The sequence below is a fragment of the Agrobacterium sp. 6Ca8 genome (genome assembly GCF_055382765.1).
The window spans coordinates 725,584-780,960 of the sequence record NZ_AP026433.1 but is presented as its reverse complement, the minus strand read 5'-3'; the positions used below and the strand labels follow the sequence as shown (position 1 = coordinate 780,960).

At 59.7% G+C, this 55,377-nt stretch carries 59 protein-coding genes (2 of these 59 cut by a window edge); 39 read left to right on the top strand and 20 right to left on the bottom strand.

Annotated elements, in window-relative coordinates:
- From ACZ5A6_RS03935 to rplI, 5 genes are all read left to right on the top strand, one after another.
- Positions 1-282, top strand: partial view of an aldo/keto reductase gene (locus ACZ5A6_RS03935; protein WP_174061492.1) — the 3' end only. The gene continues 762 nt to the left of window position 1, outside the view; the window shows 282 of its 1,044 coding nt (coding positions 763-1,044); its start codon lies off the left edge, out of view; the stop codon is at positions 280-282.
- 291 nt (positions 283-573) lie between these two features.
- A complete protein-coding gene (gene rpsF / locus ACZ5A6_RS03930; RefSeq protein WP_003512373.1) occupies positions 574-1,035 on the top strand; it encodes a 30S ribosomal protein S6 in 462 nt (153 codons plus the stop codon).
- A gap of 13 nt (positions 1,036-1,048) precedes the next feature.
- Positions 1,049-1,297: a 30S ribosomal protein S18 gene (gene rpsR / locus ACZ5A6_RS03925; RefSeq protein ID WP_003496832.1), complete on the top strand. Its 249-nt coding sequence runs from the start codon at positions 1,049-1,051 to the stop codon at positions 1,295-1,297.
- Between the two features lie 188 nt (positions 1,298-1,485).
- Positions 1,486-2,460 (top strand): YybS family protein, encoded by a 975-nt coding sequence (locus ACZ5A6_RS03920; protein WP_174061493.1) that lies wholly within the window; start codon positions 1,486-1,488, stop codon positions 2,458-2,460.
- A gap of 14 nt (positions 2,461-2,474) precedes the next feature.
- Complete coding sequence (gene rplI, locus ACZ5A6_RS03915) at positions 2,475-3,050, top strand: 50S ribosomal protein L9 (RefSeq protein WP_003512362.1); 576 nt, start codon at positions 2,475-2,477, stop codon at positions 3,048-3,050.
- A 269-nt stretch (positions 3,051-3,319) separates the two neighbouring features.
- Here rplI and ACZ5A6_RS03910 read toward each other — a convergent pair whose 3' ends face one another.
- Genes ACZ5A6_RS03910 through ACZ5A6_RS03895 form a run of 4 tightly spaced genes read right to left on the bottom strand, consistent with a single transcriptional unit; the run spans position 3,320 to position 6,811 of the window.
- The gene (locus ACZ5A6_RS03910) at positions 3,320-4,387 is read right to left on the bottom strand and encodes an HlyD family secretion protein (RefSeq protein ID WP_003512361.1); all 1,068 of its coding nucleotides are present in this window, start codon (positions 4,385-4,387) and stop codon (positions 3,320-3,322) included.
- Between the two features lie 18 nt (positions 4,388-4,405).
- Positions 4,406-6,106, bottom strand: coding sequence for an MFS transporter (locus ACZ5A6_RS03905; RefSeq protein WP_019565390.1), 1,701 nt, complete (start codon positions 6,104-6,106; stop codon positions 4,406-4,408).
- Positions 6,103-6,558 (bottom strand): MarR family winged helix-turn-helix transcriptional regulator, encoded by a 456-nt coding sequence (locus tag ACZ5A6_RS03900; protein ID WP_065688182.1) that lies wholly within the window; start codon positions 6,556-6,558, stop codon positions 6,103-6,105. The genes ACZ5A6_RS03905 and ACZ5A6_RS03900 overlap by 4 nt, the downstream gene beginning before the upstream one ends.
- Before the next feature lie 40 nt (positions 6,559-6,598).
- Positions 6,599-6,811, bottom strand: coding sequence for a hypothetical protein (locus ACZ5A6_RS03895; RefSeq protein ID WP_464111051.1), 213 nt, complete (start codon positions 6,809-6,811; stop codon positions 6,599-6,601).
- Between the two features lie 57 nt (positions 6,812-6,868).
- On the opposite strand from ACZ5A6_RS03895, the gene ACZ5A6_RS03890 reads away from it, so the two are divergent.
- The gene (locus tag ACZ5A6_RS03890) at positions 6,869-8,365 is read left to right on the top strand and encodes a replicative DNA helicase (RefSeq protein WP_003512358.1); all 1,497 of its coding nucleotides are present in this window, start codon (positions 6,869-6,871) and stop codon (positions 8,363-8,365) included.
- A gap of 91 nt (positions 8,366-8,456) precedes the next feature.
- Here ACZ5A6_RS03890 and ACZ5A6_RS03885 read toward each other — a convergent pair whose 3' ends face one another.
- The 3 genes from ACZ5A6_RS03885 to ACZ5A6_RS03875 form a co-directional block, all read right to left on the bottom strand.
- On the bottom strand, positions 8,457-8,759 hold the full coding sequence (locus tag ACZ5A6_RS03885; RefSeq protein ID WP_111789328.1) for an AzlD family protein: 303 nt from the start codon (positions 8,757-8,759) through the stop codon (positions 8,457-8,459).
- A complete protein-coding gene (locus tag ACZ5A6_RS03880) occupies positions 8,756-9,460 on the bottom strand; it encodes an AzlC family ABC transporter permease (protein WP_003512355.1) in 705 nt (234 codons plus the stop codon). The genes ACZ5A6_RS03885 and ACZ5A6_RS03880 overlap by 4 nt, the downstream gene beginning before the upstream one ends.
- Before the next feature lie 92 nt (positions 9,461-9,552).
- The gene (locus tag ACZ5A6_RS03875; RefSeq protein WP_174061494.1) at positions 9,553-10,410 is read right to left on the bottom strand and encodes an AraC family transcriptional regulator; all 858 of its coding nucleotides are present in this window, start codon (positions 10,408-10,410) and stop codon (positions 9,553-9,555) included.
- Positions 10,411-10,496: 86 nt separating this feature from the next.
- Here ACZ5A6_RS03875 and alr point away from each other — a divergent pair, with 86 nt between their 5' ends.
- The 13 genes from alr (at position 10,497) to rarD (ending at position 22,425) form a co-directional block, all read left to right on the top strand.
- Complete coding sequence (alr, locus tag ACZ5A6_RS03870; protein ID WP_111783181.1) at positions 10,497-11,672, top strand: alanine racemase; 1,176 nt, start codon at positions 10,497-10,499, stop codon at positions 11,670-11,672.
- Between the two features lie 65 nt (positions 11,673-11,737).
- Entirely contained in the window at positions 11,738-11,911 is a 174-nt protein-coding gene (locus tag ACZ5A6_RS03865; RefSeq protein WP_174061495.1) for a hypothetical protein, read from the top strand.
- A gap of 197 nt (positions 11,912-12,108) precedes the next feature.
- On the top strand, positions 12,109-13,509 hold the full coding sequence (gene radA, locus ACZ5A6_RS03860; RefSeq protein WP_003512347.1) for a DNA repair protein RadA: 1,401 nt from the start codon (positions 12,109-12,111) through the stop codon (positions 13,507-13,509).
- Between the two features lie 95 nt (positions 13,510-13,604).
- Positions 13,605-14,192, top strand: a complete 588-nt coding sequence (locus tag ACZ5A6_RS03855) for a CvpA family protein (RefSeq protein ID WP_003512345.1) — start codon at positions 13,605-13,607, stop codon at positions 14,190-14,192.
- Positions 14,193-14,330: 138 nt separating this feature from the next.
- The gene (purF, locus tag ACZ5A6_RS03850; protein WP_003512343.1) at positions 14,331-15,824 is read left to right on the top strand and encodes an amidophosphoribosyltransferase; all 1,494 of its coding nucleotides are present in this window, start codon (positions 14,331-14,333) and stop codon (positions 15,822-15,824) included.
- 150 nt (positions 15,825-15,974) lie between these two features.
- Positions 15,975-16,715, top strand: coding sequence for an SDR family NAD(P)-dependent oxidoreductase (locus ACZ5A6_RS03845; RefSeq protein WP_174061496.1), 741 nt, complete (start codon positions 15,975-15,977; stop codon positions 16,713-16,715).
- Between the two features lie 225 nt (positions 16,716-16,940).
- The gene (gene cysS / locus ACZ5A6_RS03840) at positions 16,941-18,326 is read left to right on the top strand and encodes a cysteine--tRNA ligase (RefSeq protein ID WP_464111050.1); all 1,386 of its coding nucleotides are present in this window, start codon (positions 16,941-16,943) and stop codon (positions 18,324-18,326) included.
- Between the two features lie 236 nt (positions 18,327-18,562).
- Positions 18,563-18,931 (top strand): endonuclease domain-containing protein, encoded by a 369-nt coding sequence (locus ACZ5A6_RS03835; protein ID WP_174061626.1) that lies wholly within the window; start codon positions 18,563-18,565, stop codon positions 18,929-18,931.
- Complete coding sequence (locus ACZ5A6_RS03830) at positions 18,928-19,404, top strand: GFA family protein (protein WP_174061498.1); 477 nt, start codon at positions 18,928-18,930, stop codon at positions 19,402-19,404. The genes ACZ5A6_RS03835 and ACZ5A6_RS03830 overlap by 4 nt, the downstream gene beginning before the upstream one ends.
- Positions 19,401-19,865 carry a GFA family protein gene (locus tag ACZ5A6_RS03825; protein WP_003512324.1) on the top strand — a complete coding sequence of 155 codons (465 nt, stop codon included), beginning with the start codon at positions 19,401-19,403 and terminating at the stop codon, positions 19,863-19,865. Before ACZ5A6_RS03830 ends, ACZ5A6_RS03825 begins: the two co-directional genes overlap by 4 nt.
- On the top strand, positions 19,862-20,341 hold the full coding sequence (locus tag ACZ5A6_RS03820; RefSeq protein WP_174061499.1) for a GFA family protein: 480 nt from the start codon (positions 19,862-19,864) through the stop codon (positions 20,339-20,341). The genes ACZ5A6_RS03825 and ACZ5A6_RS03820 overlap by 4 nt, the downstream gene beginning before the upstream one ends.
- Positions 20,342-20,344: 3 nt before the next feature.
- Positions 20,345-21,301 carry a prolyl aminopeptidase gene (gene pip / locus ACZ5A6_RS03815; RefSeq protein WP_065658081.1) on the top strand — a complete coding sequence of 319 codons (957 nt, stop codon included), beginning with the start codon at positions 20,345-20,347 and terminating at the stop codon, positions 21,299-21,301.
- Between the two features lie 215 nt (positions 21,302-21,516).
- Positions 21,517-22,425, top strand: a complete 909-nt coding sequence (gene rarD / locus ACZ5A6_RS03810) for an EamA family transporter RarD (protein WP_003512314.1) — start codon at positions 21,517-21,519, stop codon at positions 22,423-22,425.
- 58 nt (positions 22,426-22,483) lie between these two features.
- On the opposite strand, the gene ACZ5A6_RS03805 is transcribed toward rarD, so the two are convergent.
- A complete protein-coding gene (locus ACZ5A6_RS03805; protein ID WP_065658082.1) occupies positions 22,484-24,244 on the bottom strand; it encodes a peptidoglycan D,D-transpeptidase FtsI family protein in 1,761 nt (586 codons plus the stop codon).
- Between the two features lie 194 nt (positions 24,245-24,438).
- Complete coding sequence (locus ACZ5A6_RS03800; protein ID WP_464111049.1) at positions 24,439-25,059, bottom strand: LOG family protein; 621 nt, start codon at positions 25,057-25,059, stop codon at positions 24,439-24,441.
- A gap of 156 nt (positions 25,060-25,215) precedes the next feature.
- Between ACZ5A6_RS03800 and ACZ5A6_RS03795 the strand changes: the two genes are divergently transcribed.
- The 6 genes from ACZ5A6_RS03795 (at position 25,216) to ACZ5A6_RS03770 (ending at position 32,970) form a co-directional block, all read left to right on the top strand.
- Entirely contained in the window at positions 25,216-27,219 is a 2,004-nt protein-coding gene (locus tag ACZ5A6_RS03795; protein WP_065688175.1) for a LysM peptidoglycan-binding domain-containing protein, read from the top strand.
- A gap of 109 nt (positions 27,220-27,328) precedes the next feature.
- Complete coding sequence (locus ACZ5A6_RS03790; RefSeq protein ID WP_112152841.1) at positions 27,329-29,215, top strand: ABCB family ABC transporter ATP-binding protein/permease; 1,887 nt, start codon at positions 27,329-27,331, stop codon at positions 29,213-29,215.
- 164 nt (positions 29,216-29,379) lie between these two features.
- Entirely contained in the window at positions 29,380-30,078 is a 699-nt protein-coding gene (locus ACZ5A6_RS03785) for a phosphatidylserine decarboxylase (protein ID WP_003512305.1), read from the top strand.
- 23 nt (positions 30,079-30,101) lie between these two features.
- Positions 30,102-30,971, top strand: coding sequence for a CDP-diacylglycerol--serine O-phosphatidyltransferase (gene pssA, locus ACZ5A6_RS03780; protein ID WP_003512304.1), 870 nt, complete (start codon positions 30,102-30,104; stop codon positions 30,969-30,971).
- A 172-nt stretch (positions 30,972-31,143) separates the two neighbouring features.
- Complete coding sequence (locus ACZ5A6_RS03775) at positions 31,144-31,275, top strand: hypothetical protein (RefSeq protein ID WP_003496883.1); 132 nt, start codon at positions 31,144-31,146, stop codon at positions 31,273-31,275.
- A gap of 402 nt (positions 31,276-31,677) precedes the next feature.
- Positions 31,678-32,970, top strand: coding sequence for a GGDEF domain-containing response regulator (locus ACZ5A6_RS03770; RefSeq protein ID WP_065658085.1), 1,293 nt, complete (start codon positions 31,678-31,680; stop codon positions 32,968-32,970).
- A 75-nt stretch (positions 32,971-33,045) separates the two neighbouring features.
- Here the strand turns inward: ACZ5A6_RS03770 and ACZ5A6_RS03765 are convergent, their stop codons facing one another.
- The gene (locus tag ACZ5A6_RS03765; RefSeq protein WP_174061502.1) at positions 33,046-33,807 is read right to left on the bottom strand and encodes an SOS response-associated peptidase; all 762 of its coding nucleotides are present in this window, start codon (positions 33,805-33,807) and stop codon (positions 33,046-33,048) included.
- 10 nt (positions 33,808-33,817) lie between these two features.
- Positions 33,818-34,141, bottom strand: a complete 324-nt coding sequence (locus ACZ5A6_RS03760) for a YnfA family protein (protein WP_174061503.1) — start codon at positions 34,139-34,141, stop codon at positions 33,818-33,820.
- Positions 34,142-34,247: 106 nt separating this feature from the next.
- On the opposite strand from ACZ5A6_RS03760, the gene ACZ5A6_RS03755 reads away from it, so the two are divergent.
- From ACZ5A6_RS03755 to ACZ5A6_RS03715, 9 genes are all read left to right on the top strand, one after another.
- Positions 34,248-34,664: an NUDIX hydrolase gene (locus ACZ5A6_RS03755; protein ID WP_003512297.1), complete on the top strand. Its 417-nt coding sequence runs from the start codon at positions 34,248-34,250 to the stop codon at positions 34,662-34,664.
- Positions 34,665-34,842: 178 nt separating this feature from the next.
- Positions 34,843-35,283 carry a TIGR02301 family protein gene (locus ACZ5A6_RS03750; protein WP_003512294.1) on the top strand — a complete coding sequence of 147 codons (441 nt, stop codon included), beginning with the start codon at positions 34,843-34,845 and terminating at the stop codon, positions 35,281-35,283.
- 105 nt (positions 35,284-35,388) lie between these two features.
- Complete coding sequence (locus ACZ5A6_RS03745) at positions 35,389-35,646, top strand: hypothetical protein (RefSeq protein ID WP_003496894.1); 258 nt, start codon at positions 35,389-35,391, stop codon at positions 35,644-35,646.
- A 14-nt stretch (positions 35,647-35,660) separates the two neighbouring features.
- Positions 35,661-36,428: a hypothetical protein gene (locus ACZ5A6_RS03740; RefSeq protein ID WP_026330794.1), complete on the top strand. Its 768-nt coding sequence runs from the start codon at positions 35,661-35,663 to the stop codon at positions 36,426-36,428.
- A gap of 190 nt (positions 36,429-36,618) precedes the next feature.
- On the top strand, positions 36,619-37,467 hold the full coding sequence (gene ygfZ, locus ACZ5A6_RS03735; RefSeq protein ID WP_013635811.1) for a CAF17-like 4Fe-4S cluster assembly/insertion protein YgfZ: 849 nt from the start codon (positions 36,619-36,621) through the stop codon (positions 37,465-37,467).
- Between the two features lie 2 nt (positions 37,468-37,469).
- Positions 37,470-38,105, top strand: coding sequence for a YfbR-like 5'-deoxynucleotidase (locus ACZ5A6_RS03730; protein WP_162632955.1), 636 nt, complete (start codon positions 37,470-37,472; stop codon positions 38,103-38,105).
- On the top strand, positions 38,102-38,620 hold the full coding sequence (locus tag ACZ5A6_RS03725; protein WP_173992468.1) for a tyrosine phosphatase family protein: 519 nt from the start codon (positions 38,102-38,104) through the stop codon (positions 38,618-38,620). Before ACZ5A6_RS03730 ends, ACZ5A6_RS03725 begins: the two co-directional genes overlap by 4 nt.
- An 81-nt stretch (positions 38,621-38,701) precedes the next feature.
- Positions 38,702-39,523, top strand: a complete 822-nt coding sequence (locus ACZ5A6_RS03720) for a mechanosensitive ion channel family protein (RefSeq protein ID WP_019565366.1) — start codon at positions 38,702-38,704, stop codon at positions 39,521-39,523.
- 200 nt (positions 39,524-39,723) lie between these two features.
- Entirely contained in the window at positions 39,724-40,407 is a 684-nt protein-coding gene (locus ACZ5A6_RS03715) for a metal-binding protein ZinT (RefSeq protein ID WP_038490476.1), read from the top strand.
- A gap of 117 nt (positions 40,408-40,524) precedes the next feature.
- On the opposite strand, the gene ACZ5A6_RS03710 is transcribed toward ACZ5A6_RS03715, so the two are convergent.
- From ACZ5A6_RS03710 to ACZ5A6_RS03700, 3 genes are all read right to left on the bottom strand, one after another.
- A complete protein-coding gene (locus ACZ5A6_RS03710) occupies positions 40,525-41,343 on the bottom strand; it encodes an ABC transporter permease (RefSeq protein ID WP_003512280.1) in 819 nt (272 codons plus the stop codon).
- On the bottom strand, positions 41,340-42,128 hold the full coding sequence (locus tag ACZ5A6_RS03705) for an ABC transporter ATP-binding protein (RefSeq protein ID WP_464111048.1): 789 nt from the start codon (positions 42,126-42,128) through the stop codon (positions 41,340-41,342). The genes ACZ5A6_RS03710 and ACZ5A6_RS03705 overlap by 4 nt, the downstream gene beginning before the upstream one ends.
- Before the next feature lie 88 nt (positions 42,129-42,216).
- Positions 42,217-43,260, bottom strand: coding sequence for an ABC transporter substrate-binding protein (locus tag ACZ5A6_RS03700; protein ID WP_174061504.1), 1,044 nt, complete (start codon positions 43,258-43,260; stop codon positions 42,217-42,219).
- A 292-nt stretch (positions 43,261-43,552) separates the two neighbouring features.
- On the opposite strand from ACZ5A6_RS03700, the gene ACZ5A6_RS03695 reads away from it, so the two are divergent.
- The 4 genes from ACZ5A6_RS03695 (at position 43,553) to ACZ5A6_RS03680 (ending at position 49,613) form a co-directional block, all read left to right on the top strand.
- Entirely contained in the window at positions 43,553-45,106 is a 1,554-nt protein-coding gene (locus tag ACZ5A6_RS03695) for a VOC family protein (protein WP_174061505.1), read from the top strand.
- A gap of 241 nt (positions 45,107-45,347) precedes the next feature.
- Positions 45,348-48,119, top strand: a complete 2,772-nt coding sequence (locus ACZ5A6_RS03690) for a DUF2339 domain-containing protein (RefSeq protein WP_174061506.1) — start codon at positions 45,348-45,350, stop codon at positions 48,117-48,119.
- Complete coding sequence (locus ACZ5A6_RS03685; protein ID WP_003512260.1) at positions 48,116-48,760, top strand: HD domain-containing protein; 645 nt, start codon at positions 48,116-48,118, stop codon at positions 48,758-48,760. The genes ACZ5A6_RS03690 and ACZ5A6_RS03685 overlap by 4 nt, the downstream gene beginning before the upstream one ends.
- Positions 48,761-48,770: 10 nt before the next feature.
- Positions 48,771-49,613 carry an MOSC domain-containing protein gene (locus ACZ5A6_RS03680; RefSeq protein ID WP_003512258.1) on the top strand — a complete coding sequence of 281 codons (843 nt, stop codon included), beginning with the start codon at positions 48,771-48,773 and terminating at the stop codon, positions 49,611-49,613.
- A gap of 31 nt (positions 49,614-49,644) precedes the next feature.
- Here ACZ5A6_RS03680 and ACZ5A6_RS03675 read toward each other — a convergent pair whose 3' ends face one another.
- Entirely contained in the window at positions 49,645-50,379 is a 735-nt protein-coding gene (locus ACZ5A6_RS03675; protein ID WP_003512256.1) for a class I SAM-dependent methyltransferase, read from the bottom strand.
- Between the two features lie 176 nt (positions 50,380-50,555).
- Here ACZ5A6_RS03675 and ACZ5A6_RS03670 point away from each other — a divergent pair, with 176 nt between their 5' ends.
- Positions 50,556-51,770 carry an MFS transporter gene (locus tag ACZ5A6_RS03670; RefSeq protein WP_003512255.1) on the top strand — a complete coding sequence of 405 codons (1,215 nt, stop codon included), beginning with the start codon at positions 50,556-50,558 and terminating at the stop codon, positions 51,768-51,770.
- A 2-nt stretch (positions 51,771-51,772) separates the two neighbouring features.
- On the opposite strand, the gene recO is transcribed toward ACZ5A6_RS03670, so the two are convergent.
- From recO to rnc, 5 genes are all read right to left on the bottom strand, one after another.
- A complete protein-coding gene (gene recO / locus ACZ5A6_RS03665) occupies positions 51,773-52,537 on the bottom strand; it encodes a DNA repair protein RecO (RefSeq protein ID WP_003512253.1) in 765 nt (254 codons plus the stop codon).
- 56 nt (positions 52,538-52,593) lie between these two features.
- On the bottom strand, positions 52,594-52,971 hold the full coding sequence (locus ACZ5A6_RS03660) for a response regulator (protein WP_025592901.1): 378 nt from the start codon (positions 52,969-52,971) through the stop codon (positions 52,594-52,596).
- Positions 52,972-53,107: 136 nt separating this feature from the next.
- On the bottom strand, positions 53,108-53,860 hold the full coding sequence (locus tag ACZ5A6_RS03655) for a Crp/Fnr family transcriptional regulator (protein ID WP_003512249.1): 753 nt from the start codon (positions 53,858-53,860) through the stop codon (positions 53,108-53,110).
- Positions 53,861-54,042: 182 nt separating this feature from the next.
- Positions 54,043-54,993, bottom strand: coding sequence for a GTPase Era (gene era, locus ACZ5A6_RS03650; protein ID WP_013635798.1), 951 nt, complete (start codon positions 54,991-54,993; stop codon positions 54,043-54,045).
- Positions 54,994-55,076: 83 nt separating this feature from the next.
- Positions 55,077-55,377: the end of a ribonuclease III gene (gene rnc, locus ACZ5A6_RS03645; RefSeq protein ID WP_003512245.1), read on the bottom strand. The gene runs 413 nt beyond the window's last position; 301 of the gene's 714 nt are visible here — the last part of the coding sequence; the start codon falls outside the window, past its right edge; it ends in the stop codon at positions 55,077-55,079.

The following is a 55,377-nucleotide window of genomic DNA, read 5'->3' as shown; positions in this document are numbered from 1 at the left end:
GGCTCGCGCGGCACCATCAACAAGGACCTCGGCGGTCGCCTGCAGCCGCATCAGGAAGCGCCGGTCAAGGCCTATCTGGAGCTAGCCGCACAACACGGCCTCGATCCGGCCCAGCTCGCCATCGCCTTCTGCCTGACACGCCCCTTCATGGCCTCCGCCATCATCGGCGCAACGACCATGGAGCAGCTGAAGGTGGATATCGCAGCAGCCGATGTGGCGCTATCGGAAGAGGTGCTGAAGGGTATTGCGGCGATCCATCGGCAATATCCGATGCCGATCTGACGACAGCGCAGCGCGCTTTTTCGCCTCCGGTCCTTGCATTCCGGGCAAAAATGGGTATAAGCGCGCTGTTCACAACACCCGGTCCAATTGGCTGGTGGCTGAACGGAGGGCTGGTTTCGGTAACGAAACAGCAGGAACCATAAGGTTTTTCCGGCCTCCCGTGTCTCCGCTCTCGACCGTCTCGAACAACGCTTTTCTTGCTTTAAGGCTTCGCAGCCTAACCAGGAGCAGTCGTTGAGGCTTAGCGCCGTTGCCGGGTGAAGGACGAAACGCAAGAAAGGCAAAGCTTAAATGGCTCTTTACGAACACATCTTCCTTGCCCGGCAGGATATTTCTGCCCAGCAGGTCGACGCACTTGTCGAGCAGTACAAGGGCGTTATCGAATCGTTCGGCGGTAAAGTCGGACGCGTCGAGAACTGGGGTCTGAAGTCCCTCACCTACCGCATCAAGAAGAACCGCAAGGCTCACTACGCTCTCATGGACATCGACGCTCCGGCGCCTGCGATCCACGAAATCGAGCGCCAGATGCGCATCAACGAAGACGTTCTTCGCTACATGACCATCGCCGTCGAAGCCCACGAAGAAGGCCCGTCCGCGATGATGCAGAAGCGCGACCGTGACGACCGTCCGCGCCGCGATGGCGACCGTCCGGATCGTGGCCCACGTGAAGATCGTGGTCCCCGCGCACCGCGCGAAGGTGGCTTCGGCGACCGCGAAGACCGTCCGCGCCGTCCGCGCGAAGACCGTGCATAAGGAGAATTGACCAATGGCTGATACATCCTCTTCCCAGGCACGCCGCCCGTTCCACCGCCGTCGCAAGACGTGCCCCTTCTCCGGCGCAAACGCTCCGAAGATCGACTACAAGGACGTTCGTCTCCTGCAGCGCTACATTTCCGAGCGCGGCAAGATCGTTCCTTCCCGCATCACGGCCGTTTCCCAGAAGAAGCAGCGCGAACTCGCCCAGGCGATCAAGCGCGCCCGTTTCCTCGGCCTGCTGCCTTACGTCGTAGCGTAATGATTTGAAACGAGGCCGCGCTTTGGCGCGGCCTCGTCTTCCACGATGCAACTGACTTTTAATAAGTAGGTTGCGAGTTCAAATCCTTCCGCGTTGGGCGCGGATCGATACCATAAAACCCATGTTGGGGACGACGATCCTGATTGGACCGGTCCTCTAACTGCTCAAGTTTCCAGCAGGACAGCGAAGTGCAAAAGTCGAACCAGACAGTGCTGATCACCGGCGTTCTCGCCGGCATATGCGCCGCGTTTCTAACGCTTGGCGCAACGGCACAGTCGTCCTTTTCCTTCCTGCTTTACGCCGGTTCCGCCATGCCCATCTTCATCGCCGGCATGGGCTGGGGCAACCGCGCAGCCGTCGTTGCGATCATCACCACGGCTATCATCGGCGCGCTCGTCATATCGCCGCTTTTCTCGCTGACCATTGCGATCTTCACGCTGATCCCGGCGGGCTGGCTTTCGCATCTTGCCAATCTGGCGCGCCCGGCCTCGGAACTCGGCGGCCCGGATGACCTGCTTGCCTGGTATCCGCTGTCCGGCATCGTCCTGCATCTCTGCCTTCTGGTTTCGGTTGCCGTCGTCATTCTCGGCTGGATGATCGGTTACGGTCCCGATCTCGTCGCGCGCATGGTCGATCTGATGATGACCTCCGTGCAGAGCCGCGAACCGCTGTTCGAACCCAATGTCGAGGCACTGGCGCAGACGAAGTCGCTGCTGGTTCTGATGCTGCCGATCGTTCAGGGCGGCCTGTGGGTCATCCTTTTGTTTGCTGCCTATTATTTCGCGGCCCGGCTGGTCGGTTCCTTCGGCAAGGGTCTTCGCCCACGCGAGGACATTCCTTCCGCACTGCGCATGCACCGCAACGCCATCTTCGTTTTTCTCTGCGGCATCGTCGCCATGTTCTTCGGTGGCGTCGCCGCGATGGTCGGCGCAGTCGTCTGTGGCACCTTCGGCGCGGGCTTCCTGATGGCAGGTTACGCCTCGCTGCACAAACGCGCGCGTGGAAAGGACTGGCGTCTGCCGGTTCTCATCCTCGCCTATCTCTCGGCGGTCTTTGTCTTCCCGCTGCTTATCATTCTCGTTTTGGGATTGAGCGACGTGCGCAGCACGATCTCCCTCACCCCAACGCGGAAAACTGACAATACGAACGAAACCAACACATAGAAAGGATCAAGAAGATGGACGTTATTCTTCTCGAACGCATCAACAAGCTCGGCCAGATGGGCGAAACCGTAAAGGTTCGCGACGGTTACGCACGTAACTTCCTGCTGCCGCAGGGCAAGGCGCTGCGCGCCAACGCCGCCAACAAGACCCGTTTCGAAACCGAGCGCGCAACGCTTGAAGCCCGTAACCTGGAGCGCAAGTCGGAAGCCCAGAAGGTTGCCGAAGCACTCGAAGGCAAGTCCTTCATCGTCGTTCGCTCGGCTGGCGAAACCGGTCAGCTTTACGGTTCTGTTGCTGCTCGCGACGTCGTTGAAATCCTCGGCGCCGAAGGCTTCAACATCGGCCGCAACCAGGTTGAACTGAACACGCCGATCAAGACCATCGGCCTGCACAACGTTACCCTGCACCTGCACGCCGAAGTCGAGCTTCAGGTCGAGCTGAACGTTGCCCGTTCTGCCGAAGAAGCCGAGCGTCAGTCCAAGGGCGAAAGCCTCACCTCCGCCGACGCCATCTACGGCGTTGACGAAGACGCCCTGCGTCCGGAAGACTTCTTCGATCCGGAAGCTGACGGCAACGACGACGACGAATAAGATTTGGCCTTGTGGTCATAAGGAAAACCCCGGATGGCGACATCCGGGGTTTTTTTGGTTTTGTGACTGGAGTGTGCGGAGAGGTTACCCCCCCTCTGCCCTGCCGGGCATCTCCCCCACAAGGAGGGAGATCAGCAGGGCGATCCCACATCGCTAATAGCCGCAACGTTGAGGTTGTCGAGCGCAAGCCACAATTCGATCTCCACCCTTGTGGGGGAGATGTCCGGGAGGACAGAGGGGGCGCCTCTCGGCATACTCCAATAGCCAGACTACCTCGCCGCCGTCTCCGCCCCCTCAGGCGCCACGCTCTTGTCCACATGCACGACCACCGACATGCCCGGCGACAGATCCGCTGCCAGCGGCTGATCGGCGTCGATTGCGATACGCACGCCGAGACGCTGGGCGATCTTCACGAAATTGCCGGTGGCATTGTCGGGCTTGATGACAGCGAATTCCGATCCCGTGGCGGGCGAGAACCGCTCGACGCGGCCGTTGAGCTTGCGGCGATGCAGGGCATCCACCGAGATCGTCACCGGCTGGCCGACCTGCATGCCCGCGAGCTGGGTTTCCTTGAAATTGGCGATGACCCAGACATCATGCGGCACAACCGCCATCAACTGCGTTCCGGCTGTCACATACTGACCGGTGCGCACGCCGATTTCGCCGAGCCTGCCGTCCACCGGCGCGTGAATTTCGGTATTGTCGAGATCGATCCTGGCGAGTTCGACCGCAGCCTCGGCATTGGCGACAGCGGCCTGCAGGGAACTGCGGTTAACGATGATCGTCTGCAAATCCTGCCGCGAGACCTCAAGTGCCGCTTTCGCCTGCGAGAGCGATGCCCTCGCCTTTTCAAGCGCGGCATGCGCCTCTTCCTGCAGGCTGGAGGTGCCGGCACCGCTTTTGATGAGGTTGTCCTGACGGTCTGATGCCAGTTGCGCCTGTTTCAGAGATGCCTGCGCGCTATCGACCGCCGCCTCGCTGGAACGGATATTGGCGTTGGCGGCGTTTTCCTGCTGGCGGGAATTGTCCAGTGCCGCTTTTTGCGTATCCAGCGCGGCTCCCGCCTGCGCCTGCTTCTGGCGGTAGATGCGGTCGTCGATCTTCGCCAGCAACGTACCCTGTTTGACCTCCTGATAGTCCTTCACCGGCACATCCACGACATAACCGCTCACCTGCGGGCTCATCGTCGTCACGTAACCACGCACGAAGGCGTTGTCGGTCATTTCGACGGTGGAAAGGAATGGCGGCAGGCGCCATGCATAGAGCACCAGCGCGACGCCGGCGAGGCCACCGAGCAGAACGAGAATGGAAACGGGGGTAAAAATCTTCTTCAGCATATTATCACTCTTGGAGGTTCAAGACTGTGGCGCCGGCGCGGCATCGACATTGTCCCGGAAAAAGCGGGGACGGATGCGCAGCCATGCAAGGTGGAGCAAAAGCGCCATGAGCGCCAGCGCCGCAACGGTGGAAATCAACAGGAACGTATCGTTATAGGCGAGCACATAGGCTTCCTTGGTAACCTGCTGGCCAAGGAGGGAAAGCCCCTCGGCCTTCAGCAGCGCCGGATCGGTGATGACGTGGCTGTAGGCGCCGGAAAGCTGCGACACGCGCTGGGCGACCAATGGGTTGGTGAGCAGGATATTTTCCACCAGAATATTGGAATGGAATTTTTCGCGCAGCGTCACGAAACTGCCGAGCAGCCCGGTCATCAACATCGATCCGGTGATCTGGGTGAACAGGAAGATGGTGATGAAATTCACCAGATAGGGCGCTCCGCGCGCAAGTGCGGCAGCGAACCCCTTTGCCATAACGGGCGGCAGGAACATGGCCGCACCGAAGGCGATCATCATCTGGCTCAGATACATCTGCGCTGGCCGCGTCAGGTTGTTGGACTGGCTGTCCAGAAAAGCGCCGGCCGCAATCAGGGTAAGCGCAATCACATGAGCGGTATCGACATATTTCGTCAGCATCAGCCAGGCACAGGCGGCACCGCCGAGAACCGTCGCCAAAAGCACCAGAGCATAAAGCGTGATCGTCTGGTCGTTCAAAAGGCCAAGCTGCTGGTAGAAACTCACCGCCGTAGAGGATTGCTCGGAGGAAACTGCACGGTAGATGAGCAGGACCGCTATGACATGCAGGTTGGTTTTCGAAAAAATCCAGCGCAGGTCAAGCAGCGGGTTCTTGCGCGGCAACTCGATGACGACCATCAGCGTGAGAAGCGTGATCGACGTGGCCAGAAGCACGCCCAGCCACCATGTTTCGAACCACCAGTAAAACCGGCCAAGCGTGAGCATGACCGCAAGACAGCCAAGGCCACCCGCAAACAGAAGGTAGCTCAGAATATCCGTGCGCTCGATGACTTTCGCCCGCGGCGGCGGCGTGACTTTCAACAGGTAGATCAAGGCGAGCGAGATCAGCGCGAAGCCCATTTCCATCGTGTAGAGGGCATTCCAGCCGCCGATTTGCAGCAAGGAAGGCGAGACGATGCGCGCGAGCGGTGCAGACAGCAAGGTTCCGGTGAGCGCGATGCTGAAGCCCAGCGAGAATTTCCGCGCCGGCGGAAAGGCCTCCAGAATGTAGAGAAAGCCGAGCGAAGAAAGAGGTGCCGCCGCCATGCCGCTGAGGAAGCGGATGACGATCGCCGAATGCAAATCTGTCACGAACAGGTTGAGGCAGGAGGCAACCACGAAGACGATGATCGAAAGTTCGGCAAAGGGACGCAGGCCATATTGCGTTCGCACCTTGAACAGCGCGATGGAAAACGTGGCATAGGGGGCCATATAGGCGGCGGAGAGCCAGGCGACCTCGGCCACCGTGGCGGAAAATTCGCCCTGCAACTGGTATAGATTGGCCATGACGAGGTTCATGCCCAACCCTTGGGTGATGAAGAACGCCAGGCCCGCGAAGATGAAACACAGCCGCAGCCACACTGGCCGCTCCACCGGTTGCGGCGCGGCGGCCGCAGCAGCAGATTCCGGTGCGCTCGCCGGCTTTACCGTCACGTCGGCATTTTCAGAGGCGTTCTCGTCTGCCGTTTGCGGCACCACGGTACTCACGATAGCGCCCTCCCGCTTGCCAGATTTTGCAGATTGGCCGAAAGCCTGCGCATGACATCCAGCGCCATCGCCAGATCCTGCGAGGAAACATCGGCGGCGATTTCAGAACGGAGCGATTTTGCCACCGCCTGCACCGTTTCGGAGGTTTTCTCGCCCTCCTCCGTCATGTGGATGCGTTTGGCGCGGCGGTCGGTTTCGTCGGAGCGTCGCTCGATGAGGTTCTGTTTCTCCATGCCGTCAAGCACGCGCACCAGCGTCGGCGTTTCGATTTCCATTTCCTCTGCAAGCTCCGTCTGGGTCAGCGGCCCGCGTCGCGACAGCGCGAAAAGCGCACGCGCACGCGCCAAAGTCAGGCCGCTTTCCCCTACCCGCGCGTCAAAAAATGCGCGCAGCTTGCGGGTGAAGGCGGACACCTCGTCCAGAAGCTGTTCCTTGTCGGTTTCGCGGGACATGTCAGCAAGCCTTATAATTAGCACACTACTTATTTTCTGCCTATTTATTTGGAAGCCTGCCGATTTTCAAGTTTCTTTCACGTCGGGTCTGCCATGCGATAAACTCATGGCAGCGAATCACGTTGCCGGGAATTTCCCGCCCCTTGTCCCCACCCGCCTGTGGATTGCTGGGGACAAGTGAAGATGTGATCCAGCTTCGCAGACAGGACGTCAGGCTGCCATAGAGTGTTGCAACAATATCATTGACTGCCATGGCCAAGGAAGCCAAACCCGAAGTGTAGTGGCAAGGCAAAGGGAGATCGTGCAAACCATGAACGACGCTGTGAGAAAGATCACCCCCGCGCAACCGGCGGAACCGCATTACCGCGAGGCGCCGAACAATATCGAGGCCGAACAGGCGCTGCTGGGCGCCATCCTCGTTAACAACGACGCCTATTACCGCGTGTCGGACTTCTTGAAGCCCGTGCATCTTTACGAACCGCTGCACCGCAAGATTTTCGAAGTGGCGGGCGACATCATCCGCATGGGCAAGACCGCAAATCCGGTGACCATCAAGACCTTCCTGCCCGCAGACGACAAGGTCGGCGACCTGACGGTGGCGCAATATCTGGCGCGTCTGGCGGCAGAAGCCGTTTCGATCATCAATGCGGAAGATTACGGCCGGGCGATTTACGATCTGGCGCTGCGCCGCGCGCTGATCCAGATCGGCGAGGATGTCGTCAACATCGCCTATGATGCGCCGCTGGACATGCCGCCGCAAGCGCAGATCGAAGACACCGAGCGCCGCCTGTTCGAACTGGCGGAAACCGGTCGCTACGATGGCGGCTTCCAGTCTTTCAACGACGCCGTGGCGCTGGCGATCGACATGGCGGGCGCCGCCTTCGAGCGTGACGGCAATCTTTCCGGCATTTCCACCGGCATCCACTCGCTCGACGCCCGCATGGGCGGCCTGCAGCGTTCCGACCTTATCGTACTTGCCGGTCGTCCGGGTATGGGCAAGACCTCGCTTGCCACCAACATCGCCTATAACATCGCCGCGACCTACGATCAGGAAGTACAGCCTGATGGTTCGTTCAAGGCGAAAAACGGCGGCGTCGTCGGCTTCTACTCGCTCGAAATGTCGTCCGAACAGCTGGCAACCCGTATCATTTCAGAGCAGACGGAAGTGTCTTCCTCGAAAATCCGCCGCGGTGACATTACCGAGGCCGATTTCGAGAAGCTCGTCGCCTGCTCCCAGATGATGCAGAAGGTGCCGCTTTACATCGACCAGACCGGTGGTATCTCCATCGCCCAGCTTTCCGCCCGTGCCCGTCGACTGAAGCGCCAGCGTGGTCTTGACGTTCTGGTGGTCGACTATATTCAGCTGATGACCGGCGCCGGCAAGAGCGGTGAGAACCGCGTGCAGGAAATCACCCAGATCACCACGGGCCTTAAGGCGCTCGGCAAGGAACTCAACGTTCCCATCATCGCGCTTTCACAGCTCTCCCGTGCGGTGGAAAGCCGTGAAGACAAGCGCCCGCAGCTTTCCGACCTGCGTGAATCGGGCTCGATCGAGCAGGACGCCGACGTGGTGCTGTTCGTGTTCCGTGAGGAGTATTACGTCAAGAACATGGAGCCGCGCGATATTTCCGATCCGAAATATGCCGAGTGGGAGGCCCTGTTCGACAAGGTGAAAGGCACCGCCGACGTCATCATCGCCAAACAGCGTCATGGACCCACCGGCACGGTGAAACTCGCCTTCCAGTCCGAATTCACCCGCTTTGCGGATCTGGCCGACCCGAGCTTCAGCCAGTACGAAGAGCATTGATCTGAACCGAGGGCGAAACCGGTTCAGCGTTTCGCCCTGCCTGCTCTAAATCGAAACTGGGGAATCTTTTCAGAACTTTGGCGGGATTGCCTCACAATCCGATTCCGCGCAAAAGCGCCACGGTGACGACGCCGAGCGTTGCGGCTGGCAGCAGGCTGAGGCAGAGTGCCGCGACTGCCGTCACCGCGCAGGCGATTGTTTCCGCCATTCCGCTTGAGAATGCCGTTGGCGTCACCACAGCCATCAAGACCGCAGGCGGAACCACGCCGAGCGCTTTTTTCAGACGCGGCGTCAGGGTGAAATGGTTGACCAGCAGCAGACCCCCAAGACGCGTAGCGACGGTGGCCGCCATCATGGCGAGGATCGCCAGCAGGGTGTTCGTATCAAGCGTCATGCAGGCTGCTCCACCTCGTCCTCGCGGCCGAAGGCTGCGACGGAAAGCCCCGCAAGCGCACCGGCGGCTATGTACCAGGCGCCTGGGACCAGCGCGTGCGTGACAAAGGCGGCGGCAGCGCTTGCCAGCAGCACAAGGCCCGTCTCCCTGCCCTTCCAGAACCCCATCAGCAGCACGATGAACACGGCCGGAAAAGCGAAGTCCAGACCGATGACCGTCATGTCGCCCATCACCGAGCCTAAAAGTGCGCCCGTGAGCGTGGCGATGTTCCACACGAGGTAGATTGACAGCGCAGCGCCGGTGAAAAATGCGGCCGTCAGCCTGCCGGCAACTGCCCTGAATTCCGATAGCGCCCAGGATTCGTCCGTCAGCACCAGCATGGCCGCATATTTTCGCCAGCCGGTAAAATCATCGAGCTTGCCAGCGATGGAAGCACTCATCAGCACATGGCGAAGATTGACCAGCAGCGCGGCAAAACCGAGCGCGCTCCAGCTTGCCGGATGCGTCCACAGATCCATGGCGACGAATTGCGAGCCACCTGCAAAGACGAGAATCGACATCAGCGAGGCTTCCAGCGGCGACAATCCCTTGCCGACCGCGACTGCACCGAACACGGCGCCGATCGGCACCATGGCGACCAGCAGGGGTGCCGCAGCTCTCAGGCCTGCGCCAAGCTCTGCACGTTTTTCCAGTACGGACATTGCATTCTCCTTTTCAGAGACATGCGATTACGCCTGCAAGTTTTTCCAGTCTTGAATGAAAGTGACGTTGCACTTCGGAATGGCCACCAAAATCACGCCGTCCGGAATTGTCCCGGCGTGATGCCGGTGCGCGCCTTGAAATGCCGCGTAAAATGCGCCTGATCGGCAAAACCGCACAGCGCAGCCACCTCGGCCGGCATTTCGCCGGAACGCAGAAGACGGCGCGCGCGCCTTATGCGCACATCCGTCAGATAGGCATGCGGGGTGATGTGGAACTCCTTGCGGAAGGCCCGGATGAGATGCGCGCGGCTGAGACCCGCGATGGACGCCAATTCCTCAAGGCCGATATCGGTCTCGTAATTATCGGAGAGATAGTCGCGGGCGGTATGGACCGCCGTCTTCTCGCGGGTTTCAACGGCCAGGATAATGGCGCTGCCATGCCTGCCGAACAGTGCCGCCAGAACCGAGAACATGCCCTCATCTGCCTCAAGAGCGCCGGACTTGGCCTCCAGCCTGCGATGCGCCATCTGAAAAGCAGCGGCCATCTGCGGATCACGCGGCAGAAACCTTGGAAAGGACGGCATTCCGTGGAAAGCCCTGCCCGTCACATCCTCGATGATATCACGCAGCAGCGCTGCGTCGGGATAGATCATCCGATAACGATAACCGCCGCCACCCGGCGCACCATCGTGAATCTCGTCCGGATTGATGAGATAGAGATGCCCGGGCCCGGTCTGTTCCCTGGTGCCCTGAATGGTGGAAATCTGCGAGCCGCTTTCGATCGCGCCGATCGAGAAGGTATCATGCGCGTGCGGAGAATATTCATGTGTCAGGAACGTCGCGCTCAGACATTCCATGCCGCCAAAACGCGGGTCGCGCCAGAAACGCGTCGTTTCCGTCGCTGCAACCGGCATGACGTCTATGGCCTGTTCCTGCGAAACATTGTGCATAGAACGACTTTAAACCAATCGGTCATTACCGTCTTGAACAAAAGTGCTAGGGTCCGAACCGGTTCCAAATCAACCGGACGCATGGCATGACAGACGACTTCGAAGACACATTTCCAGAACACGAAACCGACGCTTTCGAACATGCGCCGCTGAGGCTGACCGTCGATCTCGGCGCGCTTGCCGACAATTGGCGCGACATGAAAAAGCGGTCCGGCAAGGCGCGGACGGCGGCTGTCGTGAAAGCAGATGCCTACGGGCTCGGTATCGAGGATTGCGGCGCGACGCTCTACCATGCCGGCGCACGCGACTTCTTCGTGGCAACGGTGTCCGAAGGTGCGACCTTGCGATCCTATGCACCGGAAGCGCGCATCTTCGTGCTGTCAGGCATCTGGCAGGGCCAGGAGCGTCAGGTCTTCGACAATGATCTCGTGCCGGTTCTGGCCTCGGAGGAACAGCTCTCCTTCTGGATGGCGACGGTTGCCGAACGCGGCGAACACCCCTGCGCGCTGCATGTGGATACCGGCTTCAACCGGCTTGGCCTGCCGCTGGACGACGCGCTGTTTCTGGCAGACGACGTGACGCGGCCTGCGAGTTTTGATCCGGTTCTGGTGCTCTCCCACCTCGCCTGTGCCGACACGCCGTCTTCGCCCATGAATAAGGTCCAGCTCGAATCATTCCGCAAGGTTAGCGCCGCTTTCGAAGGAATCGAATCAAGCCTTTCCGCCTCTGCCGGAATCTTTCTGGGGCCGGATTATCATTTCGATCTCACCCGCCCCGGCATTGCCCTTTACGGCGGCGAGGCAATCAACGATGTGGCAAACCCGATGCGGCCCGTCGCAAAGGCCGAAGCGCGGATCATCCAGATTCGCGAGGCCGGCGAAGGCCAGACAGTCAGCTATGGCGGCACCTATTTGCTGAAACGGGCAAGCCGCCTTGCCATCGCTTCCGTTGGTTACGCGGACGGATACCAGCGGTCGCTTTCCGGTTCCGGCATTCCATTGCGCGAAATGGGCCATGGCGGTGCTTACGGAATAGTCAACGGCCACAAGGCGCCGGTCGCCGGTCGTGTAACCATGGATCTCACCATTTTCGACATCACGGACATACCGGCAAATGCCGTCCGCACCGGTGATTATATCGAGCTTTTCGGCCCGAAAGTGCCGCTCGATGAGGTGGCGCGCGCCGCCGGCTCCATCGGTTACGAAATGCTGACGGGGCTTGGTTTGCGCTACGAGCGCCAATATCTGATGGCTGACGACTGAACCACGTCTTTAGCTCTTGGAAAGCGGAAGCGACCTGTGCTAAAAGAGAACAAAAGGAGATCGAAATGCCCGAAATCCATTTGAGCGAGCAGGACGAAAGGTTCATCGAAGAGCAGGTGGCTGCGGGTGTCTATAGCGATGCGGACGCCGGCCGGGTTCACCGCTATGCCTCACAAGACGACTTCCTGAGCGATATCAAACGCGTTTCCGTGCAGCAAAAAACGGGGACCTGTCATTAAAATCCGGACCCCAATCTGGACCACGCGGGCAAGGCGCGATCTTGCCGAAGACCATGGGCCGGGCTTCGCAGTATTGCCTATCGTGGGCGCGTCATCTTCTTTCGTGTTGACGAGGCCGATCTAACCGTTCTGCGCTTGCTGCACGGCCACCAGGACAATTCCGCCAAAGATTTCAAACAAGAAGAAAACTGACATAGATGGCCAAAGCCAAGACCCAATTCGTGTGCCAGAACTGCGGCACGGTTCATACCCGCTGGGCGGGAAAATGCGAAGGCTGCGGCGAGTGGAATACCATCGTCGAAGAAGACCCGATGGGCGGCATCGGCTCCGGCCCCGGCAAGACGCCGAAAAAGGGCCGGGCGGTCGCGCTCACGGCGCTTTCGGGCGAGATCGAGGAGGCGCCGCGCATTCCGACCGGCATCAGTGAACTGGACCGGGCAACCGGTGGCGGTTTCGTGCGCGGTTCGGCGGTGTTGATCGGCGGCGATCCCGGCATCGGCAAATCGACCCTGCTGATGCAGGCGGCAGCTGCCCTTTCGCGGCGCGGACATCGCGTCATCTATGTTTCTGGCGAAGAAGCGGTAGCGCAGGTGCGTCTGCGCGCCCAGCGGCTGGGTGCGGCGGAAACCGACGTGCTGCTGGCGGCAGAAACCAATGTCGAGGATATTCTGGCGACGATTTCCGAGGGCAAACGCCCCGATCTCGTCATCATCGATTCCATCCAGACGCTATGGAGCGACACGGCCGATTCCGCTCCCGGCACGGTAACGCAAGTGCGCACCGGCGTGCAGGCAATGATCCGTTACGCCAAGCAGACGGGCGCGACCATGGTTCTGGTGGGCCATGTGACCAAGGAAGGCCAGATCGCCGGTCCGCGCGTGGTGGAGCACATGGTCGACGCTGTGCTTTATTTCGAAGGCGACCGCGGCCACCATTACCGCATTCTGCGCACCGTCAAGAACCGCTTCGGGCCGACGGACGAGATCGGCGTGTTTGAAATGTCCGATCGCGGATTGCGCGAGGTCTCAAACCCGTCCGAACTGTTCCTTGGCGAGCGCAACGAGAAATCTCCCGGTGCCGCGGTCTTTGCCGGCATGGAGGGCACCCGTCCCATTCTGGTCGAGGTGCAGGCGCTGGTCGCGGCCACCTCGCTCGGCACGCCGCGCCGCGCCGTGGTCGGCTGGGACAGTTCGCGGCTCGCCATGATCCTTGCCGTGCTGGAAGCCCATTGCGGCGTGAAGCTCGGTCAGCACGACGTTTATCTGAACGTCGCCGGCGGATACCGCATTTCCGAACCGGCTGCGGATATGGCGATAGCCTCTGCGCTGGTTTCCTCGCTTGCCGGTCTTGCCCTGCCCGCCGATTGCGTCTATTTCGGCGAGATCAGCCTGTCGGGCGCGGTACGGCCCGTCTCGCATACGGGCCAGCGTTTGAAAGAAGCTGAAAAACTCGGTTTCTCCGCCGCACTTCTGCCGTCTGCTTCGGCTGAATTGCCGAAAGCGGGCAAGGGGCGCTGGACGGAAATAGAAAGCCTGCCGGACCTCGTGGCGCGCATCGCCGGTTCCGGCAACCGGTTCAAACAGGTTGAGGACGACTAAGATTGATCCTTTCGCCAAGGGAAACAGTGGTGTAAGAGGATCGCACAATTGGCAAGGCAGCGCCTGACAGGGCGTCGCACCTCCGGAGTTGGTATATGCCCATTACAATTTTCGACGGCATCGTCATCGCCGTTGTTCTTTTCTCCGCCATTCTCGCGATGGTGCGCGGTTTTTCCCGCGAGATTCTGTCCATCGCGAGCTGGGCCGGTTCGGTCGCCGCCGCCTATTATCTTTTCCCGATCCTGCTGCCCTATGCACGCAACTATACCGATGACGACAAGATCGCCATCGCCGGTTCGGCAGGCGTCGTCTTCCTCATCTCCCTTGTCGTCATTTCCTTCATCACCTCGCGCATTGCCGATTTCATCATCGACAGCCGCATCGGTGCGCTGGATCGCACGCTGGGTTTCCTGTTCGGCGCAGCGCGCGGCATTCTCTTGCTGGTCGTCGCGGTTGCCTTCTGGAACTGGCTGGTGGATGTGAAGACGCAGCCACAATGGGTAACCCAGGCCAAGTCCAAGCCTTTCCTCGACGGGCTGGTGGGCAAGCTGGAAGCGGTTCTGCCTGACGATATCGAGCCGCAGATCCGCGCCCGTATCCTCGGAAAACCGCAGGAACCGGCAGCCGCGCAGACGCCTGCGGAAGATGTACCGGCGACAAATCCGCCGGCAACGAATAATTGACACAGTGTCGCGCCTTGCAATGCATGCAAGGCGCGCTATTTGTGCTAAATATCAAGCACGACACAGACTGGCCGACCGGGAGACAAGCTCACCGGAGAGGTCTTTCGTTTTTCTCGGTAGAGAGCAAGGGCAAGCCGGATGATTGAGCCGCTTTCGCATTCCACTTTCAATGAAGAGATCGACGGCGACACGCTGCACGAAGAGTGCGGCGTGTTCGGCATTCTCGGCCACGCCGATGCCTCCGCCCTGACTGCACTCGGCCTGCATGCGCTTCAGCATCGCGGCCAGGAGGCAGCAGGCATCGTCTCCTTCGATGGCAAGCGCTTCCATCAGGAACGCCATATGGGCCTCGTCGGCGATCATTATACCGATCCGGCAACCCTTGCCCGCCTGCCCGGCTCCATCGCTATTGGCCACACCCGCTACTCCACGACAGGCGAAGTGGCGATGCGCAACGTGCAGCCACTGTTTGCCGAGCTGGAAGAAGGCGGCATTTCGATTGCCCATAACGGCAATTTCACCAATGGCCTGACGCTTCGCCGACAGATCATCGCCACCGGCGCCATCTGTCAGTCGACATCGGATACCGAAGTCGTGCTGCACCTCATCGCCCGTTCGCGTCACAGCTCCACTGCCGACCGTTTCATCGACGCCATCCGCCAGATGGAAGGCGGCTATTCGATGCTGGCGATGACCCGCACCAAGCTGATCGCAGCCCGCGACCCGATCGGCATCCGTCCGCTCGTCATGGGTGAGCTGGACGGCAAGCCGATCTTCTGCTCGGAGACCTGCGCTCTCGATATCATCGGCGCGAAATTCGTGCGTGACGTCGAAAACGGCGAAGTCATCATCTGCGAAATTCAGCCTGATGGTTCGATCACCATCGATGCACGCAAGCCTTCGAAGCCGCAGCCGGAACGTCTCTGCCTGTTCGAATATGTTTATTTCGCCCGCCCCGATTCCGTCGTCGGCGGCCGCAACGTCTATACGACGCGCAAGAACATGGGCATGAACCTTGCCAAGGAAGCGCCGCTGGAAGCTGACGTTGTCGTTCCGGTTCCCGATGGCGGCACGCCGGCAGCGCTCGGTTTTGCGCAGGAAAGCGGTATTCCGTTCGAATACGGAATCATCCGCAACCACTATGTCGGCCGTACCTTCATCGAGCCGACGCAGCAGATTCGCGCTTTTGGCGTCAAGCTCAAGCATTCCGCCAACCGGGCGATGATTGAAGGCAAGCGCGTGGTGCTGGTGGATGATTCGATCGTGCGCGGCACGACTTCATTGAAGATCGTGCAAATGATCCGCGAAGCGGGCGCGAAAGAAGTGCATATCCGCGTTGCCAGCCCGATGATTTTCCATCCGGATTTCTACGGCATAGACACGCCTGATGCCGACAAGCTGCTCGCCAACCAATATGCCGATGTGGACGCCATGGCGAAATTCATTGGCGCCGATTCGCTTGCCTTCCTGTCGATCGACGGTCTTTACCGCGCCGTCGGTGGCGAGAACCGCAACAATGCGCGTCCGCAATTCACGGACCATTATTTTACCGGCGACTACCCTACGCGCCTTCTCGACCAGAACGGCGAGGCGATGGGCAGCAAGATTTCCGTGCTGGCCAGCAACGGCTGATAATCTTGAAATAACAAGCGGCCACCGGCTTCCGGTGGCCGCTTTTTTGTGGCGGGCGATTGAAACCGTGCCCGCTGCGGCGTTTTGATCGCTTGCGGTTGGCGTCAGGGGCTTCATAAAACAAGCGGAATGAATTTCGGAGGGGGCAAAATGACCATCAATCTCAAGGGCAGGATCGCGCTCGTCACCGGCGCGTCGCGCGGTATCGGCTATTTCACGGCGCTGGAACTTGCCAAGGCCGGTGCGCATGTCATTGCCTGCGCCCGCACGGTCGGCGGCCTCGAGGATCTGGACGACGCCGTCAAGGCCGTCGGCGGCACCGCGACGCTGGTTCCCTTCGATCTCGCCGACATGAACGCCATCGATGCGCTGGGCGCCAATATCTTCGAGCGCTGGGGCAAGCTCGATATTCTGGTCGCGAATGCCGGTGTTCTCGGCGTCATCTCGCCGGTCGGCCATATCGAGGCGAAAGTCTTCGAAAAGGTCATGACCATCAATGTCACCGCTACATGGCGGCTGATCCGCTCGGTCGAACCGTTGCTCCTGCGATCGGATGCGGGGCGCGCGTTGATCCTGTCTTCGGGTGCTGCCCATAGCTGTCGTCCCTTCTGGGGCGTCTATTCCACCTCCAAGGCCGCCGTTGAGGCACTTGCCCGCACCTGGGCTGCGGAAACCGATAAAACCGCGCTGCGCATCAACAGCATCAATCCCGGCGCGACGCGCACCGCGATGCGCGCCCAGGCCATGCCCGGTGAAGACCCCGCAGACGTGCCACACCCTTCTGAAGTTGCCGCCGCCATTGTTCAACTCGCCTCGCCTGAGCTTACCGAAACCGGCAAGCTCTTCGTGGTGCGTGAAGGCAAATTCCTGGATTACCGCCAGCCGGAATAGGCTTTTGGTCAAGGCGATCTCTTAAGGTGCTTCTGGCGCCTGCGAGAAACGCTTGACCGCGAAACACCGGCACGCCATAAGGCAAGGCATGAAAACAACGATCTGCACCTGCTGCTGAATAATTTTTGCTGGTTCACCACCGGCCAGATCGTTTTCGTCTCCCCGCAAGGTCCAACAGACAAACGGTCCGGCCAGGACAATTGACTGCCTTTAGGGAACGCCCGCATGTCCTTGCGCCTGAAACTCCACAACACCCTGACACGCGAAAAGACGGAATTTGCGCCGATCGACGCCGACAATGTGCGCATGTATGTCTGCGGACCAACGGTTTACGATTTCGCCCATATCGGCAATGCGCGCCCGGTCATCGTTTTCGATGTTCTTTACCGGCTGCTGCGCCACGTCTATGGCGAAAGCCATGTGACCTACGCCCGCAACATCACCGATCTCGACGACAAGATCAACGCAAGGGCGCTGCGCGACTATCCGCATCTGCCGCTGAATGACGCCATCCACGCGGTGACGAAAAAGACCGCCGACCAGTTCCATGACGATGTGGCAGCACTCGGCTGCCTGCAGCCGACCGTTGAACCGCGCGCCACCGACTACATCGCCGAGATGATCAACATCATCGAGAAGCTGATCGCGCGCGGCCATGCCTATGCGGCGGGCGGCGAAGTGCTGTTCGACACCCGCTCGATGGCCGATTACGGCCAGCTGTCCAAACGCCCGCTGGACGAACAGCAGGCCGGCGCGCGCGTGGCGGTGGAAGCCCACAAGAAGACCCCCGGCGATTTCGTGCTGTGGAAACTTTCCTCTGATAATGAGCCCGGCTGGGAAAGCCCCTGGGGCCGCGGCCGTCCGGGCTGGCACATCGAATGCTCGGCCATGGCCGGTCGCTACCTCGGCGAAGTGTTCGACATTCACGGCGGCGGGCTCGATCTCATCTTCCCGCATCACGAGAACGAAATCGCGCAATCCCGCTGCGCCCACGGCACGCAGGTGATGGCCAATGTTTGGATGCATAATGGCTTCGTGCAGGTGGAAGGCCGCAAGATGTCGAAGTCCGAGGGCAACTTCGTGACCATCTATGAATTGCTGCACACCGAAAAATTCGGCGGCCGCCAATGGCCGGGCGAGGTTCTTCGCCTTGCCATGCTGATGACGCATTACCGCGAGCCAATCGATTTTTCGGTGAAGCGTCTCGAAGAGGCCGAACGTCTTCTCGCCAAGTGGCCGGCGGCCGAAGCCTCCGACGCGGCACCGGATGAAACCGTGCTAGATGCGCTTGCCGACGACCTGAACACGGTTGCCGCCGTGCAGGCGCTTCACGCGTTGGCACATGCCGCCAACACCGATCCTGCCCGCCTGCCCGCCTTTGCGGCCAGCGCCGCGCTGCTCGGCGTATTGCCGAAGAAAGCGGAAGTGGACGAGGCAATCGTTTCGGCAGTCGATGCTCTGGTGCAGCTACGCCTTGAAATGCTGAAGGCGAAGAACTTTGCAGAGGCGGATCGTTTGCGCGACGAGCTTTCTGAAAAGGGCATTCAGCTGAAGGATGGCAAGGATAAGGAAACCGGGGAACGGACGACGACCTGGGAGTCGAAGCGGTAATTTGCTGCTGCGGCTTGGGACTTCCCCCCCTCTGCCCTGCCGGGAGATCAGCCGGAAGCACACTTCCGCTCCGTATTCAGCGTTCAAGAGGGGCGAGCGATAACCGCGATTGATCTCCCCACCTGTGGGGGAGATGCCCGGCAGGGCAGAGGGGGGCCGACGGTCACCACAATCCGCTTGCGGTTTTGAGTTACCTCAACCAATCTGAGGTAAAGCAGCTAACTGGCGAACCAATGATGCCACACGCGGACGTAGACCCGATGCATCGCAAATATGCGAAGCAGATGCGGAAAGTAATGACGGATGCCGAACTGAAGCTCTGGAATGCTATTCGCGCGCATCGCCTCGAGGGGTTAAGTTTCCGCAGACAAATGCCGATTGCCGGTTTTATCGTCGATTTCGCATGTTCGGATCATCGCCTGATTATCGAGATCGATGGCTCCCAACATACAACCGAGGCGGCGCTACAATACGATCAGGAACGAACTGCGCGGCTTCAGGAAGACGGCTGGACCGTCCTCCGTTTCTGGAACGATGATATCCTGAAAGACATCGACAATGTCTGTCTCCACATTATCCGGACGGTAAAGGAGAGCCAACCATGACCACCTACACCGGCGGATGCCAGTGCGGCGCGATCCGGTTCCGCGCGACCGGCGATCTCAAGGACAGTTCCATCTGTCATTGCCGTATGTGCCAGAAGGCTTTTGGGGCCTATTATGCGCCGCTGGTTTCCGTGCGCGGCATCGATTTCGAATGGACGCGGGGGGAGCCGAAACGTTTTCAGTCCTCCAGCGTCGTCAAGCGCGGCTTCTGCCCCGAATGCGGCACGCCGCTGACCTATGAGGCGCCGGATGGCATGGCGGTTGCGGCCGGTGCTTTCGACGATCCCGCCGCCTTGCCGCCCACCATTCAGTGGGGCGTGGAACGCAAAATCGATTTCGTCGACAGCATACACACGCTACCCGCCGTCCCAACGGAAGACGATCTGACCTCGGTCGACTATCTGACCCACCTCGTTTCCTACCAGCACCCCGACCATGACACCGAGAGCTGGCCCCCGGAGAATAAACGATGAGCGAAACAGGCTTTTCCGGCGGCTGCCAGTGCGGCGCCGTGCGGTTTCATGCGGGCAAGATCGGTCGCCCCTCCATTTGCCATTGTCGCATGTGCCAGAAGCATTTCGGCAATTTCTTCGGTGCGCTCGTCACCGCCGATCAGGCGCATCTGACATGGACGCGCGGCCAGCCTTCCCTCTTCCGTTCATCTGCGAAAATCCATCGCGGCTTCTGCAACAAATGCGGCACGCCGCTGACCTACCATTATCCTGGCGGCGTAGAGATCGCGATCGGCGCTTTCGATCATCCGGAGCGGATCGAACCGCAGGTGCAGGTCAATATCCACAAGCGCATGCCCTGGATCGAGCAGCTGTTTTCAAAACCTGCAATCGAGCAGAGCGTCGATGAGGCTGATATCACCTCCTTCCAACACCCGGACCACGACACCAAGGTCTGGCCGCCGGAAGACGATCGCGCATGAACGGTTCAGAAAGCTTCAGCGGCGGATGCCAGTGTGGCGCCGTGCGTTACCGGATCGATGGCGGGTTACGCTATCCGCATCTGTGTCATTGCCGCATGTGCCAGAAGGCATCGGGCAACTATTTCATGCCGCTTGCAGCAAGTACCCGCGCGAAGTTTGAAATGACCCGTGGCGAGGCTTCGTGGTTCCAGTCGTCCGATCACGTGCGGCGCGGTTTTTGCGGACGGTGCGGCACGCCGCTTTTCTATGACATGCCGGACGCCGATTTCATCAACATCACGCTTGGTTCGCTGGACGAGCCGGAGCTGATAAAGCCCGAGGCGCAATCAAATCTCGACAGCAAAATGCATTGGTTCGGGGAGCTTGACGGCTTGCCGGTCGAGCCGGAAGCTGCGCCGGATGAAAACCGGCTACCGGTCAACAACCGGCAACACCCGGATCGTCACACGGCCGAATGGCCACCTGAAGGAAAGTAAGACATGACCGAAGAATTGCGCAGCTTCTATCCCGAGATCGAACCCTTCGAGAGCGGCATGCTCGATGTCGGCGATGGGCACACGATCTATTGGGAGCGGGTTGGTACACGCGGTGCGAAACCGGCGGTTTTCCTGCATGGCGGTCCGGGCGGCGGAGTAAACCCCACGCATCGCCGCGTTTTCGACCCGGCACTTTACGACGTCATCCTGTTCGATCAGCGCGGCTGCGGTCGCTCCACGCCGCATGCGGAACTGGAAGCCAACACCACCTGGCATCTGGTTGCCGACATTGAAAGGCTCCGTGCGCTGTGCGGCTTTGAAAAATGGCTGGTTTTCGGCGGCTCCTGGGGCTCGACGCTGGCGCTCGCCTATGCCGAGACTCATTCCGAACGCGTGAGCGAACTGGTACTGCGCGGCATCTACACGGTCACCAGGCCGGAACTGGATTGGTATTACCAGTTCGGCGTTTCTGAAATGTATCCCGATCGCTGGGAAAACTTCATAGCGCCAATTCCTGAAGCCGAGCGCGGCGAGATGATGCAGGCCTATAATCGCTATCTCACCGGTACGGACGAAGCCAAGAAACTCGAATGCGCGCGAGCATGGAGCCAGTGGGAAGGCGCGACCATCGCCCTTGTTACCGATCCGGCGCGCGTCGAGGATTTCGGCGAGGATAAATACGCCATCGCCTTCGCACGCATCGAGAACCACTTCTTCGTCAATGGCGGCTGGCTGGAGGAAGGGCAATTGCTGCGCGATGCCGGCAAGCTTCGCGATATTCCGGGCGTCATCGTGCACGGGCGTTACGATATGCCCTGCCCGCTGAAATATGCCTGGCAGCTTGCCAAGGCTTGGCCGAAGGCTGATTTCCATATTGTCGAGGCAGCCGGGCATGCCCTGAGCGAACCCGGTATTCTTGACCAGCTGATCCGCGCAACCGATCGTTTCGGGGGGAAATAGGCAGGCCTTTCAGATGCTTGAAGCGGCCTGATGAGATAACGATTCACGCAGATTTTTGTGCGTGGATCATCCGTTTGGTCGCAAAGTCGCCTGTTTCAAGAGCAAATCGCCCTTTATTCGTGCAGTTTTTCTCATGAACGCTTCACGGAAATGAATTGGCCCGCGCTACTCCGATCCGTTATGAAGGGCCATCCCTAATAATTGGCGGTACTCCCATGGCACTCGATAAAACGCTTCCGGCCCAAGAGGGCGGCGATAGCGCACGCGGTTTTGCTTTCGCGCTCTCCGCATATCTGCTGTGGGGATTCCTTCCCATCTACATGAAGGCGGTTGCGCATATTTCGCCGATAGAGGTCATCGTGCACCGCGTCATCTGGTCGGTGCCTATCGGCGCTGCCGTCCTTATCGCTCTCGGTCGCACGGCGGAAATCCGCACTGCGCTGAAAACCCCTAAAATGCTTGCCATGGCAAGCCTCACGGCCGCGCTCATCAGCATCAACTGGGGCATCTATATCTGGGCGATCGGCGCGGGCCGCGCACTCGATGCCGCGCTTGGCTATTTTATCAATCCGCTGTTCAGCATCTTCCTCGGCGCGGTACTGCTCAAGGAAAAGCTTTATCCGGCGCAGATCGCCGCCATCGGCCTCGTGGGGCTGGCCGTTGCGATCCTCACCTGGCATGCGGGCAGCCTGCCATGGGTTTCCATTGCGCTCACCGTGTCCTGGGGTTTTTACGCCTTCTTCCGCAAGACGCTGCCAATCGGCGCCACACAGGGCTTCCTGCTTGAAGTCATGCTTCTTTCCGTTCCGGCCGTGCTGGTGCTGGCCTGGCTTGCCATAAGCGGACAGGCGCATTTCATGGCCGGCAATGCGACCGATACCTGGCTGCTTGCGGCCAGCGGCATCGTCACCGCCGTTCCGCTTATTCTTTACGGCAATGGTGCAAAGCTTCTGCGGCTGTCGACCATCGGCATCATGCAATATATCGCTCCGACGATGATCTTCCTCATCGCCATCTTCATCTTCAAGGAACCGTTCGACATGGTGCGGATGGCGGCCTTTGCAATGATCTGGGTGGCGCTGGCGATCTATACCGCATCTAGCCTGATGCGGCTGAAGCGATAACCTTCTGCGTCATGCCCCCCTCACCACATTCCGGTGTCTGTAACTGGAATGTGGGTCTTCAATAATCGACCAGCAATTGCGGTGTCGCGTCATAACCGAAGCGCGGTTTGACGCCGAGAAGTCCAGCCGTCTGGGTGATAATTTCACGGGTCATGGGTGCGGCCGTCGAGGCAGCCGTGCGTCCTCCGTTCACGCCGGTCCTGGGGGCGTCGATCATCGTCAGCACGACATATTTTGGCTTGTGCATCGGAAAACCGGCAACGAAGGCGTTGAAATTGATATCCTTGGCATAACGGCCATTGATGACCTTGTCGGCGGTTCCGGTCTTGCCGCCAACGTGAAATCCTTCCACCTGCGCACCCCTGCCCGACCCTTTGATGCCGTTCCAGTTGAAAAGGTAACGCATATCGGCGCTCGTCTTTCCGTTGATGACGGTGCGGGAAAGCACTGCCGCATCCTCTCGGGAACGCGGCAGGAAGGTCGGCGAAATAAGGCTGCCGCCATTGATGAGCGCAGCTGCTGCCACCGCCGTCTGCAAAGGCGTAGTGGCAACGCCATGGCCGAAGGAAATGGTGACGGAATTGATCTTCTTCCATGTTCTCGGCTGGGTTGGCGTGGCAACGCCAGGCATTTCCGTATCCATTCTGGAGAGAAGTCCCAGTTTCGTCAGGAACTGCTGGTGGCCTTCGACCCCGACCTTGTCGGCAACAGCCGCCGTGCCGATATTCGATGAATATTGAAACACTTCCGGGATCGACAGCGGGCGGTTCCGGCCCTTGAAATCCTTGATGGTGAAGCCTCCCATGCGGATGGGTCGCGACGCGTCAACCACCGAGTTGAGCGTTATGGCACCTGCATCCAGTCCCATGGCAAGTGTGAAGCTCTTGAAGGTGGATCCCATCTCGAAGGTCGCATTGCTCATGCGGTTGAACCAGCCCTTTTCATACTCCCTGTCGATGCTGCCATCGGCAAGGGTGCGGGAAGGCTCGTTCGGGTCGTAATCCGGCACCGATGCCATGGCCAGCACCTCGCCCGTCTCCACATCCAATATCACTGAACCGGCAGCCTCCGCCTGATAGGCGGTTTTCGCCTTGAGCACGACCTCACGCACGATATTCTGCACCCGCAGATCGATCGACAACCTCACCGGCTCCAGCGGTGCACCGCTGGCAAGGCCGGTCGCGCGCAAGTCGGCCAGGCCCTGCTGGTCGAGATAACGTTCCATCCCCGCAAGGCCCTGATTGTCGACATTGACGTGGCCGATGATATGCGAGGCTGCGGGGCCACCCGGATAAAAGCGCCGTTTCTCCGGCCGGAAACCGATGCCGGGGATGCCGAGGTTGAGAATATCGGCCTGCTGGCGCGGCGTCAGCTGGCGCCGCAGCCATTGAAAGCCGGTGTCCGAGCGCAATCTGCGGTGCGTCTCGCGCCAGTCGAGATTGGGGATGACGGTTGCGAGCTTCTCGACAACCTCATCCGCGTCCACGACCCGACGCGGATCCGCATAGAGCGACACCATGTTGAGATCGGTCGCGAGCAGAGTGCCGTTGCGGTCGAGGATATCGGGACGGGAGGCGACCGCTGTAGCGCCGGTATTGATCCATGCGGTCGCAATGGGTTCGGCAAGGCCGTATTGGACAAGCCGTGCTGCAACGACGCCGTAGATAACGGCAAAGACGGCGATCAATATTCCGAGCCGCTTTTTCGCGTCCACCCGGCGGCGGGCAGCGGAACCGAGGATCGCATCCCTGCCCTGAAACGGACTTCTCTGAATAATAAAATGCGCCCGGCTTTTCAGCCGCACCAAAAAAGCAATCATTCCCCAATGAGCCCCGCTATCATGGCGGCGAAAATCAAATTCCGCGCTCAGCCTACGCCTTGTAGACGCTGGCACAGGATCGGGCGCGGAGCCATGAAAACAGCGGGCGGGGCGATGCCGCAGTCAAATCTCTATTAATATACACTTAAAATTGTAACGAACCTCGTGGCGGCCCGTTAACATTTATTCGATGCCTAGAGACGGGAAATTACCGAAGGGTCGCCTTCCGGGTTCTGCTGCGCAAGCGCCCGGTCGATGATGGCGGGCACGATGTCCTTGACCTCATCGATGACCAGCGGGTTCAAAAGATGGGCGCGATGGATGAAACCCTGATCGCGCATATGCTGCACAAGTTCCAGCATCGGGTTCCAGAAGCCGTTGATATTGGCGAAGACAATCGGCTTGGCGTGACGGCCGAGCTGCGCCCACGTCATGATTTCGACGATCTCTTCCAGCGTGCCGACGCCCCCCGGCAGCGTTACGAAAGCATCCGAGCGCTCAAACATCATATGTTTGCGCTCATGCATGTCCTTGGTGACGATAAGCTCGTTCAATTGTCCGAGAGAATGGCGTGTAGCCTCCATATCGACCAGAAATTCCGGTATGATACCCATTACTTCGCCGCCGTTGGAAAGAACGCCGCTGGCGACCGCGCCCATGATGCCCTTGGTGCCACCGCCATAGACCAGGCGAATGCCGTTTTCGGCAATGGATTTCCCAAGCGCGCGGCCTGCTTCCATGTGAGCCGGGTCACGTCCGGGCTGGGAGCCGCAATAAACGCAGATGGATCGAATCGCTGTATTTTTGTCCGTCATGATGGGAAGGAACTATGCCGGATGCGACACGTCAAGAAAATTTGGGAAATCCCTTGCAAATATGGCCTTTTACGGCCACGCCGCTTGTCTGGGGCAAGGTAAGACGCTAGCAATCTCAACTCGTGTAAAAAGCTTACAATACCCGGAGATTCCAGGATGAAAAACAATAAAGCCGGTTTGCTGGCACTGATCGTGCTGGGCATCGCGTCCCTGCTCATGATCTTTTTCGTCCTGCCTAGAATTTCCAATGACGGCAAACCCATCGGCGATGCCATCAACGAAGCGGGCAACGCGGTGAAGAACAGCGTTGAAATGGGCAGCGACAAGGCGGGCGACATCCTGTCCGACGCCGCTCAGGAGACCGCCAATATCGCCGACAAGGTCGGGCGCCTCGCGGCTTCCGCAACCCAGTCGATCAAGGATCTGACCACGCTTTTCGCCGACAGCAAGGTTCCGTCCGACGCCGACTTTGCGGCAGCACGCAAGAAGGTCGAGGCATCGCTCAAGGAACTGACCAATATCGAAATTCCCGAGACGCTCGATGAAACGACGTCGCGCCTCATCACCACGGCGCGCACTGCGGCCGAACGCACCACCGCTTTCCTGCGCGGTCTGCCGGATAGTGCAGCGGCGGCGGCGGCGCAGGTTCGCCGTCTGGCGGGCGTCTTCACCGGCACCGACGATGGTGCTGCACAGCAGACCCAACCCGCCGCTCCTGCCGCCGATGCAGCGCAGTCCACATCGGGCGCACCGACCTTTGACGTGCTTCGCGTCGAGCCCGATGGTTCGGCTGTGGTCGCAGGCAAGGCACAGCCCGGCTCCAAGCTTGAAATTCTCAGCAACGGCAAGGTGATCGCGCAGACGACCATCGACGGATCAGGCGATTTCGCCGCCGTTTTTGACAATCCCCTGCCACCGGGCGACCATGAGCTGGTGCTGCGCTCGACCGACGCCAGCGGCAAGGCAACGCAATCCGAAGAAGTCGCAACCGTTTCCGTGCCCAACGGCAAGGCGGGCGAACTCTTGGCAATGGTGTCCAAGCCCGGTGAAGCAAGCCGCGTGCTGGCAATGCCGGAGGCGGCACCTTCAGCACTCCAGCCCCCGCAAGCCGCGCAACCGGGCCAGTCGGCAACAGCTGCCGCCACCACGACGCCCGCGCCTGCCGCTGGTACCCCGGCTCCGTCCGCTGCCGCCGCTCCGTTGACTTCGACCGTTCAGGTAACCGCCGTCGAATTCGAAGGCTCGAAGATTTTCGTTGCGGGTTCCGCGCCTGCCGCTTCGAGCGTGCGCGCGCTGGTCGATGACAAGGAAATCGGCAAAAGCACCACGGAGGCCTCCGGCCATTTCGTCATTGAAGGCAATGTCGATCTTTCCGTCGGCAGCCATATCATCACTGTCGAAGAGCTGAATGCCGATGGCACGGTGAAGGTGCGCGTGCGCGTTCCTTTCGAGCGCCCGCAGACCGACCAGGCAACCGTCGCCATGCAGGCACCGTCCGCAACGCCATCCGCCGCCACGACGACCGCGCCCGCTGAAAACCAGAGCACGGCAAGCGACCGCGCTGCCTTCGAAAAGCTGCGCACGGATGTCGCCAAGGCCTTCGGCATTCTGTCCAATCTCTACAAGGATCAGGCCACACCGGCGCTCGACCAGGCCATTGCCGGCCGCTCCGCCGTGGTGATCGGCCTCAAGTCGCTCTCCGAGTTCCGCACTGCCGCCGGCACCGAGCCGTCCTTTACCGCCTTTGCCGGCGATATCGCCGCTAAGGCACGTCAGCTGCTGACATCGGTAGAGGCATGGCCGAACGACGTTGCCGGGATCGGCAAGGGCATCGCCACGCTGGCAAGCCGCCTTGCCGACCTCCACATCATCGCGCCGCCCGCACCTGCACCGCAGGCGCCCGCCGGTCCGCAGACGTTCGAGCAGCCGCCACTTGCCGAAAGCCAGAACAGCGTCATCATCCGCCGCGGCGATACGCTGTGGCAGATTTCCCGTCGCGTTTACGGACAGGGCGTGCGTTACACCACGATCTACCTCGCCAACGAGGATCAGATCAAAAATCCTGACCTGATCGAGCCCGGCCAGATTTTCGGTGTGCCGGAGAAGGCACTGCCGAATGCGGAAGAACTTCATCGCAAGCGTCTGAAGAGCGGTTCCTGATCGTTCAAGACATTGCGGTGACCCAGCAACAACCCTACCTGTGACAAGCACGGCGGCTTTCCAGAGCCGCCGCCCTGCTGTCGGCTTCCGGCAGTGCCCGGAGCAAATGATGGCCACCAAGAAAAAAACCATTTCGGCGGATTCCAGCAATCCCACGCAAACCCTCATTAACCTCTGGCCCTACATGTGGCCGGAAGGCCGCCTTGACCTGAAAATGCGGGTGATCTGGGCGACGGCGTTTCTCGTTATCGCCAAGCTGGTGCTGATCCTCGTTCCCTATTTCTTCAAATGGGCAACGGATGCGCTGAACGGCAAGCTGGACATGGTCGGGCTGGTTCCGGCCTTCCTGCTCGGTGCTGTCGCGCTTGTCATCGCCTATAATCTGACGCGGCTGATACAGGTCGGGCTCAACCAGCTGCGCGATTCGCTGTTTGCCAGCGTCGGCCAGCATGCCGTGCGCCAGCTCGCCTACCGAACCTTTGTGCACATGCACCGGCTTTCCCTGCGTTTCCATCTGGAGCGCAAGACAGGCGGGCTTTCACGGGTTATCGAGCGTGGGACCAAGGGCATCGAAACCATTGTCCGTTTCACCATTCTCAACACCGCACCGACCTTCATCGAATTCCTGCTGACGGCGATCATTTTCTGGACCTCCTACGGCTTTTCCTATGTGCTGGTCACGGTTGTCACCGTCTGGGCCTATATCTGGTTCACCGTGCGGGCCAGCAACTGGCGCATCTCTATTCGCCGCGCCATGAACGACAGCGATACCGACGCCAACACCAAGGCGATCGATTCATTGTTGAACTTCGAAACCGTCAAATATTTCGGCAATGAGGAGATGGAGGCGAAGCGCTTTGACGTCGCCATGGAGCGTTACGAAAAATCGGCGATCTCGATCTGGACGTCGCTCGGCTGGCTGAACTTCGGCCAGGGCGTGATCTTCGGCATCGGCTCCACTGTCATGATGGTGATGTCGGCGATGGCCGTGCAACGCGGCGAGCAGACCATTGGCGATTTCGTGTTCATCAATGCGCTTCTGCTGCAGCTTTCGGTACCGCTGAACTTCATCGGTTTCGTCTATCGTGAAATTCGCCAGGGATTGACCGACATCGAACAGATGTTCGAACTTCTCGAGGTCGAGGCCGAGGTTACCGACAGGGCGGATGCGAAGCCGCTTGTGGCCGGACCGGGTGCCATTTCCTTTCGCGACGTGCATTTCGCCTACGATCCGGAAAGACCGATCCTGAAGGGCATTTCCTTCGATGTGCCTGCGGGCAAGACGGTGGCGATCGTCGGTCCTTCGGGTGCCGGAAAATCGACGATCTCGCGGTTGCTTTATCGTTTCTACGATATTCAGGAAGGCGCCGTCACCATCGACGGGCAGGACATTCGCGACGTGACGCAAAAGAGCCTGCGCTCGATGATCGGCATGGTGCCGCAGGATACCGTGCTGTTCAACGATACTCTCGCCTACAACATCCGTTACGGACGCCCTTCGGCAACGACCGAGGAGGTCACGGCAGCGGCGGATGCGGCCCAGATCAGCGCTTTCATCGGCAAACTGCCGGAGGGTTACGCCACCATGGTTGGCGAACGCGGCTTGAAACTTTCCGGCGGCGAAAAGCAGCGCGTGGCGATTGCCCGAACCATTCTGAAAGCGCCGCCGATCCTCATTCTCGATGAAGCGACCTCTGCGCTGGACACCCACACGGAACAGGAAATCCAGAGCGCGCTTGATATCGTTTCGAAAAACCGCACGACGCTGGTCATCGCCCATCGCCTCTCCACCGTCATCAGCGCTGATGAAATCATCGTGCTGAAGGAAGGTTTGATCGCCGAGCGCGGAACCCACGCCTCGCTGATGGCACAGAACGGGCTTTATGCCTCGATGTGGAGCCGCCAGCGCGAAGCCATTCGCGCAGAGGAAATGCTGCGCCATGTTCGCGAAACCGACGATCTTGGCGTTGTGGACCGCGGCGAACCCGCGCATTGACGGGCATAAACCCCTGACAACAGGGCGGCACACCAACCGGACCATTGCCGGGCGGGGAGTTTGGCTGTAACCAGCTAAGCGAACTTTGTCGCATGCCCGTATGGATGATGTCGTATCACGACCATATACAGACACGGCAGGCGGAAACCGGAGCAAGGAAACTTATGAATCTGTTCGACACCATTCGCAACACCATCGTACCGATCCACAAGGAAGGCTACGTCTTCGTGGCCGCCTTCTTCGTCGCATCGCTGGTGCTCGGCTGGATATCCGAACCGCTGTTCTGGGTCGGTCTGGTGCTGACGGCCTGGTGCGCCTACTTCTTCCGCGACCCCGAGCGCGTGACGCCGCAGGATGACGACCTGATCATCAGCCCTGCCGACGGCAAGGTGTCCGCCATCCAGACCGTCGTTCCGCCGCTGGAGCTGGAACTCGGCAAGGAGCCGATGGTGCGCATTTCGGTGTTCATGAACGTGTTCAACTGCCATGTGAACCGCGCGCCCGTGCGCGGCCGCATCGTCAATGTCGCCTACCGCCCCGGCCTCTTCCTCAATGCGGAAGTGGACAAGGCCTCCGAAGACAATGAGCGCAACGGCCTCGTCATCGAGACAGCGCATGGCAAGGTTGGCGTGGTGCAGATTGCCGGCATGGTCGCCCGCCGTATCGTCTGCTGGGTCAAGCCGAATGAACCAGTTGATGCCGGCGAGCGTTTCGGTCTTATCCGTTTCGGTTCGCGCCTCGATATCTTCCTTCCCGAAGGTTTTCAGCCGCGCGTTTCGGTGGGCCAGACGGCAATTGCCGGCGAAACGGTTCTGGCCGAGTTCGGCTCCGCCAAGGGTCCGGTCCTTAGCCGTCGCGGCTGACGAAAACAGGAAGGGCATGCGCCATGGAAACGCCGATCTCGGAGCCGCAACAGAACGGAAAACATGAGGGCCGCAACGACAGCGGCCGTGGGCCGCGCCTGAGGGAAATTCCCTTTCGCCTCGTGATACCCAACCTCATCACCGTTCTGGCCATCTGCGCGGGCCTGAGCGGCGTGCGCCTTGCCATTGAAGGCCGGTTCGAGCTGGCCGTGGGCATGGTGCTGCTTGCCGCCTTCCTCGACGGCATCGACGGGCGCATCGCCCGGATGATGAAGGCGACATCCAAATTCGGCGAACAGATGGATAGTCTGGCCGACATCGTCAATTTCGGCGTCGCCCCTGCCCTCGTCGTCTATATCTATATGCTCGATCAGGCGCGTTCGATAGGCTGGATCGCCGCCCTCATCTACGTGATTGCCGCAGGCCTTCGTCTAGCGCGCTTCAACGTCATGATCGAGCGCCCGGTGAAGGCGCCGTGGCAGAACGAATTTTTCGTGGGCGTTCCGGCGCCGATGGGCGCCATGCTGGTGCTTCTGCCTGTTTATCTCGGCTTCCTTGGTGTCGAGCCGGGCAAGCCCTTCGCCTATATCGCCGCCGCCTACACCGTGTTGATCGGTTATCTTCTCATCAGCCGCCTGCCGGTCTGGTCGGGGAAGTCAGGTACCAGCCGCATTCGCCGCGATCTGGTGTTGCCGATGATCCTCGTCGTCGTTCTTTACGTCGCGATGCTGATGAGCTTCACCTGGGAGGTACTGGTTCTGACGGTTGCTGCCTATCTCGTGTTCATCCCCATCAGCGCTCGCCTCTGGCACCGCCGTTATGGCACGCTGACGATTGAGGAAGACGCGCATGACGATGCCAATGGCGGCAACGGCTTGGATCGCGGTATTTGAAACCGCAGGTATTATTTTTCTCCCACGAACCGTCGTTTGACGTGACACAAAATGTCGCAGCCCGAAAAGCGGGCTTCGCTTTCTTTCGCCTCGAATCCGTCAAGATTACCCACGAGAGAAGTAGCTCACACGTATCGAAACGGCGATTGACGTGAATTGTGGAGAAAGAGAAATGACGAACGAGACGAAGGCACAGCCGCAGGCGAAGCCCGACCTCAACAGCCACTACCGACCGCTCGGACTGAAGGCCGTTGCGGCCGCAGCCCTGATGCTGAAGCGCAAGCCCGCCGCCAAAACCGCTTGAAAACATTCGCTTTTCTTGAAAGCACAGCATCCAAAGCCTCGCAGACTTTGCGATGGTAACGGTCAATCCGAAAAAACACCCGGTTAAATGTGCGGCGCTAATATTAGCGCCGTCTCCGTTTGTACGGCCCCCATCAATAACCGCATAACCGGCCTGTTTTATAAAACTTCCCGATCTGTAACGAAGCTGCAACCAAAACGAAGTAAAGTATTCGACTTCCACGGGACGACTGTACGGATAGTCTCGCATCGACTACTGAGCATCAAAAAAATTTCTACTTTAGCGATTCTTCCTGCTACAGCGAACAAGGCCGATTTTCGATGCCGTTGACAGGCGGTATCGGACCAATTCGGATGTTGCGGGAAAACCAACGAAGACGGGCCATGGGGGGCTTCATACGGCATGCAGGATAAAATCCTTCTGATTGAAGATTCCGTTGCTCTTTCCATGCTGCTGAAGTCGCGGCTTTCGGAGGAAACGCCAGCCGAAGTGATCCATTGTGACAGCATGGCGCAGGCCGATATTCTGCTGCGCGCCCATGATTTCACGCTGGCACTCACCGGTCTCAATCTGCCCGATGCGCCGAAGGGTGAAATTCTCGCACTTCTTGCCGACCACAAGGTGCCGGCGATCGTCTTCACCGCCACGGTGGATGAGGAGGCGCGCAAGCGCTACGCCGAAAAGAAGATCATCGACTACATCGTCAAGGATGGCCATCGCACCGTTGATGCCGTGGTGAAAACGGTCGACCGGATTTTGACTAACAGACTGTTTTCCGTGCTGGTAGTGGATGACGTGCGGACGGCGCGTTCCGGCCTCGTGGAAATCCTCGAACGGCAGAATTTCAGGGTCAGCGAAGCCCATTCGGGCAAGCAGGCGCTGGAAATCCTGTCGCAGGATCCATCGATTCAGCTCGTCATCACCGATTACCATATGCCTGACATGGACGGCTACGAGCTGACGCGCCGCATCCGCGACAGCCGTTCCTCGGAAGACCTGCGGGTCATCGGCATCTCGTCCTCCACGGACCGGCTGCTTTCGGCAAGCTTCCTCAAGGCCGGGGCATCGGATTTCGTCTACCGTCCCTTCGTGCCGGAAGAATTGCAGTGCCGCATCGACAACAATATCGAAACGCTGAAACAGCTGAAACGGCTGCGTGAACTGGCAGAGCGGGATCATCTGACCGGATTGCCGAACCGCCGCTCCTTCTTCGAGCGTACGCGGGCGCTGATGGACGTCATCAACGACAATGACGAGAACGGCGCAGTCGCCATTCTCGACATCGACCATTTCAAGAAGATCAACGACACGCTGGGGCATGATGCCGGCGACAGGGCGCTGAAGAAGCTTGCCGAACTGCTGCACGACATGTGCCACGAGCAGCGCCACATTCCCGCGCGCCTTGGCGGCGAGGAATTCGCCGTGTTCCTGCGTGGGCTCAATGCGCATGCCGCCTATCAATTCTGCGAGGAGCTGCGCGACGCCGTCGAAAAGAACGGCCGCCAGCTGAGCGGCAGCAGCCTGGCGCTGACGATTTCGCTCGGCGTCGTGGAAATCGAAAAGGGCGAACCCTTCGACAATCAGCTCAATGCCGCAGACCAGCTGCTCTACCTCGCCAAGGCGAACGGCCGCAACCGCGTCTATTCCGACATCATGATCCAGGAAGGCCTGCAGAAAATCGGGCGGAACGGGTAAGACGGGCGCAGGATGGGCAACTGTGGAGTGACCGGGTCGATCCGCGATGACCAGCCTCGAATGCCAGCAAGCACATCAGAACAATGACATCTGGCCATCATCCTTAGGTAGCCTCATTTTCGCGAGCGGCGCGCTTTCCGGCACCGGCTCGATAAGGTCAGCGCCGACATTGGCGACCTTGTTGACCTTGTCCGATACCGGGATCATCTCGAAAAAATCATCCTGAACCGGGCGCATCAGGTCGGCCACCTCGCGCGGTTCCTGCGTCTTGCAATCCAGCCAGCGGCTGAAATCCTCCGGCGCGATTACCACCGGCATACGGTCGTGAATGCGGCCGATCGCGGCGTTGGCAGCGGTGGTTAGGATTGCGCCGGTATCGACCTCGGACCCGTCAGCGGAAGACCACGTCTCCATGAGGCCGGCAAAGGCGACGATGCCGCCGTTCTTCGGGCGGATGAAATAGGGCTGCGGCTTGCCGCCCTCCTCCTTCGGCGCGCGGCGCCATTCGTAAAAGCCGGTGGCAGGCACCAGCACGCGGCGATGGCGCATGGCGGCGCGAAAGGATGCCTTGCCGATGGCCGTTTCCGAACGCGCATTGATGAGCAGGGGGAAATCCTTCGGGTCCTTGACCCAGCCGGGCAGAAAACCCCAGCGTACCAGCATGGCCCGACGGTTGGGCAGGTTACTGCCGCGCTCCTGCCGTTCACCCTCCTGCACGATCAGGATCGGCTGTGTGGGCGCGATGTTGAAACGGGCGGGAAAATCTTCAAGGCCGATCAGGTCAAGATAATCGGCAATCTCTTCCGGTGTCGCTTTGAGCACGAAACGTCCGCACATTGTCTGCTCCTCAGGCCCGGGGACCGAATAAAATGATAGCCGTGCCCGCGAGGCAGACCGCACCGCCAGCGATATCCCATCTATCCGGTACTTGCCCCTCAACACCCCAGAGCCAGAGAAGCGATGCGGCAATGTAAATCCCGCCATAGGCGGCATAGGCCCTGCCCGCGTTCTCGGTCGGCACCAGCGTCAAAGCCCAGGCGAAAGCGGCGAGCGCCAGCATGCCTGGCAGCAATATCCAGCCCGTCTTGCCAAGCTTCAGCCAGGCCCAGAAGGAAAAGCAACCGGCGATTTCCGCAACAGCCGCCAGGGCATAAATAAGATAGACCTTCATTCCACCGTCTTCTGCGTGCACAATCGATCCGATTCCCGAATATACCATCGGTATTCCCGGACCAATATAGACAGGCCCAAGACGGCTGAAACAAGCGAAACCATTCATGACCCTTCGTATCAAGCCCCGCCCCGCCTCCTCCGCCATCGTCCGGAATGGAGATCGGCTTCTGCTCGTGCGCCGTATAAATCCGCCGTCGAAAGACATGTTCGCATTTCCGGGCGGGCGCGGCGAAGAGGGTGAAACGCCAGCCGAGACGGCGCTGCGCGAACTTCAGGAGGAAACCGGTATCGTCGCGCGTAAACCGCAGCTGTTTGCGACCTATGACCTGCCGTCGCGCGACCCCGAAGGTGCGCTGACGAGCCACTATTTCCTCTCCGTCTTTACCGTGGAAACGGACGCGGACCCGGCGGTGACGGCGGCCGACGACGCGGCGGATGCAGGCTGGTTCACATTGTCGGAAATCCGCCGGTTGCCGGCACCGGAAAGCGTCGTCGAATGCGCCGAGCGGCTGCTTGCATGATTGCCAGCCAGGCAGAATCGCTATTATCTAGAAGATGTCGCGCAACACTGTGCAGCAGTTTTGCGATAACGACATGATATAGACCTAAAGCTGACGGGGCGGTCTGAAAGACCGCGATGGCTTTAGGACCAATCCGCCCGCCGGGTGTTCACGAGTATGTGTGGGGCAGAATAAAATTTTGATACGGCCAACCATTTTCCTGTCTTTTTTCCTGACCATGCTTGTACCCGCCGGGCAAGACGGCGTCGCTCATGCGCAGCCTTCGAAGGCTGCTTCCAGTGAGGTTCGCCCGCCGGAAGCACAACCGCCCAAACCCGCTCCCTATGACGACAGGCTGGCACGGCTGTCGGAGATATTGGGGGCGGTGCAATATCTGAGAACCCTGTGCCCTTCCTCCGGTCCGGAGGACTGGCGCAAATCGATGAGCGATCTTCTGGCGGCCGATACGGCCAACGAACCTGAAAGGCGCCAGCGCATGACGGCTGCATTCAACCGTGGATATCGTTCCTTTGCGGCCATCCACAGCAGTTGCACACGCGCCGCCGTCATGGCAGAAGAGGGCTACCGTAACGAAGGGGCAACACTCGCCCAGGAAATTGCGTCCAGGTTCGGAAATTAGCGGATTGTTAACCTCTTTTCGCCGCAGCCCGTGCCGTTTTGATAAAAGGCTGCTAGTGTTGTTAACAGGGTGGTAAGGACTTGCCCGCCCTGTCGAGGATGAAAAATGCAGACGAGCCGTAACGAAATCGACGACATGATCGTGCATGAAAAGATGCAGGTCGCTCTGGAACACCAGAACGAGGCATGGGCTGACGGCATGGCCGACGGCATCGAGCCGGAGATCATCGCCGATGCCGCAATCGCTCTGGCCATGCGCGAAACCATCCGTATGCACGGCGAAGCCGGTGCTGAAGCAATGCTGGAATCGCTGCGCCAGCGCATGCTTGAAGGCGAATTTTCCCCGCAGCGCGTGATACAGTAAAGTCGGGGTCTGTCATGTCTTGCCTGAGCAAGGGGCTTTTGCGCTCTTCCGCCATGCTGTCCATCTTGGCTGCCTTGACCGCCGGGTCCATTGGCTTGCCCAGCCGCGCCTTTGCGCTTTCCGAGCTGAAACCCGCACAAAATACCGAAGGCGAGCCGCAAGCCCAAAGTGGCGAACAGCCGCAACGGCCCCAGGCTCCTGAGCCCGACGAGATCGAAGGTGATTCGGACGGCATTCCCCTGCCCGACCCTCTGGTCGACCGTTCCGCCGGTCAATCGACCCAGCAACCCGCCAAGCCGGGCAACACGCCGGAAATGTCGGTCGTTATCGAGCATGATATTTCAAAGGCGCCGGAAGCTGTGCGCAAGCTTCGCCAGCAGATCATCGACGCCGCTTCTTCGGGCGATATCGAAAAACTGCGGCCCTTCATCGCCGCCAGCGACAAGCAGTTCCGTATCGACGGCAATGACAGCGACGACCCGATAGCAGCGCTGAAAAGCTATTCCGGCGATCCCGACGGTCTGGAAGTGCTGGCGATCATCATCGATCTGCTTTCCACGGGTTATGCCCATGTCGACGCCGGCACCCCGGATGAAGCCTATGTTTTCCCCTATTTCTCCGGAAAGCCGCTCAATACGCTGACCGCGCCGGAAAAGGTCGAGCTGCTACGCATCATCACGGCGGGCGATCTGGCTGATATGCAGGAATACGGTAATTACAGCTTTTACCGCATCGGCATTTCGCCCGATGGCAAGTGGAAGTTCTTCACCGCCGGCGATTGATCGCGCGGCGGTGCTTGCCGTTCTTTTGCAAAAATCCTAACTGTGCGGCATGAGCAATTCAGCAGAAGCGCGTCGCGGTTCTGCAAAGGAAACTGCGCGAAAACAAAAAGAGAGCATTTCTGCAGATTGCCTCGGGCAGCCCTCAGCGACCCTGGCCGGAAATGCTTTCGATGAACCGAACGGTGATGCCATGCCTTCCGCCTTTCTTGCCGACCGCCGCCTGATCAGAGTTTCCGGCACGGGTGCCGAAGAGTTTCTGAACAATCTGATCACGGCCGATGTTGAAAACCTGCCGCAAGGCGAGGCGCGCGCCTCGGCACTTCTGACGCCGCAGGGCAAGATCCTGTTCGATTTCCTGATCGCGCGCGATGGGCCGGATTATCTGATCGAATCGGGCGCTGCCGAACAGGATGCGCTGCTGCGCCGCCTGACCATGTACAAGCTGCGCGCGCCCGTCGATCTCAAGGCCGAACCGATAGAAGGTGTCAGCGTTTTCTGGAGCGAAAGCGTGCCGGAGGCGGGCGCGAAGGACGGCCGTTTCGCCAAGGCCGGCATCAATCTGTTCCGCGTGCCGGGTGCTTCAGCCTCTGGCGACATAACGGCATATGATGCCCTGCGCATTGAGCACGGAATTGCCGAATCCGGCCGGGATTACGCGTTGCAGGATGCTTTTCCGCATGATGTGCTGATGGATGTGAATGACGGCGTCTCGTTCAAAAAGGGTTGCTTCGTCGGTCAGGAAGTCGTCTCGCGCATGAAACATCGCGGCACGGCAAGACGGCGGGTCGTCACCGTTTCGGCTGAAAGCGCGCTTCCCGCAACCGGAACCGAAATCACCGTCAATGGAAAACCGGTCGGGGCGCTTGGAACCGTTTGCGGCAACACGGGACTTGCCATCGTGCGGACAGACCGCGTTGCCGATGCGCTCGCCTCCGCCACGCCGCTCATTGCCGAGAATGTTCCCGTGACTGTGGCCTTGCCGGCCTGGAGCGGCATCTCCTTCCCCGTCGTCGATCCTGCGGTACAGGCGGAGGAATAGGCGTGGCGTCCGCTAAAAGTCCGCGCGCCTGGCAGCGCATGCTTTCTGGACGGCGGCTCGACTTGCTCGACCCCTCACCGCTCGACGTAGAAATCGCCGATATCGCGCATGGTCTTGCCCGCGTCGCCCGCTGGAACGGCCAGACGCGCGGCGATCACGCCTTCTCCGTCGCCCAGCATAGCCTCATCGTGGAGAACATTTTCTGCCGCATATGTGCGAATGCGACGCCCGACGATATGCAGATGGCGCTTTTGCACGACGCCCCGGAATATGTCATCGGCGACATGATCTCGCCGTTCAAATCCGTGGTTGGCGGCGGTTATAAAACCGTGGAGAAAAGGCTGGAAGCGGCCGTGCATCTGCGCTTTGGCCTGCCGCCGCATGCCTCGCGCGAACTGAAGGACCGCATCAAGAAAGCCGATACGGTTGCCGCCTTTTTCGAGGCGACGGAGCTTGCCGGTTTTTCCATTGCCGAGGCACAGAAATTCTTCGGCCTGCCGCGCGGCATCACCCGCGATATGTTCGACATTATCCCGCTTCCCTCGACCGAGGCGCAGAAGCGGTTCGTTGAACGCTTCGAGGCGATAGAGGCGATGCGCGTGGTCAAAACCGGCAACGCGGCTGGAGGGGTTAAATGACTTCTATCGTCGTATCGCCGCTGTCGCGGATCGCGGAAATGGCCGTTAAGCACAAAGCCCGTGAAATGGTGACGCTGATAGCAAAGGAGCAGACCTTTCACCGCCCGGCGGTGATCTCAGCCGAAAGGCACCTGACCCTTGCGATGAACGACATCAGCTTCAAGGGCACCGGCGATCTCATCGCGCCTGACGATGCGCATGTGCTGCGGCTGATCGATTTCGCCCGCGAATGGGACCAGTCCGCACCGCTTCTCATCCATTGCTGGATGGGCGTGTCGCGCTCTCCTGCCGCAGCCGTCATTGCAGCACTCAGCCTTTATCCGGATCAGGACGAGATGGCGCTTGCGCTCAGCCTGCGCACCGCATCACCCTATGCCACCCCCAATGCCCGCATCATCGCAATCGGGGACCGGTTGCTTGGGCGGGATGGCAAGCTGGTGGCGGCAATCAAGACGATCGGCAGGGGCGCGGATACGGACGGCAACGTACCCTTCGTGCTGCCTCTCTCCAACTGACGGCTCCGTTTTTTTGGCGGAACCCCTGCGGCATCCAGTCGTTACCAAAGTAGAACAGCAATAAGAATCACGGGATAATTCATGGAACAACAGGCAACGGATATCATCGTCGCATCGCAGGCAGCGGTACGGCAGGCGAGCACGCTGGCGGTGCAATATTCCTTTTCGATCATTGGTGCGCTGCTGCTTCTGATCATCGGCTGGCTGGCCGCGACTTTCCTGCAGCGCTGGGCTTTTCAGGGCCTGTCGCGCATCCGCGGCTTCGATGCGACGCTTGCCGGTTTCTTCGCGGGTGCCATCCGTTACGTGGTGCTTATTCTGGTGCTGGTCATGGTGCTTGGCCAGTTTGGTGTACAGACGGCCTCCATTCTTGCGGCACTCGGCGCTGCCGGCCTCGCCATCGGCCTGGCGCTTCAGGGGACATTGCAGAACATCGCCGCCGGCATCATGCTTCTGGTGCTGCGTCCCTTCCGGGTTGGCGAATATATCGAGACTGGCGCTGTGAGCGGCACGGTGATCGAAATCGGCCTGTTTGCGACCGAGCTTAAAACCAGCGATGGGCTTTACCGCCTTGCGCCAAATTCCACCCTGTGGAACGTGCCAATCACCAATTATAGCCGCTTTCCCTCACGCCGCCACGAATTGAGCCTGACGGTTAAGAGCGACGAGGATCTGGCTGCGGCTCAGGACATGCTGATGCGTGTGGTGCGCTCGGAAAGCCGGGTACTGCTGGACCCCGCCCCCGTTACCTTCGTCGATTCGGTCAGCGCCGACAGCGCCACCGTGAAATTGCGCTACTGGGCGCGTAGCGACAATTACTTCGCAACCACGCGTGACGTGACGAAGGCAATGAAGCTCGCTTTCGATGAGCGCAAGGCGGAATTAACCGCACAAACCGCGTGAATTGGGAGCGTCCCAGCCGCTCCCTTCTCCATGCAACTTTTTCCCATATGAAAGCCGGCCCTCAGCCGGCTTTCACCATTTTTCCCGCAAGGGTGGCGGCGGGCGCTCTTGCGTCTGGCGAAGGACGTGCTTATACGACCAATGCGTAATGTTATTACATAACTTACCCTTCGATTTATAACCACATAAGGGCCAGAAGAATGCAAAAAACCATCACCCGCGTCACCGGCGCGCTTGCAATCGGTTCCATGCTGCTGATGACAGCCCCGGCACTGGCGGCCGGAAAAGACAAGACGTCCACCGCGCATAGTCACAGCCACGACCACAGCCATGGCCAGACCGAAGCCGAGAAACAGATCTACAAGGGTTACTTCGAGGATGCGCAGGTGAAGCCACGCATGCTTTCAGACTGGGAAGGTGACTGGCAGTCAGTCTATCCCTATCTGCTGAACGGTTCTCTCGATGGGATCATGGCGGAGAAGGCAGCCCACGGCGACAAGACAGCAGCCGAATATCGTGCCTATTACGAAATCGGCTACAAAACGGATGTCAATCGCATCACCATCAAGGGCGACAACGTGGCGTTTTATAAGGAAGGCAAACCAACGCAAGGCACTTATGTCAGCGACGGCCAGGAAATCCTGACCTACAAGAAGGGTAATCGCGGCGTGCGGTACATCTTCAAAAAGACCGGCGGCGATGCGGATGCACCGCAATTTATTCAGTTCAGCGATCACACCATCGCGCCTAAAAAAGCCGGCCATTACCACCTCTACTGGGGCAATGACCGCAAGGCACTTCTGGACGAGGTGACCAATTGGCCAACCTATTATCCGTTCCAGATGGATGGCCCTGAGATCGTCGAGGAAATGGCGGCGCATTAAGACCGCACTCTTCCTGGTTTTCCGCAGCCTGTGGTCAAACCTTGAATTGTCACGATTTCGCCTTCCCCCCAGTGGGGAGAAGGCAACCAATGCGAGTTGATGCGGCCCTTTCCCCGCTCACTGCCCCATGGTCGAGCGATGCGCCCAGCCGGTCATGCGCTTTTCGAGCCAGGCCATGATCGCATACATGACGATACCTTCCACGGCGAGCATCAACAGACCGGCAAAGACCAGTGGGACGTTGAACTGGCTTTGCGCCGAACTCATCATATTACCGAGGCCATAATTGGAAGCGACGGTTTCCGATACGACCGAGCCGACGAAGGCGAGCGTGATGGCGATTTTCAGGGAGCCGAAGAAGTAAGGCATGGAGCGCGGAATGCCGACCTTCAGCATGATATCCATCTTCCTGGCGCCAAGTGCGCGCAGCACGTCCTCCGTTTCCGGCTCGATGGTGGCCAGACCGGTCGCGACGTTGACGACGATGGGGAAGAAGGAAATCAGGAACGCAGTCAGAACCGCAGGAACAGTGCCGATGCCGAACCAGATGACGAGGATCGGCACCAGCGCCACTTTGGGGATGGCGTTAAAACCGATCATCAGCGGATAAAGCCCGGCATAGATGGTTTTCGACCAGCCGATAAAGAGGCCGATGGCGAGACCCGCCGCGACGGCGATCGCAAAACCGAGCGTGGTGGTATAGAGCGTCTGAAGTGAGTTCTTCCAGATCGGCGACCAATATTGCACGATGGCCTGCCCCACACGCACGGGCGACGGCAGAATGGTTGGCGGCATTTTCAGCGCGTAGACCAGCAATTCCCACATTGCAAACAGCGCCAGCGTATAGAGCCAGGGGGCGGCCTTCACCCAGTTGACCCGGGCGATCAGCGGTTTCGACGGCGCGGTTGCCATGCTGCTTTCCACAAACGCACTCATGCCGCCACCCTCGCCTGAGCTATCTCGCCATGCAGTTCCTGCACCATGTCGTTAAAACCCTTGTCATACATGATATCCAGCTGGCGCGGCCGCGCAAAAGGCACGCGGTGTTCCGCCAGAACGCGGCCCGGCCTTGCACTCATCACGAAAATCTTGTCGGCGAGAAAGGTCGCTTCGCGCAGATCGTGTGTCACCAGAATGATGGTAACCCGCTGCGCCGTATGCAGATCGCGGATGACGCACCACAGTTCCTCACGGGTAAAGGCGTCGAGCGCGCCGAAGGGCTCATCCAGCATGAGAAGGTCTGGCTCGTGGATCAATGCGCGGCAGAGATTGGCGCGTTGCTGCATGCCGCCGGAAAGCTGCCAGGGGAACTTCGAGCCGAAGCCTTTGAGGCCGACGATTTCCAGCAGGCGTTCGGCTTTGGCGACATATTCGGCCTTATGCGCGCGCAGACGCCGGCGGTGTTTCTCAACGATCTCCAGCGGCAGCAGGATATTTTCGAGCGTCGTGCGCCAGGGCAGCATCGTCGGGTTCTGAAACGCCATGCCGACAATGGACACCGGTTCCGTGACCTGCCGTCCGGCCACGATGACATTGCCCTTTTGCGGAATGTGCAGCCCCGTTACCAGCTTCATCAGGGTCGACTTGCCGCAGCCCGACGGGCCGACGACAGCAGCGAATTCCCCCTTGTCGACCGTCAGGTTGAGGCCGGATACAGCCAGCGTTCCGGCCGCCTCGCCGTAACGCATGTCGACATTGTCTATTTCCACGAGATGTGACATCGCAGTCCCCTTTTCAGCCCCCCATGCTATTTAAAAATTGCAAACCGCCCGGACCGGCAAGCGATCCGGGCGGTCGCCGTGACATCAATCAGGGAAGCATGCGCTCTTCCTTGGGCGGCAGGTAAGCCGCGTCGAAGACCTGCTCTGCCTTGACGTTACCTTTCAGACCCATGGAAACTTTCAGGGTCTCGAGGGAGGCAGCAAGCCGGGCCGGATCGACGCCGCCCATGCCATTTTCCACCACATAGGGCGTCTTGATGTTCATGCTGTTGGCCATGTTGAGGCGTTCCAGCTCAATCGTGCTGTCGAGCGTCTCGTTACGCTTGAGCACGGCCGCCACACCCTCTTCAGGGGTCTTGACGGAATCGGCGAAGCCCTTGGCCAACGCCTTGAGGAAACCCTTGACGGCATCAGGGTTTTTCTCAGCAAAATCAGTGTTTACCAGAACGGCATTGCCATAAAGATTCAAGCCATGCTCGGCCATCAGGATGGTCGAGATATCGTCATCGGCAATGCCCTGTTTTTTCAGGTTGAGGATCACCGAAAAGGCAAAGCCGAAGACGCCGTCGACATCACCCTTGGCGAGCATCGGCTCACGCACCGGAAAGCCGATCGATTCGATCTTGATCTTGCTGTCGTCCAGCCCCGCGACTTGCTTGAAGGCTGGCCATTGCGCAAAAGCGCCATCCGGCGGCGGCGCGCCGAGTTTCTTGCCTTCCAGCGACTTCGGGTCGCCAGTCACACCAAGCGACTTGCGGCCCACGACGGCAAATGTCGGGCGTTCATAGACCATGTAAACGGCCTTGACCTTCTGGCTCGGATCCTCATCGAGGAACTTGATCACCGAATTGATGTCGCCGAAACCCATCTGGTAAGCGCCGGTTGCCACGCGCGGAATGGCCTCCACCGAGCCGTTGCCGCTGTCGATCGTCACGTCGAGGCCTTCGGCCTTGAAGTATCCCTTGTCCAGCGCCAGCAGGAAACCTGCGGCAGGTCCCTCGAATTTCCAGTCGAGCGTGAATTTCACCGGCGTTTCGGCATGGGCGCTCATTACCGGCAGCGACAGCCCGGCAGCGGCACCGACTACAGCAATGGCCAGAGCTCTCGACAACAACCTACGCGTTAATATCATATGTTCCCCCTGATGGTTATGGTTGGATTGGTTGCATAAGACCCAATTCCAGCCATCAAGGCAAGATAAAATTGCATACAAAATAGCCGTTATTTTGTATGCTTATTTTAAAGGCATTCTTGGTCAACCGGCAGGCAAAAAGCCCGATTTTTGCCCATCCCGCATGCAACGAAGCGACAGCAATATCGTTCACGCAGCGAACACAGCGTTCTCACTTGCCGGGGTTGCGGATCAGGCGCAGCGTGGGACAAATAGGGCCACAAACAGCAGGCAAAACGGCGGGGACGGCAAGATGAATTCTGCACTGGGCATACACCACATCACGATGATCACCCGGAAGGTGCAGGCGAATGTCGATTTTTACGCCGGCTTTCTGGGCTTAAGGCTTGTCAAACGCACTGCCGGTTTTGAAGATGCCATGCAGCTTCACCTGCTTTACGGCGACGGAAACGCCTCGCCCGGCTCGCTTTTGACCTTCCTCGTCTGGGAAGACGGTGGGCAGGGCCGCGTGGGTTATGGCCAGACGCTGGAAGTTTCACTGGCGATCGGCCCTGCCAGCATTGGTTTCTGGCTGACGCGCGCGCTGAAATTCGGCATCCGCGCGGAGGGCCCATCCGACGAATTCGGAACCCCTGTCATCCGGTTGAAAGACCCTGACGGCCTGATCGTCAAGCTGGTCGGCACGAACGCCTTCGCCGATGCCACGCCGCATGTGACAAACGACATCCCCGCAGAAGACGCCATTCGCCGGATTTATGGCGCGACGATGCTGAGCGAGGTGCCGGAAGAAACCGTGGCGTTCCTCACACGATATTTCGGCTACCGGCAGGAAAGCCAGACGGGCGCGATCCGCCGGCTCGTCTCGCAAAGCGGCGACATCATCGACGTGCGCGACGCGACCGGCTTCTGGTCCAGCGCCCCGGGCACCGGCACTGTTGACCACATCGCTTTCCGCGCGAAGGATCTGGACGAGTTGAACGCGGTTCTGGCCGAGCTGAAATCGCTGAACTCCAGCACGACGAATGCCCACGACCGAAAATATTTCCACTCGCTTTATGTCCGCGAACCGGGCGGCGTGCTGATTGAAATGGCGACCGACGCTCCCGGCATGACCGTGGACGAACCGCTGGAGGCACTCGGCGAAAATTTGTTCATCCCGCCACTCTTCATGAAGGACGAAGCGGATGTGCGCGTTGCGCTGCCGCAATTTTCGATGCCGGGCGAAGAACGTATCGTCTATCGCGACCTGCCCTTCGTGCACCGCTTCTATACGCCCGAGAAGCCGGATGGCAGCACCATCATCCTGCTGCACGGTTCCGGCGGCAGTGAAACCAGCCTGATGCCGCTGGCGCACCGGGCTGCTCCGGGCGCCACGCTTCTCGGCGTTCGTGGCCGCAGCACGGAGGAAGACATCGCCCGCTGGTTCAGGCGTCTGCCTGATTTCAGCTTCGACCAGAAGGATATCGTCTCGGAAGCGGAAGCCTTTGCCGCCTTCATTGACGGCGCCATTCGGTCCTATGGTCTGGATCGTTCGAAACTGCGCTTCATCGGCCATTCCAACGGCGCAAATTTCTATGCGGCCTTTGCGGCACTCTACCCGGAGCTTGCCGGGGACGCGCTGCTTTATCGCCCGTTGCCGATTCTCGATAGATGGCCGGAAAGTGATCTTACCGGACGCAACTTCCTGCTCGTAGCCGGAGAACGCGACAAATATCGCGACAGAGCGGCAGATGTGCAAGGCAGGCTTGTGGCCGGCGGCGCGCGGGCAGAAGTGCAAATGATCGATGACGGTCACGATCTTGGGTTTGCCGATATCGAAGCGGCACGGCACTGGCTTGCGGCGTGACATCTGACGATACTACGTTGCCTCGTGGTTTGTTCTCCCCCGCCGGGCAGAAAGCCACGGCAGCGGTATAAGGGGCAAAGGCCGTGAGATTGGGCAACGTTTTCCCCTCATCCGACCCTTCGGGACACCGTCTCCCCGGCGGGCAGAAGAAACAAACGGCAACCTCCCGCATCCCTCAACCAAGCCTTGCATAAATTCGCCAAAACGGCTTTAAAAACAGCTTAGTAATTGGAGAGTCTGTTTGGAAATCCCGTTTCTCATCCTCGCCGTCATCGCAGCCTTCATCTATACGCTGGTCGCAAGCATCCGCAATTCAAGCCGCATCAAGTCGCTGGAGCGTGAGGTTAACGGCCTGAAGCGGCTGATGGCCACCGGGGCGGCCTCTCCTCTTGCCGCACAGGCGGAGGCGGATTCAGCCGCGGAAAACCCGGATTTCAGGGCGGAAGAAGAAAACCGGGCTTTGCCGGAAGAAGAGTTCGTCGAAACGGAATATCCGTCCGAAACCGAAATGGCCGCGGCCATGGCGCCGGCGGAGAACCTTGCCAGCGCGGAAGAGACAAGTGCGCTTTCCACTGAGGCCGCATCCGCGTCAGCCCCGAAGGAAAGCTTCGAAAGTCTGCTGGGCGCACGCTGGGCAGTGTGGGCAGGTGGGCTGGCGCTGGCGCTCGGCGGCATTTTCCTGATCAAATATTCGATCGAGTCTGGGCTTCTGAGCCCGGCCGTGCGGCTTTCGCTCGCCGCCATTTTCGGCCTCGGTCTCGGTCTTGCCGGCGAAGCAATCCGCCGCAGGGCCGTGCCGGGCATCGCTACGACCTATTCCAACGCCATGATACCTGGCGTGCTGACGGCCGCGGGTGCACTGACGCTGTTCGGCGTGGTTTATGCGGCCTACGGCATTTACGACTACATAAGCCCCACCACCGCTTTCATCCTGCTCGGGCTTGTCGCCTTCGCCACTATTGGCCTTTCACTTCTGCACGGGCAGGCGCTCGCCGGTCTTGGCCTTTTGGGTTCGATGCTGACGCCTGCGCTGATTTCCACTGAAACCCCGAATATCTGGGCGCTCTTCGTCTTCCTCACCATATCCTGGCTGGCAACGGCGGCGGCTGCGCGCAGGCAGCGCTGGACCGTGGCTCCCTCGCTTGCCAATGCCGGTCTCGGCCTCTGGGCGCTCGGCTATATCGCCATCGCCGACACGATCAGTGCTGCACCTCCGGTCCTTGCGCTGCTCGTCATGCTTGCGGGTACGATCTTCCTCTGGCCCGGACGCTATTTCGACACAGCACCTGCCGAAACGGGAGAAACCGTAACTTCCGGGCGGCGCGCCGTTCGCGCCATGCGGCTTTTGCTGCGCCCGTCGCTTGCCATCAATCTCACCGTCTCAATGGCCGTGATCCTGCCGGCATTCAGCTTTCTCGTCATCGGCGCCGGCATCGACCTTCATCCGGCCGTGATTGTCTCAGCGCTCATCGCAGGGCTGGCTGCCCTTGGTGCTTCCCGCCGCAACGCGGTCTGGCCCGCCATTATCGCAGCACTTGGCGCGCAGGCTGCGGTCTCGGTGATGTCTCGCTCCGGGCTCGATTTTATCGGCATCATCAACGATACCTCGATTGCGCTGCCGCCGGTGCGAACCGGCTACATGGCTGAAATCGCCATGGCGCTTGGTCTTGGCGCCATTCTTTTGCTCTGCGGTTTTTCCTTCCTGAAACGCAAGGGCGCGGACGATCCGGATTTCGCCCAGCTCTGGGCGGGGATTGCAGCTCTCTTCCCGGTCTGGCTCGGAACCGCGAGCTTCGTCGAATATGGAAATCTCGGTCGTGACTGGCTGCATGCAGCCTATGGCCTCGGCCTCGGTTTCCTGCTGATCTCCGCTGCCGAATGGCTGCACCGACAAAACAACGAGGCCTATCGCAAGCCGCTCAACATCCTCGTGCTTGGCTCCTTTGCCGCATTCGCGCTAAGCCTGCACACGCTGACTGAGGGGCTTACGACAACCATACTGCTTTCCGTCATCGGTTTCGGTTATGTGCTGGCAACCCGACAGCGCAACTGGGATGTGCTGCCCTGGGTCATGGCGGTGGCAAGTGTTGCCGTTCTTGGCCGCATCGCTTGGGAGCCGACCATCGTCGGGCCGCAAAATCTTGGGCTCACGCCGGTCTTCAACGCGCTTCTGCCGGGTTACGGCATTCCGGCGCTGCTAGCTATCGTCTCCGCCTGGATGCTGCGCGACTGGCCGGGCTTCCGGGCAAAGAACTTCCTGCAGGCTATCGCCAGCCTGATGGGCCTGCTGGCGGTCGCAATCCTCATCCGCCATGCGATGAATGGCGGCACACTGGACGAAAGCGTGCCGACGCTTGGCGAACAGTCGATCTATACGCTGCTGACCATCGGTTTTTCAGGCGTACTGATGACGCTCGATTTGAAGAGCCCCAGCCCCGTCTTCCGTTACGGCTCGATGATTGCAGGCGTTATCGCCGTCATCAACGTGCTGGTGATGCATTTCTTCACGCTGAACCCCTATTTCACCGGCGAAAATACCGGCCGCATCCCGTTCCTCAACCTGCTGCTGATCGGTTACCTGCTGCCGGCGCTTGCCTATGGCGGCCTTGCCTATTACGCACGCGGCAAGCGGCCTGCAGCCTATGTCAGCCTGCTGGCCGTGGCGGGTGCCGCACTTGGCTTTGCCTGGGCCACGCTTTCGGTCCGCCGCTTCTGGCAGGGTGAAAACATTGCCAACTGGAAAGGCTTCCTGCAGGGCGAGACCTACAGCTACTCGGTGGTCTGGCTGTTGATCGGCGTATTGCTGCTCATCGTCGGTTCGCGCTTCAATGCCCGCAGCCTGCGTCTGGCATCCGCCGCCTTCGTGCTGATCTCCGTCGCCAAGGCATTCCTGATCGACATGAGCAATCTTGAGGGCGTTCTGCGGGCGCTGTCCTTCATCGGGCTTGGCGCCGTGCTGATCGGTATCGGTCTGTTCTATCAGAAAATCCTCACCCGGCAGCCGAAGACATGATCCCGGCTGAGGCTTTTGCGCCCTATGAGGCGCTTGCGCAGGACCTTATCCCGCATGCCGCCGATGCGGGCGACGGCTCGCACGATCTTGCCCATATCCACCGCGTCTTCCGCAACGCCATGCGCATCCATGCGGGCGAAGGCGGCGATGGCACGGTGCTTGCGGCCAGCGTGCTTTTGCACGATTGCGTGGCGGTGGAGAAGAACTCGCCGCTTCGCGCGCAGGCCTCACGCCTTGCGGCGGAAAAAGCCTCCGGCATTCTGGCCGGGCTTGGCTGGCGTCAGGCCGATATTGACGCCGCCGCGCATGCCATCACCACACATAGTTTTTCCGCCAATATCGAGCCGCAGACGCTGGAGGCAAAGATCCTTCAGGATGCCGACCGGCTGGACGCCATCGGCATGGTGGGAGCGGCGCGCTGCTTTTACATTGCCGGACGCATGGGCTCGGCGCTTTACGACCCGGCCGATCCGCTGGCCAAGGACCGTCCGCTTGATGATCGCGCCTTTGCCATCGACCATTTCGAAACCAAGCTGTTCAAGCTTGCGGATGGTTTCCGCACCGAAACCGGGCGAGAACTGGCAAAGGCCCGCCATGAGCGGCTGAAACAGGTGCTGGGCCTGTTTCTCGACGAAATCTGAGGAGACCTGAATGCGTGTGACCGAACTCAACATCTACCCGCTGAAAAGCGCGCGCGGCATAGTCCTCTCGAAAAGTGATGTTTCGGCGGAAGGCCTGCCCGGCGACCGGCGCGCCATGCTGACCGACCCCTCGGGCCACTTCATCACCCAGCGCGAATTGCCTGATATTGCCACGGTTCTGGCACAGCACGCGGATGGCGGCATGGTGCTTTCGCGGGAAGCAGGTGGCAAGATTTTCGCCAGGCCTTCCGGGCAGCGCATGGATGTGGCCGTGTGGAAATCGATCGTCAGCGCCAATATCGCCGATAGCGAAACCAACGACACATTGTCTGAGTGGCTTGGGCGCGAGGTGAAGCTGGTGTTCTTCGACGACATCGCAAAACGCATCGCGAGCCTCGAATGGACCGGCAACGAAACGCCCGTCACCTTTGCGGACGGTTACCAGATACTCGTCACCACCACCGCTTCACTTGCAGCCCTTAACGACAATATGCGTGCAAATGGCGAGGACGCCGTCGGCATGGAGCGGTTCCGGCCCAATATCGTGCTGGAAACGGACGAGCCGTGGGCGGAGGATCGCTGGGCGGCGATCGAGATCGGCGGCATTCGTTTCGACCTCGTCAAGCCCTGCGCCCGCTGCATCATGACGACACAGGACCAGATCACCGGCTCGCGCGATGTACCTTCCCCCATGAAGGCGATGGGCCGCATCCGCATGTCCGGCGACCGGCGCGTGCCCGGCCCGCTCTTCGGCTGGAATGTCACACCGCGCGGCAAAGGCAGGCTAGCTGTTGGCGATGTGGCAAAGGTAGTCGAGGAACGGCCGGACGGCTGGGCGATCAAGAGGCGTTAAGCTGTCGGGCGATGCATCTCACGATCTCGTATCAAGGCTTCTTCGCACCGACGATCAGGAAAATCGGACGGCGGTCTTCGTGTTTCATCTCCGGCCGCTCCGCCAGCAGGGCGGGATCGGGCCTCGGTTCCGCGAGCCGCGTGATCGCAAAGCCTGAAGTCAGCAGGGCGTTGAGAATGCCTGACACCGTGCGGTGATATTTGACGACATCATCCGCCATCCAGTTGGAATGGCGCACGCCCTCGTTCTGATAGTTATCGAGCGGCCAGTGCAGTATTTCGCCATCTTCGCCGTAGAACCAGTCCTGTTTGTCCAGCGCCGTGAACACGGGGTGCTCGATGGAAAAGACAAAGTCACCGCCGGATTTCAACACGGAGAAAACTCTCGCGAATGCCGCATCGAGGTCGCGGACGTAGTGCAGAGCGAGTGAGCTCAGTACCAGATCGAAGCTTTCCGGCGCAAAATCGATGTCCTCGATCGCGGCGCGGCGATATTCGATGCCGGGGCCGCCGTTTATCTCGGCGGCGCGGCGCAGCATATTTTCCGACAGATCGACCCCGACGACATGCGCCGCGCCCTGCTCTACGGCATGGCGGCAATGCCAGCCAAAACCGCAACCGAGATCAAGAACTGTCTTGTCTTTCAGCGTTGGCAACATGGCGCGCAGCTCATGCCATTCGCCCGCCTGACGCAGACCCTCCAGAGAGCGTGGCATGGCGCTGTAGCGCTCGAAAAACTGCGGGTCGTCGTAAATATTCTGCTTCATCGTTGCCTCACCTTGCCCGATGGCATTTCACCTGAGTGTCTCATCAATCGCACGAATAGTGCCGTCAAGAAAAGTTGCTAGTGGGGCAGCCTTGCAAAAGATAATATTCCTCTCATCAAAGGGGAATTTTGCGGCAAAGCGTCCCACGGGGCGAGGTGCTGCATCGGGAGAGTTTCATGTCGCAAGCCACACGCCAAACCATGCCCTGGGCGATCATCGTCGCCGGGTCGCTGATCGCGGTCATGACCTTCGGGCCACGCTCGGCGATGGGCTTTTTCCAGCTACCCATGCTGGCCGATACCGGCTGGGACCGCTCCACCTTCGGACTTGCCATGGCGTTTCAGAACCTGTTCTGGGGTCTAGGCCAGCCATTCTTCGGCGCCATCGCCGATAAATTCGGCACCGGCCGTGTGCTCGTGCTTTCCGGCTTTCTCTATGCGGCTGGCCTCATCTGCATGTCCTTCGGCACGTCGCCCTTCTGGCTGCATTTCGGTGGTGGCGTGCTTGTCGGGCTTGGCATTGCCGCTGGTTCATTCAGCGTCATTCTTTCGGCCTTCGCGCGGCATGTTACGCCGCAGCAACGCTCGCTTGCCTTCGGCATCGGCACCGCGGCGGGATCGGCGGGCATGTTCCTGTTTGCGCCAATCAGCCAGGGCCTGATTTCCACCTATGGCTGGTCGGACAGTCTCGTTTGGCTTGCCGTGATGATGATGCTGGTGCCACTGCTGGCCTATCCGATGCGCGGCAATTCCTCGTCCGGCAGCCAGTCGCAGACGCAATTCAAGCAGACGGCAGGCGAGGCGCTGAGAGAAGCGCTCGGCCACAAGAGCTATCTGCTTTTGACCACCGGCTTTTTCGTCTGCGGTTTTCAGGTGGCCTTCATCACCGCGCATTTTCCGGCCTATCTCGGCGATATCGGCATCGAACCCCGCTATGCGGTCATCGCCATGGCGCTGATCGGCTTCTTTAACATCATCGGATCGCTTGCCGCCGGCGTCATTGCCCAGCGTTACTCGAAACCCTATCTGCTGGCCTATATCTATATCGCCCGCTCAATCGCCGTTACAGCTTTCCTGCTTCTGCCGCAAACGCCGCTTTCGGTCATCATCTTCGCGGCCGTGATGGGCATCCTGTGGCTTTCCACAGTGCCGCCGACCAATGCGTTGGTGGCGATCATGTTCGGCACGCGCCATCTCGGGATGCTGGGTGGCGTCGTATTCCTGTCGCATCAGATCGGCTCGTTCCTCGGTGTCTGGCTCGGCGGCTTCCTTTACGACAAGCTCGGCTCCTACGATCTCGTCTGGTGGCTCGGCGTCGGCATGGGGATTTTTGCGGCCATCGTGCATTGGCCTATTCAGGAACGACCCGCACCTCGGCCAGCAATGGCCTGAGGCTATACCGCCTTATCGAGCGCAGGCAGCACCGCCTTGCGCTCCAGTGCCTTCAACGCCGCCTGCACGAAACCGTCGCGGGCGGCGTTTTCATTGAGGCCGCGTGGATCATAGACATGGCGGTGGAGAAAATGGCCGGTCAGGCGAAAGGCTGCCGCGAGGCTGTCGCGGTCGGCCGCCTTCGACTGACCTTCGCTCAGGAAAGCGGGAAGCGAAAGCATACGCGCCGCATAGGGCGCGCCCGCCGTACTACAGACCGCCCTGCCCGTTTTGGGCGATACATAGATGAGATCGGTGCGCAGGCCCGTTGCCGCGCATTCCGTGAGATCGAGACCGAAACCAAGATCGTTCAGCACCGCCAGCTCGAACCGTACGAACAATTCGCCAGCATCGACCGGATCATGGAGATTGTCGAGAATGACGTCGAGCGCCTGATAGAGATGCGGATGCGGGTCACGCTCCGGCAGAAGCCGCAGCAGCGCGCCCATGGCCTGCACGCCATACACGGCGGTTGCCGTTTCCATCAATTGCGCTGCCCGCAACTGCAAAGGCTCAATGCGGAATTCGCCGAGATGGTCGTCAAGCCGCGCCCGCCAGATCACATCCACCCGGTTTCCCGCCTGCAGCACCGGCTGCATGCTGCGGGAGCGCCCGCCGCGCACCATCCCCAGATGGCGGCCGCGCAAACGGGTCATCACCTCGGCGATGACGCTGGTCTCGCCATGACGCTTTACGCCGAGAATGATTGCCTCGTCCTGCCACTGCATGAAATCTGTCCGAATTCCGATTCAAGCCCGATCATAACCGATCTGACGGCGAAACGTTATTCTTTTACGGTGTCGCGCGCCGCAGCAACGAGCGTCGTCACGAAATCGGCGATTTCGTTTTCACCGAAAGGCTTGCCCAGCAGGGGCGCATGCACGAGATCTTCGGGGAAACCACTCGTGTCGCCATAACCGCTGACGAAACCGAAGGGAATTCCGTGATCGCGCAGGTGGCGGGCAAAATCGTAACTCTTGCCGTCGGAAAGGCTGACGTCGAGAAGCACGCAATCGGCGCCATCCCGCCCTAATGCGTCCTGTGCCTGCGCAAGTGTCGTCGCAATCGTGATGGTTTCAACGCCGATGGACTGGAGAACCGCCTCGACGTCAAGCGCCACCAGATATTCATCTTCAACGATGATGCAGCGTTGTGGCACCATGTTTCTTCTTCTTTCAACGTGAAGGGAACCAGACGGATTTGCGCCGCTGTCGCCAATGTGATTTTCAAGCGCCATGTCGACAGAGTTCGCAAATTACGGACCCAACGTCATTTAAAAAAGACATGTCGAAAAAAGATCAGATGAAGGGTCTTGGCCGCTTTTCATCGTTTTGCCAACCGGCAACATGGCTCAGTCCGGCATCGTCCAGCACCAGACAGCCCTTGTCCGTCCAGCGAATCAGACCGCGATCGACAAGCTTTCTCAAGGTCTTGTTGGTGTGGACGATGGAGAGGCCGAGCGTATCGGCAACGTGCTGCTGGGTTACCGGGATCGGCGTTTCACCCTGCACGAGATTAACCGCCTTTGCCTTGCTGTAAAGGAACGCGATGAGGTAGGCAGCACGCTCGATTGCTGTGCGTCGGCCGATGCTGAGCAAGTGGTTGTCGAGCATGCGCTCCTCGCTTGCTGCAATCCACGTCAGGTCATAGGCAAGGGTCGGATGATCGGTGAAGAGGTTGTTGAGTCGCGAGCGCTCGAAGACACACAGTGTCACCGGCGACAGCGCCTCCACCGAATGCTGCATTTCCCCCATGACCGTGCCCTGCAGGCCGACTAGATCGCCTGGCATGACATAATTGAGGATCTGCCGCCTGCCGTCTTCCAGTGTTTTATAACGGAAAGCCCAGCCTTGAAGGACAGTGTAGAGATGGGCGCTGTGCGACCCTTCCATCAAAATGACGGAACCGCTTTCGACCGCCAGTTCCCCTGTCTTGAAACGGGAGACGAAATCCAGTTCGGAAGAGGAAAAGTCCCTGAAATGCGGCAGGTCGCGCAAGGGACAGTGCTGACACGGGGTGGTGGAAATTCCGTTCGGTTTTTTTGGCGACATGAATATCCATCATCGAAAAAAAGGTTGCGCCCAATCGTTTTGGAACAACCCACCCGAATGCATTCGGTTCCCGATAAAAGGTTGAAGATATTCAGAATGTTCGTTGTGTGTCGTTCCGTTTCCGGCCGGCACATCCACATTCCTGTGCCTGTCACAGGAATGTGGGAGGAACCGGATGTGCCTTATCCCCGCGGAAATTCCAGGCCCATTTCGCGGAAACGTTCGGGGTCGTCGCCCCAGTTTTCGCGAACCTTGACGAACAGGAAGAGGTGGACCGGCTGTTCGAGGATTTCAGACAGTTCCTTGCGCGAGGCGGTGGAGATCGCCTTGATCGCGTCGCCGTTCTTGCCGAGAGCGATCTTCTTCTGGCTGTCGCGCTCGACATAGATCACCTGCTCGATGCGCACGGAGCCGTCCTTGCGCTCTTCCCACTTCTCCGTCTCAACATGCGAGGCGTAGGGAAGCTCCTGATGCAGACGCAGGAACAGCTTCTCGCGGGTGATTTCGGCGGCGAGCTGGCGCATCGGCAGATCGGAAATCTGGTCTTCCGGATAATACCACGGACCTTCCGGCAGGGTATCGACCAGATAATCCATAAGGTCTTCGCAGCCCGAGCCGTTGGTGGCCGAAATCATGAAGGTCCGGTCGAAGGTCACGTGCTCATTGGCGGCGGCAGCAAGCTTCAGCAGGTCTTCGCGCTTCACCTGGTCGATCTTGTTGAGGCAGAGGATTTTCTTCTGCGGAACATCCTTCAGCCCCTCGAGAATCGCTTCCGCGTCACCCTTCAGGCCGCGTTCGCTGTCGATCAGCAGCAGGATGAGATCCGCATCCTTCGCTCCGCCCCAGGCCGAAGTGACCATGGCGCGGTCGAGCCTGCGGCGCGGCTTGAAGATGCCGGGCGTGTCCATGAAAACAATCTGCGCATTTTTGTGAATGGCGATGCCGCGCATCACCGCGCGCGTCGTCTGTACCTTGTGGCTGACGATCGAAACTTTTGCACCCACCAGCCTGTTGACCAGCGTCGACTTGCCGGCATTGGTCGGGCCGATGAGGGCCACGAAGCCGGAGCGGGTCGGAAGGGCGATGTCTTCGCCGGCAACGGCGGGGTTTTCGTGATCGGTCATGATATCCATTCAAGGTCTGAGGTATTCAACATGCGGCCACAAGGCTCGCCATGCGCTCGATTTTAGCGCCACTATCTTTCGGGCGCTCAGTTCTAGGTGGAGCTTTTCTGCCAGACGCCTTCGCGTTCCAGCAATCTGGTTGCTGCCACCTGTTCGGCTGCGCGCTTGGAACGCTCGACGCCGGTTTCCGGCTTCACGCCGGGAATTTCCACCGTCACGGTGAAGCTGGGATCGTGATCCGGTCCGGAGCGATCGTCAACCCGATAAGCGGGCGTAACCGCAAATCTGGCATGCGCCCATTCCTGCAATTCAGTCTTGGCATCGCGGCGTCCGGCATCCACGCGCGTTGCGCGGCCCTGCCAGTATTTCAGAATGAACTTGCGGGATGCTTCC

What these genes read in the sequence shown, in the direction of transcription:
- rplI (WP_003512362.1), top strand. Translation starts at nt 2,475, where the DNA reads ATGGACGTTATTCTTCTCGAACGCATCAACAAGCTCGGCCAGATGGGC.
- ACZ5A6_RS03715 (WP_038490476.1), top strand. Translation starts at nt 39,724, where the DNA reads ATGCAAAAAACCATCACCCGCGTCACCGGCGCGCTTGCAATCGGTTCC.
- ACZ5A6_RS03805 (WP_065658082.1), bottom strand. Translation starts at nt 24,244, where the DNA reads ATGATTGCTTTTTTGGTGCGGCTGAAAAGCCGGGCGCATTTTATTATT.
- ACZ5A6_RS03765 (WP_174061502.1), bottom strand. Translation starts at nt 33,807, where the DNA reads ATGTGCGGACGTTTCGTGCTCAAAGCGACACCGGAAGAGATTGCCGAT.
- ACZ5A6_RS03770 (WP_065658085.1), top strand. Translation starts at nt 31,678, where the DNA reads ATGCAGGATAAAATCCTTCTGATTGAAGATTCCGTTGCTCTTTCCATG.
- rpsR (WP_003496832.1), top strand. Translation starts at nt 1,049, where the DNA reads ATGGCTGATACATCCTCTTCCCAGGCACGCCGCCCGTTCCACCGCCGT.
- ACZ5A6_RS03900 (WP_065688182.1), bottom strand. Translation starts at nt 6,558, where the DNA reads ATGTCCCGCGAAACCGACAAGGAACAGCTTCTGGACGAGGTGTCCGCC.
- rpsF (WP_003512373.1), top strand. Translation starts at nt 574, where the DNA reads ATGGCTCTTTACGAACACATCTTCCTTGCCCGGCAGGATATTTCTGCC.
- recO (WP_003512253.1), bottom strand. Translation starts at nt 52,537, where the DNA reads ATGCAGTGGCAGGACGAGGCAATCATTCTCGGCGTAAAGCGTCATGGC.
- ACZ5A6_RS03660 (WP_025592901.1), bottom strand. Translation starts at nt 52,971, where the DNA reads ATGGTGCCACAACGCTGCATCATCGTTGAAGATGAATATCTGGTGGCG.
- ACZ5A6_RS03775 (WP_003496883.1), top strand. Translation starts at nt 31,144, where the DNA reads ATGACGAACGAGACGAAGGCACAGCCGCAGGCGAAGCCCGACCTCAAC.
- ACZ5A6_RS03855 (WP_003512345.1), top strand. Translation starts at nt 13,605, where the DNA reads ATGCCCATTACAATTTTCGACGGCATCGTCATCGCCGTTGTTCTTTTC.
- ACZ5A6_RS03895 (WP_464111051.1), bottom strand. Translation starts at nt 6,811, where the DNA reads ATGGCAGTCAATGATATTGTTGCAACACTCTATGGCAGCCTGACGTCC.
- ACZ5A6_RS03760 (WP_174061503.1), bottom strand. Translation starts at nt 34,141, where the DNA reads ATGAAGGTCTATCTTATTTATGCCCTGGCGGCTGTTGCGGAAATCGCC.
- ACZ5A6_RS03790 (WP_112152841.1), top strand. Translation starts at nt 27,329, where the DNA reads ATGGCCACCAAGAAAAAAACCATTTCGGCGGATTCCAGCAATCCCACG.
- ACZ5A6_RS03685 (WP_003512260.1), top strand. Translation starts at nt 48,116, where the DNA reads ATGATCCCGGCTGAGGCTTTTGCGCCCTATGAGGCGCTTGCGCAGGAC.
- era (WP_013635798.1), bottom strand. Translation starts at nt 54,993, where the DNA reads ATGGATATCATGACCGATCACGAAAACCCCGCCGTTGCCGGCGAAGAC.
- ACZ5A6_RS03830 (WP_174061498.1), top strand. Translation starts at nt 18,928, where the DNA reads ATGACCACCTACACCGGCGGATGCCAGTGCGGCGCGATCCGGTTCCGC.
- ACZ5A6_RS03725 (WP_173992468.1), top strand. Translation starts at nt 38,102, where the DNA reads ATGACTTCTATCGTCGTATCGCCGCTGTCGCGGATCGCGGAAATGGCC.
- ACZ5A6_RS03720 (WP_019565366.1), top strand. Translation starts at nt 38,702, where the DNA reads ATGGAACAACAGGCAACGGATATCATCGTCGCATCGCAGGCAGCGGTA.
- pssA (WP_003512304.1), top strand. Translation starts at nt 30,102, where the DNA reads ATGGAAACGCCGATCTCGGAGCCGCAACAGAACGGAAAACATGAGGGC.
- ACZ5A6_RS03910 (WP_003512361.1), bottom strand. Translation starts at nt 4,387, where the DNA reads ATGCTGAAGAAGATTTTTACCCCCGTTTCCATTCTCGTTCTGCTCGGT.
- ACZ5A6_RS03785 (WP_003512305.1), top strand. Translation starts at nt 29,380, where the DNA reads ATGAATCTGTTCGACACCATTCGCAACACCATCGTACCGATCCACAAG.
- ACZ5A6_RS03845 (WP_174061496.1), top strand. Translation starts at nt 15,975, where the DNA reads ATGACCATCAATCTCAAGGGCAGGATCGCGCTCGTCACCGGCGCGTCG.
- ACZ5A6_RS03890 (WP_003512358.1), top strand. Translation starts at nt 6,869, where the DNA reads ATGAACGACGCTGTGAGAAAGATCACCCCCGCGCAACCGGCGGAACCG.
- ACZ5A6_RS03885 (WP_111789328.1), bottom strand. Translation starts at nt 8,759, where the DNA reads ATGACGCTTGATACGAACACCCTGCTGGCGATCCTCGCCATGATGGCG.
- ACZ5A6_RS03670 (WP_003512255.1), top strand. Translation starts at nt 50,556, where the DNA reads ATGTCGCAAGCCACACGCCAAACCATGCCCTGGGCGATCATCGTCGCC.
- ACZ5A6_RS03655 (WP_003512249.1), bottom strand. Translation starts at nt 53,860, where the DNA reads ATGTCGCCAAAAAAACCGAACGGAATTTCCACCACCCCGTGTCAGCAC.
- ACZ5A6_RS03865 (WP_174061495.1), top strand. Translation starts at nt 11,738, where the DNA reads ATGCCCGAAATCCATTTGAGCGAGCAGGACGAAAGGTTCATCGAAGAG.
- ACZ5A6_RS03745 (WP_003496894.1), top strand. Translation starts at nt 35,389, where the DNA reads ATGCAGACGAGCCGTAACGAAATCGACGACATGATCGTGCATGAAAAG.
- ACZ5A6_RS03835 (WP_174061626.1), top strand. Translation starts at nt 18,563, where the DNA reads ATGCCACACGCGGACGTAGACCCGATGCATCGCAAATATGCGAAGCAG.
- ACZ5A6_RS03700 (WP_174061504.1), bottom strand. Translation starts at nt 43,260, where the DNA reads ATGATATTAACGCGTAGGTTGTTGTCGAGAGCTCTGGCCATTGCTGTA.
- ACZ5A6_RS03705 (WP_464111048.1), bottom strand. Translation starts at nt 42,128, where the DNA reads ATGTCACATCTCGTGGAAATAGACAATGTCGACATGCGTTACGGCGAG.
- radA (WP_003512347.1), top strand. Translation starts at nt 12,109, where the DNA reads ATGGCCAAAGCCAAGACCCAATTCGTGTGCCAGAACTGCGGCACGGTT.
- purF (WP_003512343.1), top strand. Translation starts at nt 14,331, where the DNA reads ATGATTGAGCCGCTTTCGCATTCCACTTTCAATGAAGAGATCGACGGC.
- alr (WP_111783181.1), top strand. Translation starts at nt 10,497, where the DNA reads ATGACAGACGACTTCGAAGACACATTTCCAGAACACGAAACCGACGCT.
- ACZ5A6_RS03795 (WP_065688175.1), top strand. Translation starts at nt 25,216, where the DNA reads ATGAAAAACAATAAAGCCGGTTTGCTGGCACTGATCGTGCTGGGCATC.
- ACZ5A6_RS03680 (WP_003512258.1), top strand. Translation starts at nt 48,771, where the DNA reads ATGCGTGTGACCGAACTCAACATCTACCCGCTGAAAAGCGCGCGCGGC.
- rarD (WP_003512314.1), top strand. Translation starts at nt 21,517, where the DNA reads ATGGCACTCGATAAAACGCTTCCGGCCCAAGAGGGCGGCGATAGCGCA.
- ACZ5A6_RS03710 (WP_003512280.1), bottom strand. Translation starts at nt 41,343, where the DNA reads ATGAGTGCGTTTGTGGAAAGCAGCATGGCAACCGCGCCGTCGAAACCG.
- ACZ5A6_RS03740 (WP_026330794.1), top strand. Translation starts at nt 35,661, where the DNA reads ATGTCTTGCCTGAGCAAGGGGCTTTTGCGCTCTTCCGCCATGCTGTCC.
- ACZ5A6_RS03800 (WP_464111049.1), bottom strand. Translation starts at nt 25,059, where the DNA reads ATGACGGACAAAAATACAGCGATTCGATCCATCTGCGTTTATTGCGGC.
- pip (WP_065658081.1), top strand. Translation starts at nt 20,345, where the DNA reads ATGACCGAAGAATTGCGCAGCTTCTATCCCGAGATCGAACCCTTCGAG.
- ACZ5A6_RS03820 (WP_174061499.1), top strand. Translation starts at nt 19,862, where the DNA reads ATGAACGGTTCAGAAAGCTTCAGCGGCGGATGCCAGTGTGGCGCCGTG.
- ACZ5A6_RS03675 (WP_003512256.1), bottom strand. Translation starts at nt 50,379, where the DNA reads ATGAAGCAGAATATTTACGACGACCCGCAGTTTTTCGAGCGCTACAGC.
- ygfZ (WP_013635811.1), top strand. Translation starts at nt 36,619, where the DNA reads ATGCCTTCCGCCTTTCTTGCCGACCGCCGCCTGATCAGAGTTTCCGGC.
- ACZ5A6_RS03695 (WP_174061505.1), top strand. Translation starts at nt 43,553, where the DNA reads ATGAATTCTGCACTGGGCATACACCACATCACGATGATCACCCGGAAG.
- cysS (WP_464111050.1), top strand. Translation starts at nt 16,941, where the DNA reads ATGTCCTTGCGCCTGAAACTCCACAACACCCTGACACGCGAAAAGACG.
- ACZ5A6_RS03875 (WP_174061494.1), bottom strand. Translation starts at nt 10,410, where the DNA reads ATGCACAATGTTTCGCAGGAACAGGCCATAGACGTCATGCCGGTTGCA.
- ACZ5A6_RS03825 (WP_003512324.1), top strand. Translation starts at nt 19,401, where the DNA reads ATGAGCGAAACAGGCTTTTCCGGCGGCTGCCAGTGCGGCGCCGTGCGG.
- ACZ5A6_RS03755 (WP_003512297.1), top strand. Translation starts at nt 34,248, where the DNA reads ATGACCCTTCGTATCAAGCCCCGCCCCGCCTCCTCCGCCATCGTCCGG.
- ACZ5A6_RS03880 (WP_003512355.1), bottom strand. Translation starts at nt 9,460, where the DNA reads ATGTCCGTACTGGAAAAACGTGCAGAGCTTGGCGCAGGCCTGAGAGCT.